This window comes from Microbacterium meiriae, assembly GCF_025143875.1.
Taxonomy (GTDB): Bacteria; Actinomycetota; Actinomycetes; order Actinomycetales; family Microbacteriaceae; genus Microbacterium; species Microbacterium meiriae.
Genome location: NZ_JAMBDU010000002.1, coordinates 164,790 through 206,209 on the forward strand (window position 1 = coordinate 164,790; position 41,420 = coordinate 206,209).

The window sequence follows — 41,420 nt, forward strand, 5'->3', positions numbered from 1 at the left end:
GCCGCCCGCTTGTCCGCCCGACGCCGCGACGAACGTCTCTCCACTCTGCGTCTGCTCGGGGTGACTCCGGGCGGGGTGACGACGGCGACCGTCGTCGAGTCCGTCCTCGTCGCCACCACCGGCGCGATCATCGGTGTCGGCGGCCATCTGGCCCTGAGCCCGCTCATCGGTCTGATCCCGTTCCGTGGCGAGCCGCTCGGCCTGCCTGCGGTCGTGCTCCCTCCGGTGATGATCGCCGCTGTCGTGGCCGGCGTGCTCGTGCTCGCCGCCGGAAGTGCCGTCGTGGGGCTGCGCCGCGTCGTCATCTCGCCACTCGGAGTCCGAACGCGCACGGCGCCGACGAACGTGCACTGGGTCCGGGCCGTCATCGCGGTGGTGGGCATCGCCTTCGCGTTCGTGCTCGTCAAGGTCTTCCCGATGATCGGCGGGATCGTGGCGACGATCGCGGTGCTCGCGGCGACGTTCGCGCTCGCCCTCACGGTCCTGAACGTGCTCGGCCCATGGGTGCTGAAGGTGTCGGCGGGACGTCAGCTTCGGCGGGCGGAGCGTCCCGAACGGCTGCTGGCCGCACGCCTCGTGCTCGACGCTCCGAAGGCAGCCTGGCGTCAGGTCGGCGGGATCGCGATGGCGAGCTTCATGGCCGTCTTCGCCGGCACAGGCGTCGCCCTCCTCAACACGATCGGGGCCGGTGACGATCCCTCCAGCATCGCGCTCGCGGAGGACATCCGCACCGGGCTCATCATCACCCTCGTCGGCTCGTTCCTCATGGTTGCCGCCTCCGTCGGTGTGAATCAGGCCTCGGATGTGCTCGACAAGAGCGACCTGCACCGGAGCCTGCACCACCTGGGTATGCCCGTCGAGACCGTGGACCGCGCGCGCCGTCGCGCGATCATGTCGCCGCTGCTCGTCACGGCGGTGGGATCCGCGCTGTGCGCTGCGGTGCTCGTGTTCCCGCTGGTGGGGATCGCGCTGATCGTCTCGCCCCTCTCGCTGATGACGATCGCGACCGTCGTCGCCGTCGGCATCGGAGTCGTGTGGGCGAGCACCTGGGCGACCCGTCCGCTGCTGGATCGTGCTTTCGCTCCGGCGTGATGCGGTCGCGGGCCGGGGATACCGGCCCGGGTCAGCGCCTCCGCTGGCAGCGCGGGCAGAAGTGCGAGGAGCGGTTCATGAAGGCGGCACGGGTGATCGGCGTGCCGCAGCGCGGACAGGGCTTCCCGCCACGACCGTAGGCGTTCAAGGAGTGCGCGAAGTAGCCGGCCTGCCCGTTGACGTTGACGTACTGGGCATCGAAGCTCGTGCCGCCCTCGGCGAGAGCCTTCTGCAGGACCGACCGCACCTCGGCGAGCAGGCGATTCACGGCCCGGGTCGGCAGAGCGTCGGCCGGTGTCTCCGGATGGATGCGGGCCGCCCACAGCGACTCGTCGGCGTAGATGTTGCCGATGCCGCTCACGACACCCTGGTCCAGCAGCACCCGCTTGATCGCGCTGTGCCGCCGGGCGAGGGCAGCACGGAAGACCGCGTCGTCGAAGAACGGGTCGAGCGGGTCACGCGCGATGTGCGCCACCTGCGTCGGGATCCGGGAGGGACCGTCGGGGACGAGGGCATCGACGGCCAGCGATCCGAAGGTGCGCTGATCGGCGAACACGATCGCGAGCTCGCCGTGTCGCGGGTGCTCGATGCTCAGACGGATCCGCTCGTGCCGCTCGGATGGAGCGTCCGGCGCGCGGAGCAGCATCTGGCCGCTCATGCCCAGATGCGCGATCAGAGCGGAGTCGTCGGAATCGAGCGGCAACCAGAGGAATTTGCCCCGCCGCGCGGCCGCGGTGAAGCGGCGACCCTCCAGACGATGGACGAAGTCCACGGCTCCGGCGGTATGCCGAGTGAGAGCGCGTTCATCGAACACGCTCACGCCGGTGATGACGGCGTCCACCGCGGCCGGGGCGAGGCCCGAGCGGACGACCTCGACCTCGGGGAGCTCAGGCACGTTCGCTGAGGGTGCGCCAGGCGCTGAGTGCCGCCGCCATCTCCGCCGTCTTCTTGCTGCTGCCGGCACCCGTCATGCGAACGTCGCCGACGGCCACGGTCGCGGTGAAGCGCCGGTCGTGGTCGGGGCCGCTGGCCTCGACCGAGTACTGCGGCGGCGTGGCGCCGAGGCGTGCCGCGAGCTCCTGCAGGCTGGTCTTCGGGTCCATCGCCGCGCCGTACCGCTCGGGGTCGGCGAGCAACGGCTCGGTCAGACGCAGGACGAGCGCCGTCGCGGCCTCGGGCCCGGCGGACAGGTAGGTGGCGCCGATGACGGCCTCCATGGTGTCCGCGAGGATCGAGTCCTTGTCGCGACCACCGGTCTGCTCCTCACCGCGTCCGAGCAGCAGGTGACTGCCCAGATCGATGCCGCGAGCGACCTCCGCCAGGGCGACCGTCGACACGACGCTCGCACGACGCTTCGCCAGCTCCCCCTCGTCGAGCTCGGGGTGCCGTGTGAACAGCATGACCGTGACGGCCTGCCCCAGCACCGAGTCGCCGAGGAACTCGAGACGCTCGTTGTGCGGGATGCCGCCGTGCTCGTACGCGTAGGAGCGGTGGGTGAGGGCCAACTCCAGAAGCTCCGCGTCGATATCGACGCGGAGCTTGTCTGGGAGAGGCCTCGTCCCCCCGGGGACCTCCGTCACGGTTCGCGACTCAGACGTCGGCGACCTTGCGGCCCTTGTACTCGAGGAAGAGCTCGGTGCCCTGCGAGTCGGTGACGACCTTCGCCTGGTGCGGACGGCTGTAGACGACCTTGCCGTTCTCGATGGTCTTGACGAGCGCGGGGGCCTCCGCCTTCCACTGCGCGCGACGCGAGCGGGTGTTCGAACGGGAGACCTTGCGCTTCGGGGGGTTACCAGCCATGACTAGCTCTCTTCTTTCTCGGCGGCACCGCGTTCTGCCGTGCCGTCCTGGTCTGTGATCTGCTGGAGCGCGCTCCACCGAGGATCGATGGGAGCGGCCTGCTCCGTTCCGGTGCTCTCGGTCAGCCTCTCGCCTGTGACCGGGTCGAGCCCGAGGCAATCCGGCTGACACACCGGCTGAAAAGGAAGGGCCAAAACGGCCGCATCCCTGACGAGAGTTTCAAGATCCACGTGGTCGTCTTGAACCTCGAAGTCAGTTTCTTCCTCACCAGGATACGCGAAAAGCTCCTGGAACTCGACTTCGACGGGCCGGGCGATGTCGGTGAGGCATCGACCGCACACGCCGACGTACTCGCCCTCCGCCTCTCCGGTGACGAGGATGCCCTCGTGGACGGACTCCAGGCGCACGTCGAGATCGAGCTCCGAGCCCGCTTCGAAGGAGACGATGCCCTCCCCCCACTGCTCCGTCAGGGGCACCGAGAAGGAGTGCTCGCGCATCTCCCCCGGGCGCCGGACGATGTCACGGACGGGGAGGACGAAAGGGCTGTTGAGTCGGGAACGCACCCCGCCATGCTACCCGGGTCACCGGAGAGGAGGGCCGGGAGACCGCCGGGAGCGGGACGCGGATCAGATCCCGCGCGCGCCGGTGTCGAGGAACGAGGCGACCGCCGGCGGCACGAAAGGCGACACGTCTCCACCGAGGCTCGCGACCTGCCGCACCAGGGAGCTCGAGACCATCGCATGCGCGGGGTCAGGGAGCAGGAAGACGGTCTCGATGTCGGCGAGGTGCCGGTTGACGATCGCCATCGGCGACTCGTACGCCACGTCGACCTGCGAGCGGATCCCCTTCACGAGCACGCCGGCGTTCACATCGCGCGCGTAGTCGACGAGCAGACCCATGCTCCAGGACCCGATGACGATGTTGCCCGCCATGCCGTCCTCGGCGATCGAGCGCTCCAGGAGTGCCAGCCGCTGCGCGATCGGCAGCATCGCCTCTTTGCCCGGGTTGTGCACGACGAGCACGTGCAGCTCGTCGTAGAGGGCGGCCGCACGCCGGATCACGTCGAGGTGACCCAGGGTCGGCGGATCGAAGGAACCCGGGACGACGGCGATCCGGCTGCTCATGGCATCCAGCCTAGGGCACCCGGAACGGCGATCAGTTCTTCGCGAGGGCCGCGCGATCCTCGTCGGTGACGCGCCGTCCGATGGCCTCCCGGAGCCCGGGATGCGCCGCCAGCTCGGGGTCGATGGCGAGGATGTCCTCCGCGAGCTCGCGAGCCCGGGTGATGAGGGCGGCGTCCTTGACGACGCGCAGCAGTTTGAGGGACGACCGCACCCCGGCCTGTGCCGCGCCGAGCACGTCGCCCTCGCCGCGGAGTTCGAGGTCGACCTCGGCCAGCGCGAAGCCGTCGAGGGTGGCGGCGACCGCGTCGACACGCTCGCGGGCCACCGATCCGGCCTCGGCCTCGGTGACGAGAAGACAGAGTCCCGGAACCCCTCCTCGGCCCACCCGACCGCGGAGCTGGTGCAGCTGGGAGACCCCGAAGCGGTCCGCGTCCAGCACGATCATCGTCGAGGCGTTGGGGACGTCCACGCCCACCTCGATCACGGTCGTCGCGAGGAGGAGGTCGATCTCCCCGCGAGCGAAGGCCTGCATGACGGCGTCCTTCTCCTCGGAGGGCATCTTCCCGTGGAGCACCGCCCGCCGGAGCCCGCCGAGGGTCGGATGGGTGGCCAAGGCCTCGTCGAGCTGGACCACGCCCCAGCGGGGGCCCTTGCCGCCCTCGGGGGCGAGCAGCGCCTGCTCCCCCGCCTCGGCCGTCTTCGCTGCGGTGTCGATGGCCGCGCAGACAGCGAACACCTGCCGGCCCTGCGCGATCTCCTCCGCTGCCCGTTCCCACACCCGGTTGAACCAGCCGGGATGCTCGGCCAACGGCGCGACGTACGACTCGATGCCGGCGCGGCCGGCCGGCATCGTGCGGATGACCGAGGTGTCGAGGTCGCCGAAGACCGTCATCGCGACCGTCCGCGGGATGGGCGTCGCGGTGAGGACGAGCGCGTGCGGGCTGGATCCCTTCGCACGCAGCGCCTCCCGCTGCTCGACCCCGAACCGATGCTGCTCGTCGACCACGACCAGCCCGAGGTCGGCGAACGTGGTCTTCTCCCCGAGGAGCGCATGGGTGCCGACCACGATCAGCGCCTGGCCGGAGGCGACGCGCAGCGCGGCCTTGCGACGGTCGGCAGCCGGCATCTGCCCGGTGAGCAGGGTCGGCATCAGCAGGGGGGCGAGCTGCGGACCGAGCATCTTCGTGATCGAACGCAGATGCTGCCCCGCGAGGACCTCCGTCGGCGCGATCAGAGCCGCCTGTCCCCCGCTCTCGGCGACCTGCAGCATCGCCCGCAGGGCCACCAGCGTCTTTCCCGAACCGACCTCGCCCTGCACCAGTCGGTTCATCGGCCAGGAGCCGACGAGGTCGTCTGCGATCTGCGCACCGACCGTCTCCTGGTCGGGCGTGAGCGTATAGGGCAGGGCGGCGTCGAAGCGTTCCAGGAGGCCGCCTGGGGTCGCCGGCCGCGAGGTGGCGGCCAGAGCCCGCACCGCGTCACGCTGCTGGAGCAGGGCCGTCTGCAGGGTCAGCGCCTCGTGCATGCGCAATGTGCGCACCGCGGGATCGATGTCGTTGCGGGAGCGCGGGCGGTGGATCGCCTCCAGCGCCTCCCGCGCCGTCAGCAGCTCCTCGCGGGTGCGGATCTCCGGGGTCAGCGGGTCCGGCACGGTCGGGAGGTCGTCCAGGACACGACCGACGAGCCGGGCGATCTGCCACGTCTGGATCGCGGAGGTGGCCGGGTAGATCGGGATCGGCACGGCTGCCCTGGCATCGGCACGCCGCCGCGCCGCGTCCTCGTCGTCGAACAGTTCGTACTCCGGGTGGGCGAACTGGGTCATCCCGTTGAACTCGCCGACCTTGCCGGAGAACACGCCACGGCGTCCGACCGCCAGATCCTTGGAGCGCCATTCCGCTGCGCCGACGTTCTTCGCGAAGAAGGTCAACGACATGCGACCGACGCCGTCGCCGATGACGACGTCGACCATGGCTCCCGGCCGGTTGCGCATCCGACGGAAGCTCGACGAGAGGACCTCCGCGACGATGGTGACGGTCTCCCCGATGGGGAGGTCGCGGATGGGGGTGAGCTCGCCGGGGTCGGCGTACCGACGCGGATAGTGCGCGAGCAGGTCGCCGACGGTCTTCATGCCGAAGGCGCGGTCGAGCGTCTTGGCCGACGCCGCACCGAGGGCCTCCTCCAGCGAGGATTCGAGCGTGAGCGACATGCTCCGAGTCTAGGGAACCGCACGGACACGACCGCCCGCGCCCTGTCGTATCGTGAACGGGTGACGAGGATCATCGCCGGAACGGCACGCGGCACCCGGCTCGACGTCCCCGGTGCCGGGACACGGCCGACGAGCGATCGCGTGCGCGAGTCGCTGTTCGGCGCCCTGGAGTCGCTCGACGCGATCGCGGGTGCCAGGGTGCTCGACCTCTACGCGGGCTCCGGCGCGCTCGGGCTCGAGGCCCTGAGCCGCGGCGCCCGAAGCGCCGACCTCGTGGAGCGCAACCGGCAGGCGGCAGCCGTCGTACGCCGCAACGTCGCGGCAGTGACGAAGGCATCCGGCGCCGCGTCCGCGAAGGTCCAGGAGGCGACCGTCCGGGCGTTCCTCGGCCGAGCGTCCGGGTCGTACGACCTCGTGTTCACGGATCCGCCGTACGACATCGACGACGAGGCGATGGACGGTGACCTGGCCGCCCTCGCTCCGCTGCTCAGCGACGACGCCGTCGTGGTCGTCGAGCGTGCCCGCCGTTCCCCGACCCCCGACTTCACGGCGGCCGGGCTCCGCGTGTTCCGGGAGAAGACCTACGGCGACACCACCCTCTGGTGGGCCGAGCCGGACCGCGACGAGCCGGCGTCCGCGGCCGTTCAGCCGGAGACGGAATCCCAGTCCCGGTAGGGATCCCAGCCGCTCACATCCACAGGACGGTCGTCGCAGAGCAGGTCCTCGTCGCCGCGCGACCGCACGACACCGATCGCGCGGAACCCCGGCGGCAGCACGCCGTCCGGGAACGTCGCGAGCAGCGCATGGTCCTCACCGCCCGCGAGCGCCCGCTCCGGGTTCGCACCGAGCGCCGCGCCGTCCAGCGCGAGGGTGACGCCGGAGGCCTCCGCAAGGCGACGCGCATCGAGGGCGAGGCCGTCCGAGACGTCCATCATCGCGGTCGCGCCGGCGGCCGCCGCGGCGACGCCGAGGCCGATGGGCGGGGATGGTCGCAGCTGCGCGGCGACCGCGGCGCTCTCCCCCGCCGCGAGGGCCGGAGGATCGACCGGCACCGGCGTCTCGCCGTCCCGGAAGCGTCCGAACAGCACCGCCAGTCCGTGCGCGGCATGGCCCAGCTCCCCCGCCACGGCGACGACGTCGCCCGGTCGCGCCCCCGCCCTGGTCACCGGAGGGCGGCCTTCGAGGTCGCCCAGTGCCGTCACGGCGACCGTGAGCACCTCGGACACCGTGAGGTCGCCGCCGACGACCGCGCACCCGGGGGCGAGCGCCGCGCAGGCCTCGCGGAAGCCGTCAGCCAGGCGCTCCACGAAGGACAACCGGAGCTCACGCGGCACGGCGAGAGCCACGAGCAGGGCGGTGGGACGCGCGCCCATGGCGGCGATGTCGGCGAGGTTGACCGCCGCCGCCTTCCACCCGAGGTCGTAGCCGCTCGTCCAGGCGAGGCGGAAGTCCGGCCCGTGCACGAGGGTGTCGGTCGTCGCGACGACGGAGGCGGAGGGAGCCGCGATGACGGCGGCGTCGTCACCCGGCCCGAGGAGCGTGTGCGCGCCGGGCGCGGTGCGCTGGAGGATGGCGCGGAGGATGCGGCCCTCCGAGAGATCTCCCAGGCGCGGATCGTCGGAGTCGGGTCGGGAGGGCATGTCGTCAAAGGTAGCCTGGATGCATGCTTCGTTCCCGCCGCCTCGCTGCCGTCGCGGGGTCGATCACCCTCGCCGCCGGACTCGCCGGATGCTCCACCACCGTGCATCTCGAGCCCGCGGAGGACGCGAACGACCCGGCCTGCGCGAACGTCTCCGTGCTCCTGCCGGACACCGTCGGCGGCTACGAGCGGGTGTGGACCGACGCGCAGGCGACAGGCGCGTGGGGCGATCCCACGGTCGTCCTGCGTTGCGGCGTGGAGCCGCCCGCCCCGTCCGACCTCGTCTGCACCACCCTCGGTGGCGTCGACTGGTTGGTCCTGGAGCAGGAAGACGAGCGCCAGCGCCTCGTCACCTACGGTCGGGAGCCCGCCATCGAGGTCATCATCCGCCGCGGCGAGCAGGTCGACTTCCAGTCGATCGTCGACAGCCTCTCGTCGAACATCCAGTCCGGACTCGCACCGGCCACCACGCAGTGCACGGACCGGGTGGAGTTCCCCGCGAGCTGAGCGCCCGCAGGGAACGCCGATGTCAGCGGCGCAGACCCGCCTCGACCAGTTCGGTGATGAGATCGCCGTAGCTCAGCCCTGAGGCGACCCAGCACTTCGGGAACATCGAGATGGGCGTGAATCCGGGCATGGTGTTGAGCTCGTTGACGACGAGCTCGCCGTCCGGGGTGAGGAACATGTCGACGCGGGCGAGGCCACGACCGTCCACCGCCTGGAAGGCACGCACGCCGGCCTCCTGGACGGCCGCCACCTCCGCCTCGCTCAGCTCCGCGGGGCACACCACATCGACGCCGTCGCCACCGAGGTACTTGCCCTCGAAGTCGTAGAAGCCGCGGTCGGTCAGCACGATCTCCCCCGGAAGGGAGGCGCGGACGCCGTCGGCGGTCTCCAGGACCGCGACCTCGATCTCCCGCCCGGTGACACCGGCCTCGATGAGGACCTTGTCATCCTCGGCGAAGGCGATGGCGAGGGCGGCGTCGAGCTCCTCCGGAGCCGTCACCTTCGAGACGCCGACGCTCGATCCGGCGCGCGCCGGCTTGACGAAGACGGGCAGGCCGAGCTCGACAGCACGGCGGCGCACGGCCGCAGGGTCGACGTCCCACTCGCGGCGGCGCACGGTCACGCCCGGTGCCACCGAGATGCCAGCGGCCCGCAGCGCGATCTTCATGAAGTGCTTGTCCATGCACAGCGCCGAGTCGAGCACGCCGCCGCCGGCATAGGGCACCTCGAGCGTGTCGAAGTAGCCCTGGATGGTGCCGTCCTCGCCGTGGGGTCCGTGCAGGATCGGCAGGACCACGTCGATCTCGCCCAGCCCCTCGGTCGCGCCGCCCGGGTGCACGACGCGCAGAGTGCGGTCGCCGCCGGGCTCCGGCCAGAGCACCCGGGTGCCGTTGTCCACGACCTCGGGCAGGTGCGCGGCGTCCAGCGGGAACTTCGCCGGATCGTCGTCCTCCAGGACGAAGGCGCCCTCGCGGGTGATCCCCACCGGGATCACGGCATACCGGTCACGATCGATCGCGCCCAGCACTCCCCCCGCCGTTGCGGAACTGATCGAATGCTCGCTGGAGCGCCCTCCGAAGAGCACCACCACCGTCTGCTTGTCCATGGTTGGTCCTCTCCCCCTGCGGGGTGTCGTCGTCCGTCGTCAGATGCGGGGCGATGTCCCGGGGATCCATCTTGCCGTCGAGCACCATCTTCACCTGCTCCACGATCGGCATGTGCACATCGGCTTCGCGGGCGAGCTGCAGCACGGGGGCGACCGAGGCCAGACCCTCCGCCGTCTGCTGCATCTGCTTCACCACATCCTGGAAGCTGTATCCCTGTCCGAGCAGCCGCCCGGCCGTGTTGTTGCGGCTCAGCGGCGACTGACACGTCGCGATGAGGTCGCCGAGCCCCGCCAGTCCCTGCAGGGTCTCCGGCTGGGCACCGTTCGCCACCGCGAAGTCGGTCATCTCGACGAGGCCGCGGGTGATGATCGAGGCCTTCGTGTTCTCGCCGTAGCCCACGCCGTCGACGATCCCGATGGCGACGGCGATGAGGTTCTTGAGCACCCCGCCGAACTCCGTGCCGATGACGTCGGTGTTCACGAACGTGCGGAAGTAGGAGTTGCGCGCGGCGCGGGCCACGACGTCCGCCGTCTCCTGGCTGCGCGACGAGATCACGGCCGCGGTCGGCTGCTCCCGCGCGATCTCCAGCGCGAGGTTGGGGCCGGAGGCGACGGCGACCCGGTCGGGATCGCACTGCAGCTCCTGCTGGATCACCTGACTCATGCGCAGTCCGGTGCCACGCTCGACGCCCTTCATGAGGCTGACGATCTTCGCGTCGCCCGAAGCGATCAGCGGGCGCAGCGCCTTGAGGTTCTCCCGCAGCGACTGACTCGGCACGGACAGGTACACCTGGTCGACGCCCTCGAGGGCGGTCGCCAGCTCATGCGTGGCCGCCATCGTGCGGGGCAGGTTGATGCCGGGCAGGTAGCGCGAGTTGCGCTTCGCCTCATCGATCTCGTGCGCCAGCTCCGCACGGCGCGCCCACATCGTCACGTGAGCGCCGCCGTCGGCGAGGATCTTGCCGAACGTGGTGCCCCAGCTGCCGGCGCCGATCACGGCGACGCGGGGTCCGGCCGGCGCGGTTCTCTTAGGGGTCAAGGCGTCCGGTCTCCTTCTGGCCGTGGCTCGCCGGATTCCAGCGCTCCGCGGGGGCCTTCTCGCCGCGCACCTGCTCCAGCAGCGCGGTGATCGCGTTCATGAGGCGGTTGGTGGCCTCCGTCAGCGCCGCCGGCTCGCCGGCGCGACCGCGGAGGTCGGACACGTCGACGGGGTCGCCGATGATCACGGTGACGGGCTTCCGGAGCGGCCAGAGGCTGAGCCCCTTCTGGTAGCGGCCCATGATCGCCTGAGTCCCCCACTGGGCCATCGGGATCAGCGGGATGCCGTCGGCGAGGGCGAGCCGCACCGCTCCCGACTTGCCGCGCATCGGCCACATGTCGGGGTCTCGGGTGAGCGTGCCCTCCGGGTACACGATGACACCGCGACCGTGCTCCACGAGAGCCGCCGACTGGGCCATCGTCTGCTTCGCGGAGGACGCCGAGGACGTGCGCGCGACCGGGATCATCCCCGTCTTGCGCAGGAACCATCCGAGGACGGGGACCCGGAAGAGGCTCTCCTTGGCCATGAACCGCGGGGCGCGCCCGATCCGCCAGACCGCCATGGCGACGATCAGCGGATCGAACTCCGAGTAGTGGTTCGGCGCGAGGACGAATGAGCCCTCGCGCGGCAGCTTCTCCGCACCGACGATCCGGATCTTCGCGATCAGCGACACCACCGGGACGACGATCGCCGCGAGCGGCCAGAAGACGCTCGGACGCGTCTTCTCCGGAGACCGGGACGCCATGGGGCTCACCGGATGACGTCGAAGTCGGCGCCGAGCGCGTCGAGCTTGGCGAGGAACTTCTCGTATCCGCGGCTCAGGATGTCGACCCCCGACACCTTCGACTCGCCCGTGGCCGTCAGCGCCGCGATCACGTGGCTGTAGCCACCGCGCAGATCGGGGACGACGATGTCGGCGCCGTGGAGCGGCGTCGGGCCCGTGATGACGGCGGCCTGCTCCAGGTCACGACGCGGCACGCGCCGCGGGCCGTCCTGCAGCCCGCGCGGGTGCACGACGATGTCGGCGCCCATCTTGACGAGCGCCTCGGTGAAGCCCATGCGGTTCTCGTACACGGTCTCGTGCACGACGGAGCGGCCGTGCGCCTGGGTGAGCGCGACCACGAGCGGCTGCTGCCAGTCGGTCATGAAGCCGGGGTGCACGTCGGTCTCGATCACGACCGGCTTGATGTCGCCGTCGCGACGGAAGAGGATGCCGTCCTCCTGGATGTCGAACCAGCCGCCCGCCTTCCGGAAGACGTTGAGGAAGGTGAGCATCTCCTGCTGCTTCGCGCCGCCGACGAAGATCTCGCCGTCGGTGGCCAGAGCGGCCGAGGCCCACGAGGTCGCCTCGTTGCGATCGAAGATCGACCGGTGGTCGTAGCCGCGGAGCTTCTCGACGCCCTCGATGAGGATGACGCGGTTGGGCTCGTAGGAGATGATCGCGCCCATCTTCTGCAGGACGGCGATGAGGTCCATGATCTCGGGCTCGATCGCCGCGTTGCGCAGCTCGGTGATGCCCTCCGCCCGCACAGCGGTGAGGAGCACCTGCTCCGTGGCGCCGACGCTCGGGTACGGGAGGTGGATGTTGGCACCGTGCAGACGGGCCCCGCCGGTCGAGAGGCGGATGCCGCTGGGGAGCTTCTCGACGATCGCGCCGAACTTCCGCAGCGCGTCCAGGTGGAAGTCGATCGGCCGGTCGCCGATGCGGCAGCCGCCGAGGTCGGGGATGAACGCCTGGCCGAGGCGGTGCAGGAGCGGACCGCAGAACAGGATCGGGATCCGGGAGGCGCCCGCATGCGCGTCGATCTCCTCGAAGTGGGCCGACTCGACGTCGCTGGGGTCGAACACCAGGGAGCCGGGCTCGTCGCCCTCCGACACGCGGACGCCGTGCACCTCGAGCAGCGAGCGCACCACGGCGACGTCGCTGATGGCCGGCACGTCGCGCAGGACGCTCGTGGTCTCCCCGAGCAGAGACGCGACCATCGCCTTGGTGGCGAGGTTCTTCGCGCCCTTGACGTCGACGCGTCCGCGCAGCGGACGGCCTCCGCGGATGGCGAGGACGTCTCCGGTCAGCGCGGGGACGTCGTCGGAGAGAGCGTCGCGCACGGGTGTCGTCATTCGGGGCCTCACTTCATTCATCGGGGGCGGGGTTACCCCTGGCTCCCCCGCCCCCTCCGTCTCACTGGACGGGAAGGGTCCGCGGCCGCCACGACTCGCGACGGGCCTCGAACTGCGCGATCTTGTCTTCGTTGCGCAGCGTGAGCCCGATGTCATCGAGCCCTTCGAGGAGCCGCCATCTAGTGTAATCGTCGATCCCGATGTCGGCCTGGAAGCCGGCCTCCGCGCCCCCGGTCGGGTCGCCGATGGAAGCGGTGCGCGCCTCGAGGTCGACCGTCATCCGCGCGCCGGGATCGGCGTCCATGACGGCCCAGAACCGCTCCAGATCCGCCTCCGAGATGGTCGCGGCGAGGAGTCCCTGCTTGCCCGCGTTCCCGCGGAAGATGTCGGCGAAGCGGGGGCTCAGCACGACCTTGAAGCCGAAGTCGCGGAGCGCCCACACGGCGTGCTCACGGCTGGAACCCGTACCGAAATCGGGTCCGGCGACGAGGACGGACGCCCCCTGGTACGGCGCCTGGTTGAGCACGAACCCGGGGTCCTGCCGCCAGCCGTGGAACAGCGCGTCCTCGAAGCCGGTCTTGGTGACGCGCTTGAGGAACACCGCCGGGATGATCTGGTCGGTGTCGACGTTCGACCGCTTCAGCGGCGCGGCGATGCCCGTGTGGGTGATGAACTTCTCCATGGTCAGGCCTCCAGGTCGCTCGGGCTGGACAGGGTGCCGCGGATGGCGGTCGCCGCCGCGACGAGAGGGGACACGAGGTGCGTGCGGCCCCCCTTGCCCTGGCGTCCTTCGAAGTTGCGGTTCGAGGTGGAAGCGCAGCGCTCCCCCGGGGCGAGCTGATCGGGGTTCATGCCCAGGCACATCGAGCACCCCGCGAAGCGCCACTCCGCCCCGAAGTCCTTGATGATCCGGTCCAGGCCCTCGGCCTCGGCCTCCAGTCGCACGCGGGCTGAGCCGGGAACGACCATCACCCGCACACCGTCGGCCTTCTTCTTGCCCTGGATGATGGAGGCGAAGGCGCGGAGGTCCTCGATGCGGCTGTTCGTGCACGAGCCCATGAACACCGCGTCGACCGGGACCTCCTTGAGGGGGGTACCCGGCGTCAGGTCCATGTATTCCAGTGCACGCTCGGCGGCTGCGCGCTCGTTGGGGTCGGCGATCTCCGCGGGGTTCGGCACCGCGGCGGAGAGCGAGCTGCCCTGCCCGGGGTTCGTTCCCCACGTCACGAACGGCTCCAGCTCGTCGGCGTCGATGAAGACCTCGGCGTCGAAGGTGGCACCTTCATCGGTCGGCAGGGTGCGCCAGTAGGCGACCGCGTCGTCCCAGTCCTGCCCCTTCGGCGCGTGCGGACGCCCCTCGAGGTAGGCGAAGGTCGTCTCGTCCGGAGCCACCATGCCCGCGCGGGCCCCCGCCTCGATCGACATGTTGCAGATCGTCATGCGGCCCTCCATGGAGAGCGCGCGGATCGCGCTGCCACGGTACTCGAGCACGTAGCCCTGACCGCCGCCGGTCCCGATCTTGGCGATCACGGCGAGGATGATGTCCTTCGCGGTGACGCCGGGACGCAGCGTGCCCTCGACGGTGATCGCCATCGTCTTGAACGGCTTCAACGGCAGGGTCTGGGTCGCCATGACGTGCTCGACCTCGCTGGTGCCGATGCCGAACGCCATCGCGCCGAACGCGCCGTGCGTCGAGGTGTGCGAGTCGCCGCAGACCACGGTGATCCCGGGCATGGTGAGGCCGAGCTGCGGGCCGACGACGTGCACGATGCCCTGCTCCGCGTCCCCCAGCGAGTGCAGGCGCACGCCGAACTCGGCGGCGTTGCGGCGCAGCGTCTCGATCTGCGTGCGGCTGGTGAGATCGGCGATGGGTTTGTCGATCTCCCACGTCGGCGTGTTGTGGTCCTCCGTGGCGATCGTCAGGTCGAGCCGCCGGAGCGGCCGCCCCTCGCTGCGGAGGCCGTCGAAGGCCTGCGGGCTGGTGACCTCATGCACGAGATGCAGGTCGATGTAGATGAGGTCGGGCTGGCCGTCCTCGCCCTTGACGACGAGGTGGTCGTCCCAGACCTTCTCGGCGAGCGTCCTGGGGCGTGCGGAATCCGCACCGGCGGTGGTGGTCATGGCGTGTCTCCTGTGGATGGCGGTTCGGCCCACGATGGACTCCGCGACGAGGAGGGGCTCAGATCGAGGTCTCGCCGCGGCCGCTAAGAAGGAGCACGGTCCGCATGACGTCAGGTTACCACCGCTCGGACACGCCGAGACACGCCGTGACACTCTGTTGCTCACCCGCCGACCGAGAGGCCCCGCATGACCGTCGACACCGCCCGCTTCGCCACCCGCGCCGTCCACGCCGCGAGAGGCCGGGCCGCTGCCGCCTCCCGCGTGACGCCGATCTACCTGACGGCCGGTTTCGAGTTCGACGACTTCGATCACGCCGCCGACCACTTCGGCACCGGTACCGGATTCGGGTACACGCGCACCGGCAATCCGACGGTGCACGCGGTGGAGCGGCAGCTGGCGAGCCTGGAATCCGGTGCGGACGCCGTACTCGTGGCCAGCGGACAGGCCGCCGTGACGACCGCCCTGCTCTCGGTCGTGGGGGCGGGCGATCACATCGTCTCCTCGACCCACATCTACGAGGGCACCCGCGGGCTGTTCCTGGACAACCTCGCCAGACTCGGCATCGAGACGACGTTCGTGGACGACATCGCGGACCCGGATGCCTGGCGGGAGGCCGTGCGCCCGACGACCAGGGCCCTGTTCGCGGAATCGCTCGCGAACGCGCGGAACGACTTCCTCGACGTCGCGGCGGTGAGCGCGGTGGCCGACGAGATCGCCGTTCCGCTGATCGTCGACAACACCCTGGCCACCCCGGCGCTCCTCCGGCCGCTGGAGCACGGCGCAGCCATCGTGGTGCACTCGGCGTCGAAGTTCCTCGCGGGTCAGGGCGCGGTTCTCGGCGGCGTGGTGATCGATGACGGCCGATTCGATGCCGACCGCGCCGGGCACAACGCCCCGCACCTCGTGCTGCCGGGACGGGGCGGCGCCCCCAGCGTCTTCGCCCGGCACGGCGGCCGCGCGCGCATCGGGTACGCCAGAGAGTCGGTGGCTCCGCGGTTCGGTGCCTCGCCCTCGCCCCTCAACGCGTTCCTGATCGGCCAGGGCACCGAGACGCTCGGCCTGCGCGTGGAGCGGCAGTCGCAGAACGCCCTCGCCGTCGCACGCTGGCTCGCCGCGCATGACGCCGTGGAGAGCGTGGACTACGTCGGCCTGCCCACGCACCCGCACCACGAGACCGCGGTGCGTTACCTCGACGGCGGCTTCGGCTCGATCTTCACCTTCACCCTGCGCGGCGGCCTGCCCGCGGCCCGTCGCTTCGTGGAGGAGGTGTCGGTCTTCACGCACATGACCCACATCGGCGACGTGCGGTCGCTCGTGCTGCACCCGGGTACGACCAGCCATGCGCAGCGCACCGACGAGGAGCGCCGGATCCTCGGTGTGGGCCCCGGCACGCTCCGACTGTCGATCGGCATCGAGGACGTCGACGACCTGATCGGGGATCTGGCGCGGGTGCTCGAGAGCGTCCGGGAGACGGTGGCATGAGCCGCCTGCAGCACTTCGGGTGGTTCCTCGCCCGGGGCTTCGGCCCTCAGGGGTGGGGCTATCCGTCCCTGGACTGGGACTACGACTGGACGCGACCGGAGATCTACCAGGAAGCCGCGCGCACCCTCGAGCAGGCCGGATTCGACCTCGTGATCGTCGAGGACAGCCCCTCCCTCGGCTCGGCGGAGACGATCGATCTGCGCGTGCGTCACGCGTTCGGCGGCCCGAAGCACGATCCCCTGCTGCTCGCCCCGTACCTCTTCCAGGCGACCCGTCATCTCGGAGTGGTGCCGACCGTGAATCCGGCGGCCTCGCTGCCGTACACGTCGGCGCGCCAGTTCGCGACGCTGCAGCATCTGAGCGGGCACCGGCTCGGCCTCAACGTGGTCACCGACACCGGCAGCGCCCGCCACTTCTCCGCGGCCCCGCAGCTCGGCCACGACGAGGCGTACGACCGTGCCGAGGAATGGCTCGCCGGCATCCGCGCGCTCTGGCGGAGCTGGGACGAGGGCGCCCTGGTCGCCGATCCCGGCTCCGGCGTCTATGCGGACGGCACCCGCATGCGCCCGGTGCAGCACCGCGGGGCGCACTACGACTTCGACGGCCCCTTGAACGCCCTGCCCTTCACGGACGGGGAGCCGGCCATCGTCTCCCCCGGCGGCTCGGGGCGCGGCCTGGCGTTCGCGGGTGCCAACTCGGACGTCCAGCTCGCGCTCGCACCGCTGCACGAGAAGGCGGTACGGGAGTATCGGCAGCGCGTGTACGACGCCGCGATCGCCCGGGGACGCCGTGCCGAGGACGTCAAGATCCTCTTCGCGATCCAGCCCGTGATCACGGCGTCCGCCGAGGAGGCCGACCGGATCGTGGCCGCCTCCGCACACCCGGACGACGCCGCACTCGCGCAGATCGCCCGGAAGCAGTCGAGTGATCTGGAGACCGATCTCACGGCCCTCGATCTGGACCGTCCCCTCGACCCTTCGGTCTTCGGAGCCCATGTCTCCCGCGGGAGCATCCAGCGGCTGATCGGCGACCGCGGAGAGGATGCCCCGCTCCGCGCGCACCTCACCGCACTCGCCCGCACCGGCCGGCTGCACGACCGCAGCGGTTTCGTGGGCACCGCAGAGGAGTTCGCCGATCTCGTCGAGGAGCTCGGTGAGTGGGGCAACGACGGCGTGCTGCTCTGGGGCGACTTCCACCCCGTGACCCTGCATCGCACGCTCGACGAGCTGGTGCCGATCCTCCGCCGCCGCGGGCTGCTCCGGCGCGAGTACGCGGACGGCGGCCTGCAGGCCAACCTGCAGTCGTTCTGACCCGCTCCGCGCGGACTCAGTCTCCGACGGGGGCGACGCGCTTCTCCGCGCGCTTCTCCCTGGACGACGCGATCAGGCTCGCGATCGTCGCGACCGTCATCGACACGAGGATCACGCCGAGCGACACCATGTTGTCGATGTCGGGCACCCACTCCACGTGCTCGCCGCCGTTGATGAACGGGAGCTCGTTGACGTGCAGCGCGTGCAGGATCAGCTTGATGCCGATGAACCCGAGGATGACGGCGATGCCGTAGTGCAGGTAGCGGAGGCGGTCCAGGAGGTCGCCGAGGAGGAAGTAGAGCTGGCGCAGCCCCATGAGGGCGAAGATGTTCGCTGCGAAGACGAGGAAGCCGTTGGTCGTGATCTCGAAGATCGCGGGGATCGAGTCGATCGCGAAGATGAGGTCCGTGACGCCGATCGTGATGAACACGATGATCATCGGCGTCCACATGCGCGTCCCGTCGACGGTCGTGCGGATCTTCGAGCCGTCGTAGGTCTCGCTGATGTCGATCCGACGGCGGAGCAGCCGGACGATGAAGTTCTCGCGCTTGACGTCGTCCTCGTGCTCGCCCTCCGGCATCGCCTGCCGGATGGCGGTGTAGACGAGGAAGGCGCCGAACAGGTAGAAGATCGGCGAGAAGTTCTCGATGATCGTCACGCCCACGAGGATGAAGAGCCCGCGCAGGACCAGCGCGATGATGATCCCGACCATCAGCACCTGCTGCTGCAGACGTCGCGGCACCGCGAACTGCGCCATGATCAGCACGAAGACGAACAGGTTGTCGACGGAGAGGCTGTACTCCAGCGCCCACCCGGTGATGAAGTCCCCGGCGTTCTGCCATCCGCCCACATTGCCCAGCAGCACCGCGAAGAGCAGCGCGAGGCCCACGTAGAACACGACCCACAGCGTCGACTCCTTGGTGGAGGGGATGTGCGGGCGCAGCCGGATGAGGAGCAGGTCGCCGATCAGGATGATCGTGAGGACGACCATCGACGTGATCTCGAACCAGACGGGGATGTCCACGGGCGCTGTGCACCTTTCGCGAGGGGTCGGGAATGAGTCGAAAGTCTCTCCCCCGCAGATGTGCGGCGCGCGCCCGGAGCAGCGGTGTCGATGCTCGTGATGACGTTACGCGCGGATTCGGGATACTCCCTCTCGCCCGGGCCATGCTACCGGAGGTGGGAGCCGCGCGGACGAGGAAGTCCCCACCCGCTGCGGATCCGATGCCGTGCTGAGACGATGGGTCATCCGCCGACACTCTCGAGGGAGAGACACCGAACGGAACCAGGATGCCCGCGCAGACGAGTGACCAGCGATGGGCCGCCCAGGCGGCGGCCGGCGATCAGAGCGCCTTCCGCGCGCTGTACCGCGCCCACGTGCGCCCCGTGTACTGGATCGCCCACGGGATCCTGGGCTCCCCCGCCGACGCGGAGGACGTGGCGCAGGAGACCTTCGTGGTCGCCTGGCGGAAGCTTCCGGATCTGGAGCTGCAGGGAGAGTCGATCCTCCCCTGGCTCGCGACGATCTGCCGCTTCCAGTCCGCGAACCGGCTGCGCCAGCGCCGTCGCGACCAGGCGCACACGACGGACGCGGCGGACGATCAGCTCCCGGACGTCGTCAGCGTCGAGGAGCAGGTGATCACGGCGGCGCTCGCCGCGAGGATCGCCGCGGAGGTGGGCACCCTGAGCGAGCTCGACCGGGAGATCTTCCGGCTGTGCGCGTCCGAGGGCTACGCGTACCAGGCCGCCGCCGACGAGCTCGGCGTGACGCACGCCGTCGTCCGGAACCGTCTCTCACGCGTGCGCACCCAGCTGCGCGGCGCCGTCAAGGAAGTGAGGGACGCATGAACCACCAGACTCCGCAGGAGAGCCTCCCGCCACTGTCGGACGCGACCGTCGCCCGGATCGAGGAGGCCGTCTTCACCGAGATCCGCAGCGAGCGGCGCCCGCTGTCTCCGCGAACCGAACGCGCCCGGAACCGTCGACGCCGATTGCTCACCGCCGGAGGGATCGCGGCGGCCTTCGTCGTCGGGGTCCTGGTGACCCCGCCGATCCTCGGCGCCGTCGGAGGCGGCGGCTCGTCCGTATCCACAGCGGACGGCACCGCGGGCTGGTCGACCGACGAGGCGGGCTCGGCCGTGCCGGACCGCGCCGTCGAAGGGGCGACCCTTCCCGGCACCGTCGGATCGGACGCCGCGGCGTCTGCCGAGGACGCCCGTGACATCGTCGCCACCGCCCAGGCGTCGGTGCAGGTGCGGGACATCGCCGACGCTGCATCCGCCATCGGCGATCTCGCCGTCGAGCACGGCGGCTACGTCGAGAGCACCGAGGTCGGCCGAGCGGTCTCGTCGGATGCCCCCGCCGAACCGGCTCCCGCGGATTCCGGGTACGGCTGGATCACGGTCCGCATCCCCGCCGACGATCTGACCACGGTGATCGCCGCCCTCGGCGACACCGGTGAGGTGCTGTCGTCCTCCGTCACGAAGCAGGACGTCACCGCCACGGCGATCGACCTCCGCGCCCGCGTGGAGTCGACCCGCGCGTCGGTGCAGCGGCTCACGGAGCTCATGGGGCAGTCGGGCACTGTCGCCGATCTCATCGAGGCCGAAGTCGCGCTCACCGATCGCCAGGCGCAGCTCGAGTCGTACGAACAGCAGCTCGCCGCGCTGGAGGACCAGGTGACCCTGTCGTCGCTCACCGTGGAGCTGTCCCGCAGCGGCACCGCGGCGTCGGCAGACCCCGCCGGCTTCGGCGACGGTCTGCTGGCCGGGTGGAACGGGCTCGTGGTCTCACTCAACGCCCTGGTGATCGCGGTCGGCTTCCTCCTCCCCTGGCTCGCGGTCGCCGCCGTCGTCGTCCTGATCGTGTGGCTCCTCCGCCGCGGCCGGCGGAAGCGGCGGGCGCCCGCAGCTCCGCCCGTCCGGGAGGATTAGCGGGAACCGCGCTTTTCCGCGGTATACAAGAACTCTTGTGCGCATCCGGGTCGCTGCTTAGCCTTCGGAGCGTGGAAGACATCTCCGTGATCACCGCCGTGCATCACCCGCTGCGGCGCCGCATCTACGACTATCTGCTGCTGTACGGCACCTCGCAGGTGACCGCCCTCGCCCGTGCGCTCGACAGCCAGGTCGGCAGCATCAGCCATCACCTCAGGATGCTCGAGCGGGCCGGGATCGTCGAGCGTGCCGCCGATCCGACCGGCGACCGGCGCACGAGCTGGTGGACCGTCGCCCGGCGCGGCCTCACCTGGTCGGTGGAGGACTTCGTCGACTCCCCCGCCGATGCCCTTCTCGCCCGGGAAGCACAGCGGGAGGGCATCCGCATGCAGATCGACCGCCTCCAGCGCTGGCACCGACGCCGAGGGGAGCCCGCCGTCGCGGCCTACGACGCCTCCAACACGGAGACCACCGCGTGGGCGACCCCGGAGGAACTGCGCGACCTCTCCGCGCGCGTGCTGGACGTGGTGCGGGACTGGCAGGCCTCGATCGACGAAGGCGACGGCCAGGCGCGCACGCCCGTCTTCTTCTTCGCTCACGCGTTCCCCACGGAGCCGTGATGACCGCGCTCACCCCGCCCCTCGAGCTCACCAGTCCTCCTCCGTTCCGGCGTGACCGGATGGTGCACGCGTGGATCGGCGTGAAGGCTCTGTCCGACGCCGGCGACGCCGTGTGGACGATCGCGTTGGCGTGGACGGCCGTGCAGATCGCCTCCCCCGCCGTCGCCGGACTCATCGTCGCCGCCGGCACGGTTCCGCGCGCGATGGTGCTGCTCTTCGGCGGGGTCATCGCGGATCGCGCCGACGCCCGCCGGGTGATGATCGCCTGCAATGCGGTGCGTGTGGGGGTGCTCGTCGCCGCCGCCGTGTGGACGGTCTCGCATGCGCCCACCGTGCCCGTCCTGCTCGCCGCCGCCGTGGCGTTCGGGGTGTGCGACGCGTTCTACGAACCCTCCGCCGGCACCATCGGGCGACAGCTGGTACGCACCGACGATCTCCCCTCCTACGCGGCCGTCATCCAGACGGCGTCGCGCCTCGGCACGATGGGGGGCGCCGCACTGGGCGGCCTGCTCGTCGCCCAAGCCGGTCTCGCGGGGAGCGCATCCGCGAACGCGGTGACCTTCGCCCTGGTCGTCGGGTTCCTGGCGATCGTCCTGCGCCCGCGGTTCCGGCTCGCCCGGGCCCCGCGCACCTCGTCCCTGCGCGCGATCGGCGCGGCGTTCGCCCACCTCGGAGCGACCCCCACGACGCGCACTCTCGTCATCGCCCTCTCCGGACTCAATCTCGCCGTGGGCCCCGCCATCGGCATCGGCCTGGCTCTGCGGGCGCACGACGAGGGTTGGGGGGCTCCCGCGGTCGGCCTCTTCGAGGGCCTCCTCGGCCTCGGCGCCGCCGTGGGGGCTGCCGCGGTCGCGAGATGGCGGCCGCGCCACGAGGCGCGGAGCGGGTTCGGCGCGCTCCTCGTCCAGGGAGCGGGAATCGTCGCGCTCGGGTTCGGCCCCGTCTGGACCGTGGCCGTCGCCGCCACCGTCGTCGGCGCCACCGCGGGCTACGCCTCCGTGCTGCTGAGCGCGACCTTCGCCGCGACGGTGGACACCGCCTTCCTCGGTCGGATGGGGTCCCTCACCCGGCTCGGCGACGACTGCCTGATGCCGCTCGCGATGGCGGGCTTCGGCGCGCTCGCGACGGTCACCGCCGTCTGGGTGCCGTTCGTCGTGGCCGGTGGAGCGATGACGGCGCTCATGCTCGTACCGCTCCGGGCTCGTGCGTTCCGGACCCTGTCGCTGCGCGCGGACGACTGACGCGCACGCTCGGGAACGGCGAAAGCCCCCCGGAGAACCGGAGGGCTTTCGACGTGTTGTGTGACCCCAGCGGGATTCGAACCCGCGTTACCGCCGTGAGAGGGCGGCGTACTAGGCCGCTATACGATGGGGCCGTCTTGCGGAGCTTTTCCGTTCCGCGACAACCGTTCAAGTATGCCACGGCGATTCTCACTGCGCCAAATCGAGGCCAGTCCACCCGAGATCCCGGGCGTGGCGCGCCGATTTCCGTTTGCCGCAGACCCCGGGAAGGAGTTGACTCGTCTCATGCGCGTCACCAAGTTCGAACATGCCACCCTCCGCCTGGACCAGAACGACGACACCCTCCTGATCGATCCGGGATCCTTCACAGCCCCGCTGCACGACCTCAGCGGACTGGTCGCCATCGTGCTCACGCACGAGCACCCCGACCACTGGACGCCGGAGCACCTCGACCGGATCCTCCGCGCGGCCCCCGGGACCCCGATCTTCGGGCCGGAGGGCGTGGCGAAGGCGGCGGAGGGCTACGAGGTCACGGTCGTCTCCCCCGGCGACACCGTGGAGGTCGGCGCCTTCACTCTGCGCTTCTTCGGTGGCACGCACGCAGTGATCCACTCCTCGATCCCGACGATCGACAACGTGGGCGTGCTCGTCAACGACACGTTCTACTACCCCGGCGACTCGTATGCGGTGCCGGAAGGCGTCGAGGTCGGCACCCTCGCCGCGCCGCTCGGAGCCCCGTGGCTCAAGATCGGGGACGCCATCGACTACGTCCTGGCCGTGAAGCCCCGACGGGCGTTCGGCACGCACGACATGACCCTGTCCGTGATCGGCAAGAACATGCACCGGCAGCGGCTGCAGTGGGCGACCGAGCAGGGCGGCGGCGAGTTCCTCGTGCTCGAGCCCGGCGACACCATCGATCTGTGAGCGGACCACGCCGCCTCCTGCCCGCCCCGACCCCGCGACTCGCCTTCCGGGAGATGATCGCGGACGATCTCGACGACATGGCGGCGCTCCTGGGTGATCCGGAGGTCATGGCGTACTACCCCGCGCCCAAGTCGCGAGCGGAAGCCGCCGAGTGGATCGCGCGGATGCAGCAGCGCTACCGCGAGGACGGCCACGGTCTCTGGATCATCGAGACGCACGACGGCGATTTCCTCGGCGACTGCGGCCTCACCTGGCAGTCGGTGAACGGCGCTCCCGTGCTCGAAGTCGGCTACCACGTCCGCGCCGATCGCCAGCGCCGAGGCTATGCCACCGAGGCCGCACGCGCCTGTGTCGACCTCGTCGCGCGGACCTTCGCTCCCACGCTCCTCACCGCCATCATCCACCCCGCGAACGAGGCGTCCCGCGGTGTGGCGGAGAAGCTCGGCATGACCCACATCGATGACGATCGCGCCCATCCGTGGATCGTGCGCACGGTGATGGGGATGACCGTGGAGGCCGCGACCTAGCCCTGAGCGCCACGCACCCGCAGGTCACGCGCGAGGTGGTCGCGCTGCTCGATGAGGAGTCGTCGCAGCGCCGCCGGGGCCTCGGGGCTGGCCGACAGCCAGGAATCGACGAGATCCAGCGACGAACGGGCGGGGAACAGCCCGATCACCAGCCGACGAGCGATCTCGATGCTCCGGTCCGTCCACGCGGTCCCGATCCGCGCGAAGTACTCCTCGTCGTAGGACTCGATGAGGTCGCGGCGGCCACCGGCGCGGTAGCCGCCGATCTCGGCATCGAGGTGATCGTTCGTCAGCGACTGGTCTTCCCACGCGGCGGTCCAGGCGGCCGCGCGTACCGCCGCGTCGGGGACGGAGGCGCGGGCGCGGCGGGCGGCGGTGCGTCCGTCGCCGGTGTCGTCCCTCTCCTCCTCGGCCGCGATGTCCGAGGCGTCGGCGTGACCGGTCGTGACGAGGGCTGTGAGGAGCTGCCAGCGCAGATCGGGATCCACGACGAGGCCCTCCGGCACGTCGCCGTCGAGCAGGGCCCGGACCTCCGCGTGGTGGACGTCATCGAACGCCGAGGCGGCTGCCAGCGCACGCGCCCAGGAGAGCTGGGCGTCGCTGCCGGCGTCCGCCTGCTGCAGTGCCGCCCACGTCGTCTCGGTCCAGGCGCGCTGCTCCGCGGCGCGTCGGTCGTCGGGGACGAAGTGTCGCAGCGCGAACGCGGCGTCGAGGAGGGCCGCAGCCAGCAGACCGCCATTCGACTCCCGCGGTGCGTGCGCGCGCACGATCGCGACGAAACGGGCGGCATCGAGCTCGCCGTCTCGGGTGGCGTTCCACAACGACGACCACACGAGCGCCCGGGCGAGCGGGTCCTCGATGTCCGAGAGGAATTCCTCGACGGTGCGGAGCGATCGCTCGTCCAGGCGCGCCTTCGCGTAGGTGAGGTCGTCGTCGTTGAGCAGCACGAGATCGGCCTCGGGGAGCTCGATCTCGACCCACTCCCCGATCAGATCCAGCTCCCGCTGCTCCCGACGCACGATCCGGCCGTCCACGCGGTCGTACAGTCCGATCCGCAGGCGGTGCGGACGGACGTCGTCCTGGACGAGGTGCTGTGCGCCGTCGGCGTCGGTCTCCACCCAGATGGTCGAGACGCCCGTCGTCTGCAGCCAGGCGCCCGCCCAATCGGTCATGTCCCTGCCGGACACCGCGCTGAGCTCGACGAGGAAGTCGTCGAGGGTGGTGTTGCCGAACGCGTTGGCCGCGAAGTACCGCCGGGCGCCTTCGAAGAACGCCTCGTCGCCCACGAACGCGACGAGCTGCTTCAGCACCGAGGCGCCCTTGGCGTAGGTGATGCCGTCGAAGTTCAGCTTCGCGGCCTCCAGGTCGGGGATGTCGGCGACGATGGGGTGCGTCGTCGGCAGCTGGTCCTGCTGATAGGCCCAGGCCTTGCGCCGCATGGCGAACGTCACCCACGCGTCGTGGAACCGGGTGGCAACCGCCGAGGCGTGCGATCCCATGTAGTCGGCGAAGGACTCCTTGAGCCAGAGGTCGTCCCACCACGTCATCGTGACGAGGTCGCCGAACCACATATGCGCCATCTCGTGCAGGATCGTGTTGGCCCTGCCGGCCCGCTGCGCCTCGGTGGCAGCACCACGCGAAAGGTAGCCTTCCGTGAAGGTGACCAGGCCGGGGTTCTCCATCGCGCCGAGGTTGTACTCGGGGACGAAGATCTGGTCGTACTTGCCCCACGGGTAGGGATAGGCGAAGGCGTCGGTGAAGAAGTCGAGCCCCTGCCGGGCGACCTCGAGGATCTCGTCGGCCTCGAGGTGCTCGACGAGCGAGCGGCGGACGAGCACGCCGAGGGCCACTCGCTGCTCGTCTCTGGTCCACTCCCCGTCGACACGGGCGTACGGGCCGGCCGCGACCGCCGTGATGTAGCTCGAGATCGGCAGCGTGGGGGCGAACTGCACGCGCTGGACGCCGACGCCGAGGTCGACGTGGGCCGGCGACTGGTTCGAGAGCACCTCCCACCCGGACGGCGCGTCGATGACGAAGGTGTACTCCGCCTTCATGTCCGGCTGCTCGAAGCAGGCCATCACGCGGCGGGAGTCCGCGGGCTCGTACTGCGTGTAGAGGTAGGTGCGGTCGTCAGCCGGGTCGTGGAACCGGTGCAGGCCCTCCCCCGACCGGCTGTAGGCGCCGACCGCTTCGATGCGCACGACGTTCGACGCCGCGAGATCGTCGATCGTGAGGCGCGCCCCGTCGTAGACGACGTCCCGCTCCTCCCCGTTCACCTCGACGCGCCGGACCTCCTCGCCGATGAAGTCCAGCCACGTGCTCTGGACCGTCGCATCGAACTCCAGGACCGTCGTCGTCGGGAAGCCCGTGCGCGCCCGCTCCGGGGCTCCGGTCAGGTCCAGCTCGACGCGGATGCGGTGCAGGGTGATCGCGGCGGATCGCGCCGCGGTCTCCTCACGGGTCAGGTTCGCGGTGTGCATCCCTCCATCCTGGCATCTTCCCGAGGTCAGCTGGGGAGCTCCCGCGGCCTCATCCGCGCCGCCCGGCACCGCGCCGGTTGACCTTCCGCGACGTCTCGGGCCCGCCCAGCAGCCGCCGGATCGCCGTCTCCGGGGTCACATCGAGGTCGAGCGTCCTCCCCCGGCCGTACTGCCGGAACACCCGAGGGTCGATGTAGCTGTTGCGGGCGACGGCAGTCGTGTTGCCCAGGGCGGTCGCCGCCGCCTGCACCGCGAGGCGCTCGGCCTGGTTCCGCTGTCCGCGGCGGTCGAGGACGCCGATGCGGGCCAGGGCGTCTGCGGCGATGATCGTGCCGTGGAGGGTGCGGAAGTCCTTGGCGGAGAAGCTGGCCCCCAGCACGTCCTTGAGGTACGTGTTGACCTCGGCGGGCGTGATCTTCACCCGCCGCCGGCCTTTCCGGTAGGCCAGGAGGAAGGCGGTGGAGGCGCCGCTCGCGAAGTCGGTGAGGGCATCGGCGAGGGATTCGTCGGTGATCTCGATCGCGGCGGTCTGTCCGCTCTTCGCCGGGAAGGACAGGGCGACATCGCCGCCGTCGATGCGGACGTCGCGGCGGCGGAGCGTGGTCAGGCCGCGGCTGCCGTGGCGCGCCAGGTAGCGTTCCGAACCGATCCGCAGCGCGGCGTCGTCGAGCAGGCGGAAGGCGATCGCGAGGGCTCGCTCCTTCGTCTGGCCGTCCTCCTTGAGAGCCTTGGTGACCTGCGCGCGGGCGCTGGGCAGGGCCGCGGCGAGGTCCAGTGCGCGGACGAACTTGCGACGGTCGCGGGAGACCCGCCAGAGCGGGTGGTAGAGGTACTGCTTGCGACCGGCGGTGTCGATCCCCACGGCCTGGATGTGCGCGAGCGGGTCGGCCGCGATCCACACGTCCTGCCACGCCGGCGGGATCACCAGGTCGCTGATGCGTTCGCGATCCGCCTCGGGCGCAGGCTCCCCCATCGGATCGACGTACCGGAATCCCGAGCTCGTCCGCTTCCGCGTGAAGCCCGGGTCCTGACCGGGTACCACTCGCACCAGTCGCGCCATGCGTCTCTCCTCCCGCCGTGCAGCTCCTCCGAGTGTGGAGTGACCCCGGTCTCGGCGGGAAGGGAGTGGCGTCTCACCCCGCCGGCGTGCTATCCGCGTCGGCGTCCTTCGCGAAGACCGCCCGCATGTGGTCGCTGGTGAGGAAGTCAGCGATGCCGATCATGATCAGGCTGAAGACGATCTGCTCGGTGACCATCCAGACGGGATAGAGACCGGGGATCGCCGCCATGACGAGCGTGATGACCGGGAAGATCTGCGCGAACAGCCGCAGTCGGAGGTAGGCCCAACGCCATCCGCGGCGCGCACGCCACGCGAAGTAGAACAGCGTCGCCGTCATCGCGAGCACCACGAGCGTGCGCATCCACACGGCGAAGGGCACGCTGTCCCCGTCCGCGGCGAGCACGAGCGCGACCAGGACAGCGCCCACCCCGAGCACCAGCTCGGCGACGAGGAGCCAGAGGATCCAGGTGAAGGCACGGACCGTCCTGGGGTGAGTGCGGCCGGCGTCGCTGATCAGTACGCCGGCCTGCCGCCCACTCGCGATCCGGTCGAGACGGAGGAAGAGCGGTTCGAGGGCCATGCTCGGAGCCTAGACCGGCGGCGTCCGCTCGACCTCGTCCGTTCGATGGAGCTCGGCGCTGCCGTTGGCTGCTTCCGGGAGCACCCGCTCCAGCACCATCGCCAGCACGCCGACGGCGAGACTGCCCGCCACCATGACCGCGATGAACCACCCACTGACGCCGACGCCGAGGAGCACCCCCGCGACGAGCGGGCCGAGGATCGCTCCGCCCTGGAAAGCGGCGGAGTTGAGGGCGTTGTAGCGGCCGCGAGTGCGGTCGGTCGCGAGATCGTTGTAGATGGCGGGGATCGTCGGCTGCATCATGGTCTCCCCGAACGCGAAGACGCCCATGAACGCGATCACCGCGATCGCGGCCGTGACCGAGTCGGGGAGCAGACCCGCGGCACCGAGCATGACCCAGGAGACGGCCCAGATGAGCGCCATGACCTGCATGACCCTGGTGCGGCGGCGACCGTTGATGAGGCGGAGGACGGCGAACTGCAGCAGCACGATGACAGCCGTGTTCACCGCGAACGAGATGCCGACCACGGCGGTCGACACCTGGGCGATCTGACGGGCGTAGGCGGGGAAGCCCGCCTCGATCTGTCCGTACCCGATGAAGACGGAGAAGAAGGTCAACAGCGTCATCCACAGCACCGCCGGTCGACGGAGGATCTCCCGGTAGCCGCCCTCGGTGGTCACCGCCGGGTCGGGCTCCGCCTGCGTGCGCACGTGCCGGAGCGGACCCAGGAGCAGTGCCAGCGGGATGAGGCTCGTGGCCGCGTCGATGAGGAAGATCGTGGTGAAGGTCGACGGCTCCGTCACGTCGACGAAGAAGCCGCCGATGATGCCGCCCACGCCGATGCCGAGGTTGACGAGGGCGAAGTTCACGCCGAAGTACTGCTGGCGGACCTCGCCGTCGACCACCGAGGCGATGAGCGCGTTGAAGCCGGGCCAGGACACCCCGAAGTTGACCCCGATGAGCACGACCGCGACGGTCGCGACGGCGGGATGCGTGGCGTAGGCGAGGAGCGTGCACCCCGCGATCATCGAGAGCAGGCCCACGATCAGCACACGGCGGGCGCCGAAGCGGTCGATGAGCGTACCGCCGGGGCCCGTGACGACGAGCCCCGTGATCGCGATGAGGCTCATGAGCGCTCCGGAGAACCCGAGGTCGAAGCCGCGGACCTCGTGGAGGTAGATGATGGTGAACGGCAGCGTCATCCCCCGCCCGAGCGTCTGGATCGCCACGGTCGACAGCAGCCAGCGCCCCTCGGTGGGCAACGCGTTCCAGAAAGACCTCATACCGATCACCTCGTCATTGTTCCAGGAGCCGCGGACATCGGATGACCGCCGGGCTCCCGGGAGCAAAGCCGATATTCTGCGAACATGCCCGTGTCGTTCGAAGACTTCCGCTCCGCCCTGCTCCACGCACCGACCCGTGAGGTCTGGGGCCTCGTGCTCACCGATGCCGAGGCGCAGCAGGTCGCCGCGGACGAGCAGGCGAGCCGGGCCTGGTACGACTACTGGCTCGCCACCACGGCGCCGGCGACGCCCGCCCCCGCGGCGGCAGGGCTCGGCGGACACGAACTCCCCATCGCCGCAGCGCCCGGGCTCGCTGCGGCGCCGCCGCCTGCACCGGCCGCGGCTGCGCAGGGACCCGTCTCCTCCGGTGGGCCGGAGATCGCGTTCCCCGCTTCGGAGAGCACCGGGAGGAAGAGCCGGGTCGGCCTCTGGGTGACGCTGGGCATCGTGGGCGCGCTGCTGCTGATCGCCGCGATCGTCACGGTGTTCGCGTTCACGACCGCACGCCACTGGACCAAGGTCGACGTGCCGGAGAAGCCCGAGACCTTCCACAGCGAGGAGTACGAGACCGGCAAGTACCTCGTCGCCGACGACGGCGTGAGCCCGTGCGCGGTGGACCAGGACTGGACGGACTGCATCGGCCTCATGGAGGCCGAGTACGCGGGCGCCTGCGCCGGGGTCGACCTCGTCCCCGCCGCCGCGGACCTGTGCACCCAGCACCGCGCCGAGATCGACCGGATGATCGCGGAGGACGCGGACGGGATGTACGTGGCCTCCCTCGGCGATTTCGGACACCTCACCCGGACGCCCGAGACGGCGACGCGCCAGGTCTCGAACGACGATGCTGAGCCGGCCGTCACCCACGAGGCCGTGTGCTATCTGGGGTTCCTCGGGGAGTGCGAGTAGCCGGTTCACCATCCGCGGGTCTCGCCGGGGAGGCCGACCGAGCGTATCGTCGGGCACAGACCTGATCGGGTCGGGGACGAGGTGTCGACATGTGTCGGTGGCTGGCGTATGTGGGAGAACCGCTGCACCCGTCGGAGGTGATCCTCGACGCGCGACATTCGCTCGTGGCGCAGTCCCTGGACTCGCCACTCGGCGCGGAGACCGTGAACGGGGACGGCTTCGGCCTCGGCTGGTATCCGGTGTCGAACCGTGAGGACTCGGGGCAGCCGCCGGGGCCCGCGCTGTTCCGGAGCCTGGAGCCCGCCTGGAACGATCTGAACCTGCGCGAGATCTCCCGCATGATCCGCAGCCCGCTGTTCTTCAGCCATGTGAGAGCCGCCGCCGGGCCGCCGGTCCAGCAGACCAACTGCCACCCGTTCCGGCACGCGAACTGGCTCTTCATGCACAACGGCGGCCTGACGGACTTCCTGACAGTGAAACGCGACCTCACTCTCGCCGTCGATCCCTCCCTCTTCCCGGAGATCCAGGGCACCACCGACTCCGAGGTGCTGTTCCACCTCGCCCTGACACTCGGCCTGCAGGACGATCCGATCGCGGGGATGCGGGCGGCCATCCGGGAGGCCGAGCGAGTGGGCCACGAGCATGGCATCCGCTTCCCGGTGCAGGGCACCTTCGCGGTCTCCGACGGCGCCACCGTGTGGGCGATCCGCTATTCGACCGCCGGACGCTCCCGCTCCCTCTTCCACTCCACCGACATCGAGACTCTTCGTCGGATGTACCCCGATGCGGAACGTCTTCGCGTCTTCGGTCGCCGGGCGCACGTGATCGTCTCCGAGCCGCTGAACGATCTGCCCGGTGCGTTCGAAGAGGTCCCCGAATCCACGGTCTCGATCCTCGACGAGGCCGGCTACCGGTACGAGCCCTTCCTCGAAGCTGCGTGAGCACTGACGTTCCCGCCGGGGGAACGAGAAAACCCCCGCCGGAGCGGGGGTTTTCGAAGTGCTGGGGTACCTGGACTCGAACCAAGAACAACTGAACCAGAATCAGCCGTGTTGCCAATTACACCATACCCCAAGGGCGAAACCGGAGCCTCGCACCGAGAGTCAAGCTTACCCGAGCGGCGACCGATCACCAAAACCACCGGTGCCGTGTCGCCGCTCGGGCGCGTCGCGGATCAGTTCGCGAGGAACGCCGAGAGCGCGCGCAGGCGGCGCAGCGACTCGTCCTTGCCCAGCAGCTCCATCGACTCGAACAGGGGCGGCGAGACGCGGCGGCCGGTGATGGCCACACGCGGCGGCCCGTAGGCGACGCGCGGCTTGAGCTCGAGGTTCTCCACGAGCGCCGTCGACAGCGCCTCCTGGATCTTCTCCGGGGTGAAGTCCGTGACCGGCTCGAGGGCGGTGACACAGGCGTCCAGCACCTCGGCAGCGTTGGCCGGGAGCCCCTTGAGCGCATCCGCGTCGTACGACACCTCGTCGCGGAACAGGAAGCCGAGCATGCCCGGGACCTCGCCCAGCAGCTGCACGCGCTCCTGCACCAGCGGCGCCGCACGGAAGGCGAGGACGAGCTGCTCGTGGGTCGGCTCGTCGAACAGACCGGCCGCGGCGAGGTACGGCACCGTGCGCTCGGCGAAGTCCTTCACGTCGAGCATGCGGATGTGGTCGCCGTTGATCGACTCGGCCTTCTTCTGGTCGAATCGGGCGGGGTTCGGGTTCACGTTCTCGATGTCGAACGCGGCGATGAACTCGTCGAGCGAGAACACGTCGCGGTCCGGGCCGATCGACCAGCCCAGGAGCGCGAGGTAGTTCAGGAGGCCCTCATGGATGAAGCCGCGCTCCCGGTGCAGGAACAGATCGGCCTGGGGGTCACGCTTGGAGAGCTTCTTGTTGCCGGTCTCCCCCAGCACGAGCGGCATGTGGGCGAACCGCGGCACGAACGTCGTCACACCCGCGTCGATGAGAGCGGCGTAGAGCGAGAGCTGGCGCGCGGTGGACGGCATGAGGTCTTCGCCGCGGAGGACATGGGTGATGCCCATCAGCGCGTCGTCGACGGGGTTCACGAAGGTGTACAGCGGCACCCCGTTCGGACGCACGACGACGAAGTCCGGGAAGGAGCCTGCGGGGAAGGTGACCTCGCCGCGGATGAGGTCGACGTACGTGAGGTCCTCGTCCGGCACCCGCAGGCGGAGGGCGGGCTGACGGCCCTCGGCACGGAAGGCGGCCTTCTGCTCGTCCGTCAGGTCACGGTCGAAGTTGTCGTAGCCGAGCTGCTTCGCGCGGCCGTTGGCCTCGTTGCGGGCGTCGATCTCCTCGGCCGTCGAGTAGCTCTCGTAGAGCGCGCCCGTCGCGAGGAGCTTGTCGATCACCTCGCGGTAGATGTCGTGCCGCTCGGACTGCCGGTACGGGGCGTGCGGGCCGCCGACCTCGACACCCTCGTCCCAGTCGATCTTCAGCCACGTGAGCGCGTCGACGAGCTGGCGGAAGCTCTCCTCGCTGTCGCGCGCGGCGTCGGTGTCCTCGATGCGGAACACCATCTTCCCGCCGTTGTGACGGGCATAGGCCCAGTTGTACAGAGCCGTGCGGACCATGCCGACGTGCGGCAGCCCCGTCGGAGAGGGGCAGAAGCGGACGCGGACGTCGGCGCCGCTGGCGGTCGTGGTGAGGGGATGCGGAGTAGCCATAGCCCTTCGATTCTACGGGTGCGGGCGGGTCAGCCCCGGCGCGAGACCGCCACCGCCGCGCGGTGCTCCAGGGGCAGCACTGTTCCCACCCGATGCGCCGCGACCGTCTCCTCGAACCCCGCGCGGAACCGGCGGCGCTCGGCCGTGGAGAGCAGGGCGTACTGGGCGCCGGCGCCGGCCACACCCCCTTCGACGGAGGTCCACAGCGCGCCGGGGTCGGCCTCCCACGTCCAGGTGTGCTCGGTGACCACGACCTCCGGGAGCCCGGCGTCGGTGAGCACGTCCGCGAAGCCGTCCGGGGTGCGTGCGAAGTCCTCTTCGGCGGGGAGCCTCTCCCCCGCGTACGGCGGCAACCCCGCGCGTTCGACGACCTCCGCCCAGAACCACGACGGGGAACGGGTCCAGATCGTCGCGGCGACCGGACCACGCGCGACCCGACCCAGCTCGCGGGCGGCGGTCCGGGGGGAGGAGACGTGGTTCAGCACGAAGTTCGCCACGGCGGCATCGAAGGACCCGTCGCCGAAGGGCAGCGTCGGCAGCCCGCCCTCGACGATGCGCAGCGTCGGGTGCTCCCGGTGGGCGACGGCACGCATCGTCGGCTCGGGCTCGCAGGCTGTGACGTCCCATCCCCGGCGTGCGAAGCGGGACGCGAGACGGCCCTCCCCCGCGCCGACGTCCAGCAGGCCACGACCCTCCGCCGGGCCGAGTGCGGCGGAGAGAGGCTCGAAGGTCCCGGCGCACAGGGCGGCGTACGAAGCGGCATAGGCCTCTCCGACGCCGTCCCAGGCCTTCACCGCGCGTTGCTCCGGGCGAGCGGTGACAGCGCGACGATCGCGAGGACGAGCACCGAGGCCGCGATGCCGAGCCCGGCGTACTGGAAGTTCGACAGCACGATGCCGGCGAGGACGGACCCGGCGGCGGCGGACAGGCTCATCAGCGAGTCGCTGCGTCCCTGACGACGAGTGCGCACCTCGGGCGCGGAGGCTTCGGTGAGCAGCGCGGCACCGGCGACCGTCGCGGCACTCCAGCCGAGGCCGAGGAGGATGAGGGCGACCATGACGCCCCACGCCTCGGTGCCCGCGAAGACGGCGAAGGCCAGGGCGCCGCCGAGCAGAGCCTGCCCGAGCAGCACCACGCGCAGCCGCCCCCAGCGGTCGGCCAGCACGCCGAACACCGGCGAGAGCGCGTACATGCCGCCGACGTGCAGCGCGATGGTGATGCCGACGAGCGCTGAGACGTCCGCCGGTGTCGCCGCCGCACCGTGAGCGCCGTGGGCCATGTGCGAGAGATGCACCGGGGTCATCGCCATGACCGACGCCATCACCACGTGCGACCCCGCGATGGCGAAGATCGCGTAGCGGGCCACGCGCGGGCGGTCCGCCACGACGGCGCTCGTCGTCGCGGCGGCGGCCTGAGCGAGTCGCTGCGCGGCCAGCAGCGGATCGGGGCGGAGGGCGACGAGGTAGAGCGCGAGCGCCGCGCACTGCGCGACGAACGAGAAGACGTAGGAACCCGTCTGCGGAGGCATCCCGATCGCCTGTCCGACGATCTCCCCCGGGCCGAGCAGCAGCGGTCCCGCCACGCCGCCGATCGTGGTGGACCAGACGACGATCGAGAGGTCACGCCCGCGGTGCTGCGGCGCCGCGAGGTCCGTGGCCGCGAACCGGGATTGCAGGTTGCCCGCGTTCCCCGCACCGATCAGCAGGATGCCGACGAGCAGGAGCGGGAAGACGCGCACCGACGCCGCGAGGATCACCACGGCGATGCCGACGAGGGCGAAGAGATTGCCGAGGGTGAGGGCGCGGCGGCGTCCGAGCCGTGCGGCCATCCGGGCGAGCGGGATCGCGCAGAGCGCGGCGCCCAGGGTCACCGATGCCGTCGCGAGCCCGGAGAGCGCGTCGCTGCCGGAGATGTCCGCGGCGAGCAGCGCACCGAGCGACACGGTGGCGCCGAAGGCGATGCCGCCCAGCACCTGCCCCAGCGACAGCACGAGCACGGTGCGGCGCTGGACCGCCTGCTGCTGCGTCGCCGTGAGGGCGACGTCGGTCATGACGCGGGAGCGGCGTCGCGCACGGGGTTGCGCAGGATGCCGAGTCCGGAGATCTCCACCTCGACCGTGTCGCCCGCCTCGAACGTGCCCACGCCCGCGGGTGTCCCCGTCATGATGACGTCGCCCGGAAGGAGCGTGAACACCGCAGAGGCGTACTCGATGATCGCGGCGACCGAGTGGATCATGTCGGTGAGCGGCGCATGCTGGCGAACCTCGCCGTTCACCCGCGTCTCGATCGTGGCCTGCGCCGGGTCGAAGTCCGTCTCGATCACGGGACCGAGCGGGCAGAACGTGTCGAAGCCCTTCGCCCGCGACCACTGCCCGTCCTTGCGCTGCAGGTCGCGTGCGGTGACGTCGTTGCCGATCGTGTAGCCGAGCACGTGGTCGAGGGCGTTCTCCGCCTTCACGTTCTTCGCGATCCGTCCGATCACGACCACGAGCTCGCCCTCGTACTCCGTGCGCTCGGACAGCGCGGTGGGACGCACGATCGCGTCGTCCGGGCCGATCACGGCGGTGTTCGGCTTGAGGAACAGCAGCGGCTCCTCGGGGGCCACTCCCCCCATCTCGGCGGCGTGATCGTGGTAGTTCTTGCCGACGCACACGACCTTGGAGCGCGGGATGACGGGCGCGAGCAGCGTGACCTCGGTCAGCGGGACGCGGGCGCCGGTGGTCTCGTACCCAGAGAACATCGGGTCCCCGGCGAGGACCACGAGCTCGCGGTCGTCGATGATCCCGTACATGATGGCGTCGTCGTGGCTGAACCGGGCGATCTTCATGCCTCCAGCCTAGATCCCCTCCTTTATCGTCGAGACCCCGCTTTCTCGTCGAGACCCCGGTTCGCTTGCGCGGGAGAGGCAGGGTCTCGACGGAAGCCCGGGGCCTCGGCGGAACTCATCCGGGAGGACGGATGCCGAACGCGGCGAGCCGTCGTCCGAGGTCCTCGGGGGTGCGGATGTGCCGGGAGCCCCAGCGCACCACCCGCGAGCCGGTCACCCCGCGGATCTCGTCCTCGCGGTGCTTCTCCGCCATCACCGCATCGGCCGCCGTGGGCATCGTCCGCAGCTCCGCATCCCGGTACTTGTCCTCCCCGTCGAACTCTCCGAAGGCCCGGGACCGCGGGAACCCGAAGTCGGCGAAGTACCGCGCGCCGTCGGAGCCCACGATGGGGACCTGCAGATCGATGTCTCGGAAGCCGAGTCGGTGGAGCTGGAGGCGACTCACGCTCTCGCCCGGGAGCTGCGCCCGTCCATCCGCGAAGGCTCCGATCCATCGCGCGCGCCGCACACCCCGGAGTCCCGCCGCGCACAGGCCTTCGACTTCGGCCCGCCAGGCGGCGACGGCATCCTGGTCCACCTCGTGCCCGTCGACCGAGACCAGCCGCAGTGCCGCATCCCCCGCGGCGACGACGGCCTCCGGTCGCAGCAGTCGGGCGAGATCGAACACCGTGCGGGTCAAAGACGTGCACCGGAGCCCGTGCCGCCGGACGATGTCGCCCTCGTCGAGCGCGATCTGGTGTCGGATGACCCCGGCTTCGGTTCTACTGTGCCGACGGCTGCGGATCGCGGTGTGCACGTCGTCCCGGATCGGCCCCACGAGCGGCAGCCCCCAGAGCGCGGCGGCGGAGAGGTGCGAGAACACGGGACCCCCGCCCGGACTGGCCCTGCGGACGGCGCACACCCGCACGAGCTGCCGCCCCTCCGGCCACAGCTCGTCCCAGACCTCCGTGTCGACGTACGCCCCGCGGTGCACCCGTCGCAGCCTGCCGTGCGCGACCGCCGCCGCCAGCTCCCGTTCCGTGACGCCCGCATCGAGGGCCTCCTCCCGCGACCGCACGAGATCCCAGGCATCGGAGAACGAGAGGCGCCGCGACATCCCCCCACTCTCCCCCGCTCACCCTCTCCTCCCCCCGTTCTCCACACCCCCCACCCCTCATCCCCCACTCCCCCCGCACTGTGCAGGAACGACCCCGGCGCGCGAGACCCCGGGTACACGACGAGACCCCGCCTACCACGCGTCGACACGGCGGGGTGTCGGCGGGAAGACGGGGTCTCGGGGAATGGAATCAGGCGTCGAGGCGGAGGAGCCAGCCGTGCTTGTCCTCGCGGCGGCCGTACTGGATGTCGGTGAGCTCCTCGCGGAGCGACAGCGCCAGCTCGCCCAGCGGCTGCGGCTCGTCGAAACCCTCGCCCACGAGCGCGCCGATCGGCGTCACGACCGCGGCCGTGCCACAGGCGAACACCTCGACGATGTCGCCGGAGGCCACGCCCTCGCGCCACTCGTCGATCGAGATCGGTCGCTTCTCGACCGTATAGCCGCGGTCCTCGGCGAGCTGCAGCAACGAATCCCGCGTGATGCCCTCGAGGATGCTGTCGGACTCCGGCGTGACGACACGACCGTCCTTGAAGACGAACACGACGTTCATGCCGCCGAGCTCCTCGACGTCGCGGTTCTCGTTGAGGAACACGACCTGGTCGCAGCCCTTCGCGCTGGCCTCGGCCTGCGGCAGGAGGCTGGAGGCGTAGTTGCCCCCCGTCTTCGCCTTGCCGGTGCCACCGCGGCCGGCGCGGGCGTAGTCCTCGGAGAGCCAGATGCGCACCGGCTTCACGCCTCCGGTGAAGTAGGCGCCCGCGGGGCTGGCGATCACGTAGTAGGCGACCTTCTGCGCGGCCCGCACGCCGAGGAAGGCCTCCTTGGCGAACATGAACGGACGCAGATACAGGCTCTGGTCGGCACCGGAGGGCACCCACCGGCCGTCGACGGCGATGAGCTCCCGCAGCGACTGGATGAAGTACTCCGTCGGCAGCTCCGGCAGCGCGAGGCGGCGGGCACTGGCCTGCAGGCGCGCGGCGTTGCGGTCGGGACGGAAGGTGTGGATCGAGCCGTCGGCGTGCCGGTAGGCCTTGATGCCCTCGAAGATCTCCTGTGCGTAGTGCAGCACGGACGCCGCGGGGTCGAGCGGGATCGGGCCGTAGGGCTGCACACGCGGACGGTGCCAGCCGCCCTTGACCGACCAGCAGATGTCGACCATGTGGTCGGTGAAGACGACCCCGAAACCGGGGTTCTCCAGCACTTCGGCGACGCGTGCCGGCGAGGCCGCGTTCAGGTTCTTCGTCACGGCGAACTCCAGGGGAGCCACGCTCGTCTCGGCGTCGATCGTCGTCATGTCGTCATCCAATCCTCGTGGGGTGGGCGCATCCTCGCGCCCTGTCAGCCTACGCCCGCCGTTCAGAGACGGGCAGTGATCGCGGAGCCGATCTCCGCGGTGGTGCGGGCACCGCTGCGGGCGGCGATGTCCGCCTCGACCGCGGCGCTCACACGCGCCGACTCGGCCGTCAGGCCGAGGTGGTCGAGCAGCAGCGCGATGGAGAGGATCGCGGCGGTCGGGTCGGCCTTCTGCTGACCCGCGATGTCCGGAGCCGAGCCGTGCACAGGCTCGAACATCGACGGGAAGTTGCCATCGGGATTGATGTTCCCGGAGGCGGCGAGGCCGATGCCGCCCGTGACGGCGCCGGCGAGGTCGGTGAGGATGTCACCGAAGAGATTGTCCGTCACGATCACGTCGAAGCGCGAGGGATCGGTGACGAGGAAGATGGTGGCGGCGTCGACGTGCAGATAGTCGACGGCGACGTCGGGGTGCTCGGCGGCGACCTCGTTCACGATGCGCTGCCAGATCGCGCCGGCGTGCACGAGCACGTTGGTCTTGTGCACCAGGGTGAGCTTCTGACGGCGGCGCTCCGCGAGGGCGAACGCATAGCGGACGACCCGCTCGACACCGAACGCCGTGTTCACGGAGGTCTCGTTCGCCACCTCCTGCGGCGTCCCCTTCCGGATCGCTCCGCCGTTGCCGACGTAGGGACCTTCCGTCCCTTCGCGGACGACGACGAAGTCGACCTCGCCCGGGTCCGACAGCGGACCGGGAGCTCCGGTGAAGAGCTTCGAGGGACGCAGGTTCACGTAGTGGTCGAGCGTGAACCGGAGCTTCAGCAGCAGCCCGCGCTCGATGTTCGCGTCCTTCAGCCGCGGGTCGCCCGGCGTCCCGCCGACCGCGCCGAGGAGGATCGCGTCGTGTGCGGCGATCGCGGCGAGGTCGTCGTCCGTGAGCGTGTCGCCCGTCTCGAGGTACCGTCCGGCACCGAGCGAGAAGCGGGTCTTGTCGAACGTCACGTCGCTGTCGGCCGTGACGGCGTCGAGCACCTTCTCCGCCTCGGCGATGACCTCGGGACCGATGCCGTCACCCGGGATGACGGCCAGCTTCACGACACGCGACATGAGACTCCTTGCGCACTGCACGGGGGTGGACCGACCGCGGCGCGACCGCGGGTCGAACGGGCCGGTCCCCCCAGCGTAGTGGTCAGTGCGTGGGTGCCTTGCGCAGTGTGACGGCCGCGATGACCGCCGCGACGACGACGAGGCCCGCCCCGATGAGCGAGGTCACGGTGACGCCGGAGCCGAACGCGTCGGCCGCTGCCTGCCACAGGGCGTCGCCGAGCGCGGCCGGGAGCTCGTGGGCGGCGGTGTACGCGCCGGCCAGCGTCTCCTGCGCAGCGCGGGCCACCTCGGCCGGAAGCCCCTCGGGCAGCACCAGCGCGCCGCGGTAGAACGCGGTGATGATGCCGCCCAGGATCGCGGTCCCCAGCACGGCACCGAGCTCGTACGCCGTCTCGGACACCGCGCTCGCGGCACCGGCCTTCGCCGCGGGGGCGCTGGAGAGGATGAGCTCGTTCGAGATGGTCTCGGCCGCGCCGATGCCGATGCCGAGGACGACGAAGGCGAGGATGAGCGGTGCCACGCCGTGCTCGTGCGTCGTGAAGGCGACGATGAGGTACCCCGCGACGGAGAACACCAGCGCCGCCGGGATAAGCACGTGCGGCGGCACCCGCCGCGAGATCGGCACCACCGTGAGTCCGGCGACGATCATCGCCGCCATCCCCGGCACGAGCGCGAGGCCCGCGACCATCGGCGAGAGCCCCAGCACGAGCTGCAGGTGCTGCGAGACGAAGTACAGGAACCCGACGAGGGCCACGACGCTGAGCAGGTTCACCAGGATCGCCCCCGAGAACGACCCGCGGCGGAACAGGGCCATGTCGAGCATCGGGGTGTCGGCACGGAGCTGACGGCGCACGAACAACGTCCCCATCACGAGGCCGAGCAGCGCCCATCCCCCGGCGTACAGCGACGGGCCGTCGACCGCGAAGGACTTGATGGCGTAGACGACCGGGATCATCGCGGCCATCGAGAGCACGATGCTGAGCGGGTCGATGCGGCCGGGATTCGGGTCACGGCTCTCCGGCACGAGCAGCGGCGCGGCGATGAGCAGCGGGATGAGGACGGGCACGGCGATGAGGAACACCGAGCCCCACGCGAAGTGCTCGAGGAGGAAGCCGCCGACGATGGGGCCGAGCGCGGATCCGGCGGAGAACGCAGACGCCCAGACCGCGATGGCCATGCGGCGCTGGTCGCGGTTCTGGAAGATCGACCGCAGCAGCGAGAGCGTCGAGGGCATCAGCATGGCGCCGAAGAAGCCGAGCAGGGCGCGGGCGGCGATGAGCAGTCCCGCGGTCGGCGCGAAGGCGGCCAGAGCGGAGACCACGGCGAACCCCGTGGCTCCGATGAGGAGCAGGCGGCGGCGCCCGAAGCGGTCGCCCAGCGTCCCCATGGTCACCAGGAGTCCGGCGAGCACGAGCGGATAGACATCGATGATCCACAGCTGCTCGGCCCCGCTCGGCGCGAGCGAGATCGAGATCTCGGGCAGCGCGAAGCTCAGCACCGTGTTGTCCACCGACACCAGCAGCACCGGGAGCATGAGGACGACGAGCGCCGCCCACCCCCGAGCCCCGACGCGGGGAGCTTCCGTCTCTGTCGTCGGGATCGACGCAGTACGGGTCATGGAACACCTTTCCTTCCTGTGGACCGCTCGTTACTAAACCGTCCGGCTGGTATAGTAACAGATGCAGCCCTCCCGATCCCGCTCAGAGGATGACCGATGCCCCGCCCTCCCCTCGCCCGTGAGAAGGTCCTCGACGCCTTCGAGGCGATCCTCATCGACGACGGCGAACGCGCCGCGACGCTCGAGGCCACGGCGAAGGCCGCCGGCGTGTCGAAGGGCGGCCTGCTCTACCACTTCCGCTCCAAGGACGACCTGGAGACCGGGCTCCTGGAGCGCCTGGACCACCTGACCAGCCTCGACCTGGAGCGCATGCGCGCCGCCGAGGAGGGCCCCGTCGCGTACTACGTCCGGACCTCGGTGATGGAGAACGACGCCCTCGATCGGGCGCTCATCGCCACGACTCGGCTGGCCCAGGGCGGCTCGACCGCCGCGTCCGACATGCTCCGGGATACCCGGCGTCGCTGGGCGGAGACGATCCGTCCGCACGTCCGCGACACCGCCAGCCTCGACCTCGTGATGCTCGTGAGCGACGGCCTCTACTTCAACAACTCGCTCGACGTGCACGGGCCGGAGCGCCTGGTCCCGCGCAGCGACGAGCTCGCCGATCTCATCGCCCTCGTGCTGCGCGCCACCGCCTGACGCCGGACAAGGCTGCGGGTACGGAGAAGGGGGGGGGGGGGGGGGGCGCCCCCCCCGGGCCCCCCG

The 41,420-nt window shown here is 70.6% G+C and carries 40 protein-coding genes and 2 tRNA genes (1 of these 42 only partly in view); 14 read left to right on the top strand and 28 right to left on the bottom strand.

The features are described 5' to 3' along the window. A protein-coding gene (locus M4D53_RS02295) for an FtsX-like permease family protein (RefSeq protein ID WP_259951666.1) crosses the window boundary here: on the top strand, nt 1-1,092 show its 3' portion. The gene continues 228 nt to the left of window position 1, outside the view; only the last 1,092 of its 1,320 coding nucleotides appear in the window; its start codon lies beyond the left edge, outside the window; its stop codon occupies nt 1,090-1,092. A gap of 31 nt (nt 1,093-1,123) precedes the next feature. Here M4D53_RS02295 and mutM read toward each other — a convergent pair whose 3' ends face one another. The 6 genes from mutM to M4D53_RS02325 all read right to left on the bottom strand — a co-directional run bounded on the left by mutM (nt 1,124) and on the right by M4D53_RS02325 (nt 6,222). After that, a complete protein-coding gene (gene mutM, locus M4D53_RS02300) occupies nt 1,124-1,987 on the bottom strand; it encodes a bifunctional DNA-formamidopyrimidine glycosylase/DNA-(apurinic or apyrimidinic site) lyase (protein ID WP_259951669.1) in 864 nt (287 codons plus the stop codon). Then, nucleotides 1,980-2,672 (bottom strand): ribonuclease III, encoded by a 693-nt coding sequence (gene rnc / locus M4D53_RS02305; protein WP_060923098.1) that lies wholly within the window; start codon nt 2,670-2,672, stop codon nt 1,980-1,982. The genes mutM and rnc overlap by 8 nt, the downstream gene beginning before the upstream one ends. Before the next feature lie 10 nt (nt 2,673-2,682). Then, nucleotides 2,683-2,892 carry a 50S ribosomal protein L32 gene (gene rpmF, locus M4D53_RS02310; protein WP_013586329.1) on the bottom strand — a complete coding sequence of 70 codons (210 nt, stop codon included), beginning with the start codon at nt 2,890-2,892 and terminating at the stop codon, nt 2,683-2,685. Between the two features lie 2 nt (nt 2,893-2,894). Then, nucleotides 2,895-3,389: a YceD family protein gene (locus tag M4D53_RS02315; RefSeq protein WP_025103319.1), complete on the bottom strand. Its 495-nt coding sequence runs from the start codon at nt 3,387-3,389 to the stop codon at nt 2,895-2,897. Between the two features lie 129 nt (nt 3,390-3,518). Beyond that, nucleotides 3,519-4,016, bottom strand: coding sequence for a pantetheine-phosphate adenylyltransferase (gene coaD, locus M4D53_RS02320; RefSeq protein ID WP_259951673.1), 498 nt, complete (start codon nt 4,014-4,016; stop codon nt 3,519-3,521). A gap of 31 nt (nt 4,017-4,047) precedes the next feature. Next, the gene (locus M4D53_RS02325; protein ID WP_187663964.1) at nt 4,048-6,222 is read right to left on the bottom strand and encodes an ATP-dependent DNA helicase RecG; all 2,175 of its coding nucleotides are present in this window, start codon (nt 6,220-6,222) and stop codon (nt 4,048-4,050) included. 60 nt (nt 6,223-6,282) lie between these two features. On the opposite strand from M4D53_RS02325, the gene rsmD reads away from it, so the two are divergent. Then, on the top strand, nt 6,283-6,897 hold the full coding sequence (gene rsmD / locus M4D53_RS02330) for a 16S rRNA (guanine(966)-N(2))-methyltransferase RsmD (RefSeq protein ID WP_259951674.1): 615 nt from the start codon (nt 6,283-6,285) through the stop codon (nt 6,895-6,897). Here the strand turns inward: rsmD and thiL are convergent. Further along, entirely contained in the window at nt 6,867-7,862 is a 996-nt protein-coding gene (gene thiL, locus M4D53_RS02335) for a thiamine-phosphate kinase (RefSeq protein ID WP_259951675.1), read from the bottom strand. The two genes, rsmD and thiL, sit on opposite strands and share 31 nt — an antisense overlap. Before the next feature lie 23 nt (nt 7,863-7,885). Here thiL and M4D53_RS02340 point away from each other — a divergent pair, with 23 nt between their 5' ends. Further along, nucleotides 7,886-8,368 (top strand): DUF3515 family protein, encoded by a 483-nt coding sequence (locus M4D53_RS02340; RefSeq protein WP_259951677.1) that lies wholly within the window; start codon nt 7,886-7,888, stop codon nt 8,366-8,368. Nucleotides 8,369-8,390: 22 nt separating this feature from the next. On the opposite strand, the gene M4D53_RS02345 is transcribed toward M4D53_RS02340, so the two are convergent. The 6 genes from M4D53_RS02345 to leuC form a co-directional block, all read right to left on the bottom strand. After that, nucleotides 8,391-9,473 carry a D-alanine--D-alanine ligase family protein gene (locus M4D53_RS02345; protein ID WP_259951678.1) on the bottom strand — a complete coding sequence of 361 codons (1,083 nt, stop codon included), beginning with the start codon at nt 9,471-9,473 and terminating at the stop codon, nt 8,391-8,393. Continuing rightward, nucleotides 9,373-10,512 carry an NAD(P)H-dependent glycerol-3-phosphate dehydrogenase gene (locus M4D53_RS02350; RefSeq protein WP_259951679.1) on the bottom strand — a complete coding sequence of 380 codons (1,140 nt, stop codon included), beginning with the start codon at nt 10,510-10,512 and terminating at the stop codon, nt 9,373-9,375. Before M4D53_RS02350 ends, M4D53_RS02345 begins: the two co-directional genes overlap by 101 nt. Beyond that, nucleotides 10,502-11,257: a lysophospholipid acyltransferase family protein gene (locus M4D53_RS02355; RefSeq protein ID WP_187663958.1), complete on the bottom strand. Its 756-nt coding sequence runs from the start codon at nt 11,255-11,257 to the stop codon at nt 10,502-10,504. The genes M4D53_RS02350 and M4D53_RS02355 overlap by 11 nt, the downstream gene beginning before the upstream one ends. A 5-nt stretch (nt 11,258-11,262) precedes the next feature. Continuing rightward, nucleotides 11,263-12,630: a UDP-N-acetylglucosamine 1-carboxyvinyltransferase gene (murA, locus tag M4D53_RS02360; protein ID WP_259951680.1), complete on the bottom strand. Its 1,368-nt coding sequence runs from the start codon at nt 12,628-12,630 to the stop codon at nt 11,263-11,265. Between the two features lie 61 nt (nt 12,631-12,691). Beyond that, nucleotides 12,692-13,312 carry a 3-isopropylmalate dehydratase small subunit gene (leuD, locus tag M4D53_RS02365; protein ID WP_259951682.1) on the bottom strand — a complete coding sequence of 207 codons (621 nt, stop codon included), beginning with the start codon at nt 13,310-13,312 and terminating at the stop codon, nt 12,692-12,694. A 2-nt stretch (nt 13,313-13,314) separates the two neighbouring features. After that, on the bottom strand, nt 13,315-14,751 hold the full coding sequence (gene leuC / locus M4D53_RS02370) for a 3-isopropylmalate dehydratase large subunit (RefSeq protein ID WP_187663955.1): 1,437 nt from the start codon (nt 14,749-14,751) through the stop codon (nt 13,315-13,317). Between the two features lie 186 nt (nt 14,752-14,937). On the opposite strand from leuC, the gene M4D53_RS02375 reads away from it, so the two are divergent. Both M4D53_RS02375 and M4D53_RS02380 read left to right on the top strand, forming a co-directional pair. Further along, nucleotides 14,938-16,233 carry an O-acetylhomoserine aminocarboxypropyltransferase/cysteine synthase family protein gene (locus tag M4D53_RS02375; protein ID WP_259951684.1) on the top strand — a complete coding sequence of 432 codons (1,296 nt, stop codon included), beginning with the start codon at nt 14,938-14,940 and terminating at the stop codon, nt 16,231-16,233. Further along, entirely contained in the window at nt 16,230-17,543 is a 1,314-nt protein-coding gene (locus tag M4D53_RS02380) for an LLM class flavin-dependent oxidoreductase (RefSeq protein WP_259951685.1), read from the top strand. The genes M4D53_RS02375 and M4D53_RS02380 overlap by 4 nt, the downstream gene beginning before the upstream one ends. A gap of 16 nt (nt 17,544-17,559) precedes the next feature. Here the strand turns inward: M4D53_RS02380 and M4D53_RS02385 are convergent, their stop codons facing one another. Further along, on the bottom strand, nt 17,560-18,567 hold the full coding sequence (locus M4D53_RS02385; RefSeq protein WP_259951691.1) for a TerC/Alx family metal homeostasis membrane protein: 1,008 nt from the start codon (nt 18,565-18,567) through the stop codon (nt 17,560-17,562). A 266-nt stretch (nt 18,568-18,833) separates the two neighbouring features. Between M4D53_RS02385 and M4D53_RS02390 the strand changes: the two genes are divergently transcribed. From M4D53_RS02390 to M4D53_RS02405, 4 genes are all read left to right on the top strand, one after another. Then, complete coding sequence (locus M4D53_RS02390) at nt 18,834-19,391, top strand: RNA polymerase sigma factor (RefSeq protein ID WP_187663951.1); 558 nt, start codon at nt 18,834-18,836, stop codon at nt 19,389-19,391. Then, complete coding sequence (locus tag M4D53_RS02395) at nt 19,388-20,476, top strand: DUF4349 domain-containing protein (RefSeq protein ID WP_259951692.1); 1,089 nt, start codon at nt 19,388-19,390, stop codon at nt 20,474-20,476. Before M4D53_RS02390 ends, M4D53_RS02395 begins: the two co-directional genes overlap by 4 nt. A gap of 71 nt (nt 20,477-20,547) precedes the next feature. Further along, the gene (locus M4D53_RS02400) at nt 20,548-21,096 is read left to right on the top strand and encodes a helix-turn-helix domain-containing protein (protein ID WP_259951693.1); all 549 of its coding nucleotides are present in this window, start codon (nt 20,548-20,550) and stop codon (nt 21,094-21,096) included. Further along, nucleotides 21,096-22,337: an MFS transporter gene (locus M4D53_RS02405; RefSeq protein WP_259951694.1), complete on the top strand. Its 1,242-nt coding sequence runs from the start codon at nt 21,096-21,098 to the stop codon at nt 22,335-22,337. The genes M4D53_RS02400 and M4D53_RS02405 overlap by 1 nt, the downstream gene beginning before the upstream one ends. Before the next feature lie 61 nt (nt 22,338-22,398). On the opposite strand, the gene M4D53_RS02410 is transcribed toward M4D53_RS02405, so the two are convergent. Next, a tRNA-Glu gene (locus M4D53_RS02410) sits at nt 22,399-22,471 on the bottom strand. A 151-nt stretch (nt 22,472-22,622) separates the two neighbouring features. Here M4D53_RS02410 and M4D53_RS02415 point away from each other — a divergent pair. Both M4D53_RS02415 and M4D53_RS02420 read left to right on the top strand, forming a co-directional pair. Beyond that, the gene (locus M4D53_RS02415) at nt 22,623-23,261 is read left to right on the top strand and encodes an MBL fold metallo-hydrolase (protein ID WP_187663947.1); all 639 of its coding nucleotides are present in this window, start codon (nt 22,623-22,625) and stop codon (nt 23,259-23,261) included. Then, nucleotides 23,258-23,788: a GNAT family N-acetyltransferase gene (locus M4D53_RS02420; protein ID WP_259951696.1), complete on the top strand. Its 531-nt coding sequence runs from the start codon at nt 23,258-23,260 to the stop codon at nt 23,786-23,788. The genes M4D53_RS02415 and M4D53_RS02420 overlap by 4 nt, the downstream gene beginning before the upstream one ends. Here M4D53_RS02420 and pepN read toward each other — a convergent pair. From pepN to M4D53_RS02440, 4 genes are all read right to left on the bottom strand, one after another. Next, nucleotides 23,785-26,268 (bottom strand): aminopeptidase N, encoded by a 2,484-nt coding sequence (gene pepN, locus M4D53_RS02425; RefSeq protein ID WP_259951697.1) that lies wholly within the window; start codon nt 26,266-26,268, stop codon nt 23,785-23,787. The two genes, M4D53_RS02420 and pepN, sit on opposite strands and share 4 nt — an antisense overlap. 49 nt (nt 26,269-26,317) lie before the next feature. Then, nucleotides 26,318-27,328 carry a DNA topoisomerase IB gene (locus M4D53_RS02430; RefSeq protein ID WP_259951698.1) on the bottom strand — a complete coding sequence of 337 codons (1,011 nt, stop codon included), beginning with the start codon at nt 27,326-27,328 and terminating at the stop codon, nt 26,318-26,320. Nucleotides 27,329-27,401: 73 nt separating this feature from the next. After that, the gene (locus M4D53_RS02435; RefSeq protein WP_259951699.1) at nt 27,402-27,908 is read right to left on the bottom strand and encodes a hypothetical protein; all 507 of its coding nucleotides are present in this window, start codon (nt 27,906-27,908) and stop codon (nt 27,402-27,404) included. Nucleotides 27,909-27,917: 9 nt separating this feature from the next. Beyond that, entirely contained in the window at nt 27,918-29,192 is a 1,275-nt protein-coding gene (locus M4D53_RS02440) for an MFS transporter (protein WP_259951700.1), read from the bottom strand. 84 nt (nt 29,193-29,276) lie between these two features. On the opposite strand from M4D53_RS02440, the gene M4D53_RS02445 reads away from it, so the two are divergent. Next, the gene (locus M4D53_RS02445) at nt 29,277-30,098 is read left to right on the top strand and encodes a hypothetical protein (protein ID WP_259951701.1); all 822 of its coding nucleotides are present in this window, start codon (nt 29,277-29,279) and stop codon (nt 30,096-30,098) included. Nucleotides 30,099-30,187: 89 nt separating this feature from the next. After that, a complete protein-coding gene (locus M4D53_RS02450) occupies nt 30,188-31,039 on the top strand; it encodes a class II glutamine amidotransferase (protein WP_259951703.1) in 852 nt (283 codons plus the stop codon). Nucleotides 31,040-31,100: 61 nt separating this feature from the next. Here the strand turns inward: M4D53_RS02450 and M4D53_RS02455 are convergent. The 9 genes from M4D53_RS02455 to M4D53_RS02495 all read right to left on the bottom strand — a co-directional run bounded on the left by M4D53_RS02455 (nt 31,101) and on the right by M4D53_RS02495 (nt 40,715). Then, nucleotides 31,101-31,172, bottom strand: a tRNA-Gln gene (locus M4D53_RS02455). 100 nt (nt 31,173-31,272) lie between these two features. Then, entirely contained in the window at nt 31,273-32,778 is a 1,506-nt protein-coding gene (gene gltX / locus M4D53_RS02460; RefSeq protein WP_025103292.1) for a glutamate--tRNA ligase, read from the bottom strand. Between the two features lie 29 nt (nt 32,779-32,807). Continuing rightward, entirely contained in the window at nt 32,808-33,572 is a 765-nt protein-coding gene (locus tag M4D53_RS02465) for a class I SAM-dependent methyltransferase (RefSeq protein ID WP_259951704.1), read from the bottom strand. Further along, nucleotides 33,569-34,828: an MFS transporter gene (locus tag M4D53_RS02470; RefSeq protein ID WP_259951705.1), complete on the bottom strand. Its 1,260-nt coding sequence runs from the start codon at nt 34,826-34,828 to the stop codon at nt 33,569-33,571. The genes M4D53_RS02465 and M4D53_RS02470 overlap by 4 nt, the downstream gene beginning before the upstream one ends. Beyond that, nucleotides 34,825-35,604 (bottom strand): fumarylacetoacetate hydrolase family protein, encoded by a 780-nt coding sequence (locus M4D53_RS02475; RefSeq protein WP_187663938.1) that lies wholly within the window; start codon nt 35,602-35,604, stop codon nt 34,825-34,827. The genes M4D53_RS02470 and M4D53_RS02475 overlap by 4 nt, the downstream gene beginning before the upstream one ends. A gap of 115 nt (nt 35,605-35,719) precedes the next feature. Continuing rightward, on the bottom strand, nt 35,720-36,700 hold the full coding sequence (locus tag M4D53_RS02480; RefSeq protein WP_259951706.1) for a type IV toxin-antitoxin system AbiEi family antitoxin domain-containing protein: 981 nt from the start codon (nt 36,698-36,700) through the stop codon (nt 35,720-35,722). A 190-nt stretch (nt 36,701-36,890) separates the two neighbouring features. Continuing rightward, nucleotides 36,891-37,991, bottom strand: a complete 1,101-nt coding sequence (locus M4D53_RS02485; RefSeq protein ID WP_187663936.1) for a branched-chain amino acid aminotransferase — start codon at nt 37,989-37,991, stop codon at nt 36,891-36,893. A gap of 62 nt (nt 37,992-38,053) precedes the next feature. Further along, nucleotides 38,054-39,097: a 3-isopropylmalate dehydrogenase gene (locus tag M4D53_RS02490; protein ID WP_259951707.1), complete on the bottom strand. Its 1,044-nt coding sequence runs from the start codon at nt 39,095-39,097 to the stop codon at nt 38,054-38,056. 82 nt (nt 39,098-39,179) lie between these two features. After that, a complete protein-coding gene (locus M4D53_RS02495) occupies nt 39,180-40,715 on the bottom strand; it encodes an MFS transporter (protein WP_187663934.1) in 1,536 nt (511 codons plus the stop codon). A gap of 96 nt (nt 40,716-40,811) precedes the next feature. On the opposite strand from M4D53_RS02495, the gene M4D53_RS02500 reads away from it, so the two are divergent. Beyond that, nucleotides 40,812-41,354 carry a TetR/AcrR family transcriptional regulator gene (locus tag M4D53_RS02500; RefSeq protein WP_259951708.1) on the top strand — a complete coding sequence of 181 codons (543 nt, stop codon included), beginning with the start codon at nt 40,812-40,814 and terminating at the stop codon, nt 41,352-41,354. Nucleotides 41,355-41,420: the final 66 nt, after the last annotated feature.

Coding starts and splice junctions, on each gene's coding strand:
- rpmF (WP_013586329.1), bottom strand. CDS start 2,892: ATGGCTGGTAACCCCCCGAAGCGCAAGGTCTCCCGTTCGAACACCCGC.
- M4D53_RS02315 (WP_025103319.1), bottom strand. CDS start 3,389: ATGCGCGAGCACTCCTTCTCGGTGCCCCTGACGGAGCAGTGGGGGGAG.
- coaD (WP_259951673.1), bottom strand. CDS start 4,016: ATGAGCAGCCGGATCGCCGTCGTCCCGGGTTCCTTCGATCCGCCGACC.
- M4D53_RS02325 (WP_187663964.1), bottom strand. CDS start 6,222: ATGTCGCTCACGCTCGAATCCTCGCTGGAGGAGGCCCTCGGTGCGGCG.
- thiL (WP_259951675.1), bottom strand. CDS start 7,862: ATGCCCTCCCGACCCGACTCCGACGATCCGCGCCTGGGAGATCTCTCG.
- M4D53_RS02340 (WP_259951677.1), top strand. CDS start 7,886: ATGCTTCGTTCCCGCCGCCTCGCTGCCGTCGCGGGGTCGATCACCCTC.
- M4D53_RS02345 (WP_259951678.1), bottom strand. CDS start 9,473: ATGGACAAGCAGACGGTGGTGGTGCTCTTCGGAGGGCGCTCCAGCGAG.
- M4D53_RS02355 (WP_187663958.1), bottom strand. CDS start 11,257: ATGGCGTCCCGGTCTCCGGAGAAGACGCGTCCGAGCGTCTTCTGGCCG.
- murA (WP_259951680.1), bottom strand. CDS start 12,630: ATGACGACACCCGTGCGCGACGCTCTCTCCGACGACGTCCCCGCGCTG.
- leuD (WP_259951682.1), bottom strand. CDS start 13,312: ATGGAGAAGTTCATCACCCACACGGGCATCGCCGCGCCGCTGAAGCGG.
- leuC (WP_187663955.1), bottom strand. CDS start 14,751: ATGACCACCACCGCCGGTGCGGATTCCGCACGCCCCAGGACGCTCGCC.
- M4D53_RS02375 (WP_259951684.1), top strand. CDS start 14,938: ATGACCGTCGACACCGCCCGCTTCGCCACCCGCGCCGTCCACGCCGCG.
- M4D53_RS02380 (WP_259951685.1), top strand. CDS start 16,230: ATGAGCCGCCTGCAGCACTTCGGGTGGTTCCTCGCCCGGGGCTTCGGC.
- M4D53_RS02390 (WP_187663951.1), top strand. CDS start 18,834: ATGCCCGCGCAGACGAGTGACCAGCGATGGGCCGCCCAGGCGGCGGCC.
- M4D53_RS02395 (WP_259951692.1), top strand. CDS start 19,388: ATGAACCACCAGACTCCGCAGGAGAGCCTCCCGCCACTGTCGGACGCG.
- M4D53_RS02405 (WP_259951694.1), top strand. CDS start 21,096: ATGACCGCGCTCACCCCGCCCCTCGAGCTCACCAGTCCTCCTCCGTTC.
- M4D53_RS02415 (WP_187663947.1), top strand. CDS start 22,623: ATGCGCGTCACCAAGTTCGAACATGCCACCCTCCGCCTGGACCAGAAC.
- pepN (WP_259951697.1), bottom strand. CDS start 26,268: ATGCACACCGCGAACCTGACCCGTGAGGAGACCGCGGCGCGATCCGCC.
- M4D53_RS02430 (WP_259951698.1), bottom strand. CDS start 27,328: ATGGCGCGACTGGTGCGAGTGGTACCCGGTCAGGACCCGGGCTTCACG.
- M4D53_RS02435 (WP_259951699.1), bottom strand. CDS start 27,908: ATGGCCCTCGAACCGCTCTTCCTCCGTCTCGACCGGATCGCGAGTGGG.
- M4D53_RS02440 (WP_259951700.1), bottom strand. CDS start 29,192: ATGAGGTCTTTCTGGAACGCGTTGCCCACCGAGGGGCGCTGGCTGCTG.
- M4D53_RS02445 (WP_259951701.1), top strand. CDS start 29,277: ATGCCCGTGTCGTTCGAAGACTTCCGCTCCGCCCTGCTCCACGCACCG.
- M4D53_RS02450 (WP_259951703.1), top strand. CDS start 30,188: ATGTGTCGGTGGCTGGCGTATGTGGGAGAACCGCTGCACCCGTCGGAG.
- gltX (WP_025103292.1), bottom strand. CDS start 32,778: ATGGCTACTCCGCATCCCCTCACCACGACCGCCAGCGGCGCCGACGTC.
- M4D53_RS02470 (WP_259951705.1), bottom strand. CDS start 34,828: ATGACCGACGTCGCCCTCACGGCGACGCAGCAGCAGGCGGTCCAGCGC.
- M4D53_RS02475 (WP_187663938.1), bottom strand. CDS start 35,604: ATGAAGATCGCCCGGTTCAGCCACGACGACGCCATCATGTACGGGATC.
- M4D53_RS02480 (WP_259951706.1), bottom strand. CDS start 36,700: ATGTCGCGGCGCCTCTCGTTCTCCGATGCCTGGGATCTCGTGCGGTCG.
- M4D53_RS02485 (WP_187663936.1), bottom strand. CDS start 37,991: ATGACGACGATCGACGCCGAGACGAGCGTGGCTCCCCTGGAGTTCGCC.
- M4D53_RS02490 (WP_259951707.1), bottom strand. CDS start 39,097: ATGTCGCGTGTCGTGAAGCTGGCCGTCATCCCGGGTGACGGCATCGGT.
- M4D53_RS02495 (WP_187663934.1), bottom strand. CDS start 40,715: ATGACCCGTACTGCGTCGATCCCGACGACAGAGACGGAAGCTCCCCGC.
- M4D53_RS02500 (WP_259951708.1), top strand. CDS start 40,812: ATGCCCCGCCCTCCCCTCGCCCGTGAGAAGGTCCTCGACGCCTTCGAG.